Source organism: Streptomyces sp. SID5469 (assembly GCF_009862865.1).
Lineage (GTDB): Bacteria > Actinomycetota > Actinomycetes > Streptomycetales > Streptomycetaceae > Streptomyces > Streptomyces avermitilis.
In genome coordinates, this window is the sequence record NZ_WWIN01000001.1 from 1,025,900 (window position 1) to 1,083,570 (window position 57,671).

General features: G+C 69.0%; 44 protein-coding genes and 5 pseudogenes (2 of these 49 running past the window's edge). 27 read left to right on the forward strand and 22 right to left on the reverse strand.

Annotation, left to right across the window (positions count from 1 at the left end; genetic code table 11):
* The 3 genes from GTY58_RS04595 to GTY58_RS04605 form a co-directional block, all read left to right on the forward strand.
* Positions 1-614: the final stretch of a condensation domain-containing protein gene (locus GTY58_RS04595; RefSeq protein WP_037650686.1), read on the forward strand. 799 nt of this gene lie to the left of the window's left edge; only the last 614 of its 1,413 coding nucleotides appear in the window; its start codon lies beyond the left edge, outside the window; its stop codon occupies positions 612-614.
* Positions 615-738: 124 nt separating this feature from the next.
* Entirely contained in the window at positions 739-2,277 is a 1,539-nt protein-coding gene (locus GTY58_RS04600; protein ID WP_159029032.1) for an amino acid adenylation domain-containing protein, read from the forward strand.
* A gap of 20 nt (positions 2,278-2,297) precedes the next feature.
* Complete coding sequence (locus GTY58_RS04605; protein ID WP_037650689.1) at positions 2,298-3,230, forward strand: NAD(P)/FAD-dependent oxidoreductase; 933 nt, start codon at positions 2,298-2,300, stop codon at positions 3,228-3,230.
* A 3-nt stretch (positions 3,231-3,233) separates the two neighbouring features.
* On the opposite strand, the gene GTY58_RS04610 is transcribed toward GTY58_RS04605, so the two are convergent.
* The 5 genes from GTY58_RS04610 to GTY58_RS04630 form a co-directional block, all read right to left on the reverse strand.
* Entirely contained in the window at positions 3,234-5,204 is a 1,971-nt protein-coding gene (locus GTY58_RS04610) for a hypothetical protein (protein WP_010982300.1), read from the reverse strand.
* A 2-nt stretch (positions 5,205-5,206) separates the two neighbouring features.
* Positions 5,207-6,490: an ATP-grasp domain-containing protein gene (locus GTY58_RS04615; protein WP_042492735.1), complete on the reverse strand. Its 1,284-nt coding sequence runs from the start codon at positions 6,488-6,490 to the stop codon at positions 5,207-5,209.
* Positions 6,491-6,521: 31 nt separating this feature from the next.
* On the reverse strand, positions 6,522-6,770 hold the full coding sequence (locus GTY58_RS04620; protein WP_010982302.1) for a phosphopantetheine-binding protein: 249 nt from the start codon (positions 6,768-6,770) through the stop codon (positions 6,522-6,524).
* A complete protein-coding gene (locus GTY58_RS04625) occupies positions 6,767-9,517 on the reverse strand; it encodes a condensation domain-containing protein (RefSeq protein ID WP_010982303.1) in 2,751 nt (916 codons plus the stop codon). The genes GTY58_RS04620 and GTY58_RS04625 overlap by 4 nt, the downstream gene beginning before the upstream one ends.
* A gap of 108 nt (positions 9,518-9,625) precedes the next feature.
* Positions 9,626-10,093 (reverse strand): cytochrome P450, encoded by a 468-nt coding sequence (locus GTY58_RS04630; RefSeq protein WP_010982304.1) that lies wholly within the window; start codon positions 10,091-10,093, stop codon positions 9,626-9,628.
* 735 nt (positions 10,094-10,828) lie between these two features.
* Between GTY58_RS04630 and GTY58_RS41540 the strand changes: the two genes are divergently transcribed.
* The 9 genes and pseudogenes from GTY58_RS41540 to GTY58_RS04675 all read left to right on the forward strand — a co-directional run bounded on the left by GTY58_RS41540 (position 10,829) and on the right by GTY58_RS04675 (position 21,517).
* Positions 10,829-12,760 carry an ABC transporter ATP-binding protein gene (locus tag GTY58_RS41540; RefSeq protein ID WP_048894535.1) on the forward strand — a complete coding sequence of 644 codons (1,932 nt, stop codon included), beginning with the start codon at positions 10,829-10,831 and terminating at the stop codon, positions 12,758-12,760.
* Positions 12,760-14,562 carry an ABC transporter ATP-binding protein gene (locus tag GTY58_RS04640; protein ID WP_010982306.1) on the forward strand — a complete coding sequence of 601 codons (1,803 nt, stop codon included), beginning with the start codon at positions 12,760-12,762 and terminating at the stop codon, positions 14,560-14,562. The genes GTY58_RS41540 and GTY58_RS04640 overlap by 1 nt, the downstream gene beginning before the upstream one ends.
* A gap of 203 nt (positions 14,563-14,765) precedes the next feature.
* On the forward strand, positions 14,766-16,370 hold the full coding sequence (locus GTY58_RS04645) for a condensation domain-containing protein (protein WP_010982307.1): 1,605 nt from the start codon (positions 14,766-14,768) through the stop codon (positions 16,368-16,370).
* A 4-nt stretch (positions 16,371-16,374) separates the two neighbouring features.
* On the forward strand, positions 16,375-16,596 hold the full coding sequence (locus GTY58_RS04650; RefSeq protein ID WP_010982308.1) for a hypothetical protein: 222 nt from the start codon (positions 16,375-16,377) through the stop codon (positions 16,594-16,596).
* Between the two features lie 3 nt (positions 16,597-16,599).
* Positions 16,600-17,535 carry a phytanoyl-CoA dioxygenase family protein gene (locus GTY58_RS04655; RefSeq protein WP_010982309.1) on the forward strand — a complete coding sequence of 312 codons (936 nt, stop codon included), beginning with the start codon at positions 16,600-16,602 and terminating at the stop codon, positions 17,533-17,535.
* Between the two features lie 123 nt (positions 17,536-17,658).
* Positions 17,659-17,814, forward strand: coding sequence for a hypothetical protein (locus tag GTY58_RS04660; protein ID WP_154696719.1), 156 nt, complete (start codon positions 17,659-17,661; stop codon positions 17,812-17,814).
* A 4-nt stretch (positions 17,815-17,818) separates the two neighbouring features.
* Positions 17,819-18,784, forward strand: a complete 966-nt coding sequence (locus GTY58_RS04665; RefSeq protein ID WP_010982310.1) for an aldo/keto reductase — start codon at positions 17,819-17,821, stop codon at positions 18,782-18,784.
* A gap of 307 nt (positions 18,785-19,091) precedes the next feature.
* Positions 19,092-19,331, forward strand: a pseudogene (locus GTY58_RS40415) (hypothetical protein); the annotation flags it as partial.
* Between the two features lie 398 nt (positions 19,332-19,729).
* Entirely contained in the window at positions 19,730-21,517 is a 1,788-nt protein-coding gene (locus GTY58_RS04675) for an ABC transporter family substrate-binding protein (RefSeq protein ID WP_010982312.1), read from the forward strand.
* 355 nt (positions 21,518-21,872) lie between these two features.
* Here GTY58_RS04675 and pip read toward each other — a convergent pair whose 3' ends face one another.
* Positions 21,873-22,838 (reverse strand): prolyl aminopeptidase, encoded by a 966-nt coding sequence (pip, locus tag GTY58_RS04680; protein ID WP_010982313.1) that lies wholly within the window; start codon positions 22,836-22,838, stop codon positions 21,873-21,875.
* Between the two features lie 427 nt (positions 22,839-23,265).
* On the opposite strand from pip, the gene GTY58_RS04685 reads away from it, so the two are divergent.
* From GTY58_RS04685 to GTY58_RS04695, 3 genes are all read left to right on the forward strand, one after another.
* The gene (locus GTY58_RS04685; protein WP_010982314.1) at positions 23,266-23,697 is read left to right on the forward strand and encodes a nuclear transport factor 2 family protein; all 432 of its coding nucleotides are present in this window, start codon (positions 23,266-23,268) and stop codon (positions 23,695-23,697) included.
* A gap of 858 nt (positions 23,698-24,555) precedes the next feature.
* Positions 24,556-25,086, forward strand: a complete 531-nt coding sequence (gene cpt / locus GTY58_RS04690; RefSeq protein ID WP_010982315.1) for a chloramphenicol phosphotransferase CPT — start codon at positions 24,556-24,558, stop codon at positions 25,084-25,086.
* 629 nt (positions 25,087-25,715) lie between these two features.
* Complete coding sequence (locus tag GTY58_RS04695) at positions 25,716-26,213, forward strand: cupin domain-containing protein (RefSeq protein WP_010982316.1); 498 nt, start codon at positions 25,716-25,718, stop codon at positions 26,211-26,213.
* Positions 26,214-27,015: 802 nt separating this feature from the next.
* Here GTY58_RS04695 and GTY58_RS04700 read toward each other — a convergent pair.
* Both GTY58_RS04700 and GTY58_RS04705 read right to left on the reverse strand, forming a co-directional pair.
* Entirely contained in the window at positions 27,016-27,975 is a 960-nt protein-coding gene (locus GTY58_RS04700; RefSeq protein ID WP_010982317.1) for a Ku protein, read from the reverse strand.
* A gap of 407 nt (positions 27,976-28,382) precedes the next feature.
* Positions 28,383-28,637 (reverse strand): annotated as a pseudogene (locus GTY58_RS04705) (helix-turn-helix domain-containing protein); the annotation flags it as partial.
* A gap of 181 nt (positions 28,638-28,818) precedes the next feature.
* Here GTY58_RS04705 and GTY58_RS04710 point away from each other — a divergent pair.
* A complete protein-coding gene (locus GTY58_RS04710) occupies positions 28,819-29,943 on the forward strand; it encodes an NAD(P)/FAD-dependent oxidoreductase (RefSeq protein WP_010982319.1) in 1,125 nt (374 codons plus the stop codon).
* A gap of 185 nt (positions 29,944-30,128) precedes the next feature.
* On the opposite strand, the gene GTY58_RS04715 is transcribed toward GTY58_RS04710, so the two are convergent.
* On the reverse strand, positions 30,129-30,857 hold the full coding sequence (locus tag GTY58_RS04715; RefSeq protein WP_037651579.1) for a TetR/AcrR family transcriptional regulator: 729 nt from the start codon (positions 30,855-30,857) through the stop codon (positions 30,129-30,131).
* 89 nt (positions 30,858-30,946) lie between these two features.
* On the opposite strand from GTY58_RS04715, the gene GTY58_RS04720 reads away from it, so the two are divergent.
* The 3 genes from GTY58_RS04720 (at position 30,947) to GTY58_RS04730 (ending at position 33,924) form a co-directional block, all read left to right on the forward strand.
* Positions 30,947-31,807 carry an SDR family oxidoreductase gene (locus tag GTY58_RS04720; protein WP_010982321.1) on the forward strand — a complete coding sequence of 287 codons (861 nt, stop codon included), beginning with the start codon at positions 30,947-30,949 and terminating at the stop codon, positions 31,805-31,807.
* 150 nt (positions 31,808-31,957) lie between these two features.
* Complete coding sequence (locus tag GTY58_RS04725; RefSeq protein WP_010982322.1) at positions 31,958-32,941, forward strand: IS481-like element ISSav7 family transposase; 984 nt, start codon at positions 31,958-31,960, stop codon at positions 32,939-32,941.
* Positions 32,942-33,594: 653 nt separating this feature from the next.
* Positions 33,595-33,924: an antibiotic biosynthesis monooxygenase gene (locus GTY58_RS04730; RefSeq protein WP_010982323.1), complete on the forward strand. Its 330-nt coding sequence runs from the start codon at positions 33,595-33,597 to the stop codon at positions 33,922-33,924.
* Positions 33,925-34,161: 237 nt separating this feature from the next.
* On the opposite strand, the gene GTY58_RS04735 is transcribed toward GTY58_RS04730, so the two are convergent.
* A complete protein-coding gene (locus GTY58_RS04735) occupies positions 34,162-34,758 on the reverse strand; it encodes an MBL fold metallo-hydrolase (RefSeq protein ID WP_010982324.1) in 597 nt (198 codons plus the stop codon).
* A gap of 56 nt (positions 34,759-34,814) precedes the next feature.
* Positions 34,815-35,037: pseudogene (locus GTY58_RS40420) on the reverse strand (hypothetical protein); the annotation flags it as partial.
* A 184-nt stretch (positions 35,038-35,221) separates the two neighbouring features.
* Between GTY58_RS40420 and GTY58_RS04740 the strand changes: the two are divergent.
* Positions 35,222-39,286 (forward strand): discoidin domain-containing protein, encoded by a 4,065-nt coding sequence (locus GTY58_RS04740; protein ID WP_010982325.1) that lies wholly within the window; start codon positions 35,222-35,224, stop codon positions 39,284-39,286.
* Between the two features lie 129 nt (positions 39,287-39,415).
* Here the strand turns inward: GTY58_RS04740 and GTY58_RS04745 are convergent.
* Both GTY58_RS04745 and GTY58_RS04750 read right to left on the reverse strand, forming a co-directional pair.
* A pseudogene (locus tag GTY58_RS04745) lies at positions 39,416-40,899 on the reverse strand (alpha/beta hydrolase).
* Positions 40,900-41,021: 122 nt separating this feature from the next.
* On the reverse strand, positions 41,022-41,462 hold the full coding sequence (locus GTY58_RS04750) for a hypothetical protein (RefSeq protein WP_037651582.1): 441 nt from the start codon (positions 41,460-41,462) through the stop codon (positions 41,022-41,024).
* A gap of 330 nt (positions 41,463-41,792) precedes the next feature.
* Between GTY58_RS04750 and GTY58_RS04755 the strand changes: the two genes are divergently transcribed.
* The gene (locus GTY58_RS04755) at positions 41,793-43,616 is read left to right on the forward strand and encodes a hypothetical protein (RefSeq protein ID WP_010982328.1); all 1,824 of its coding nucleotides are present in this window, start codon (positions 41,793-41,795) and stop codon (positions 43,614-43,616) included.
* Between the two features lie 289 nt (positions 43,617-43,905).
* On the opposite strand, the gene GTY58_RS04760 is transcribed toward GTY58_RS04755, so the two are convergent.
* From GTY58_RS04760 to GTY58_RS39470, 5 genes are all read right to left on the reverse strand, one after another.
* Positions 43,906-44,508 carry a cadmium resistance transporter gene (locus tag GTY58_RS04760; RefSeq protein ID WP_037651603.1) on the reverse strand — a complete coding sequence of 201 codons (603 nt, stop codon included), beginning with the start codon at positions 44,506-44,508 and terminating at the stop codon, positions 43,906-43,908.
* 275 nt (positions 44,509-44,783) lie between these two features.
* Positions 44,784-45,119, reverse strand: a complete 336-nt coding sequence (locus tag GTY58_RS04765) for a DUF6234 family protein (protein WP_010982330.1) — start codon at positions 45,117-45,119, stop codon at positions 44,784-44,786.
* A gap of 635 nt (positions 45,120-45,754) precedes the next feature.
* A complete protein-coding gene (locus tag GTY58_RS04770) occupies positions 45,755-45,958 on the reverse strand; it encodes a cold-shock protein (RefSeq protein ID WP_010982331.1) in 204 nt (67 codons plus the stop codon).
* Positions 45,959-46,453: 495 nt separating this feature from the next.
* A complete protein-coding gene (locus GTY58_RS04775; RefSeq protein WP_174514661.1) occupies positions 46,454-46,825 on the reverse strand; it encodes a hypothetical protein in 372 nt (123 codons plus the stop codon).
* Positions 46,826-47,332: 507 nt separating this feature from the next.
* On the reverse strand, positions 47,333-47,566 hold the full coding sequence (locus GTY58_RS39470; protein ID WP_010982333.1) for a hypothetical protein: 234 nt from the start codon (positions 47,564-47,566) through the stop codon (positions 47,333-47,335).
* Between the two features lie 830 nt (positions 47,567-48,396).
* Between GTY58_RS39470 and GTY58_RS04780 the strand changes: the two genes are divergently transcribed.
* Complete coding sequence (locus tag GTY58_RS04780; protein WP_010982334.1) at positions 48,397-48,972, forward strand: TerD family protein; 576 nt, start codon at positions 48,397-48,399, stop codon at positions 48,970-48,972.
* A 175-nt stretch (positions 48,973-49,147) separates the two neighbouring features.
* Here GTY58_RS04780 and GTY58_RS04785 read toward each other — a convergent pair whose 3' ends face one another.
* Entirely contained in the window at positions 49,148-49,507 is a 360-nt protein-coding gene (locus GTY58_RS04785) for an alpha-amylase (protein ID WP_010982335.1), read from the reverse strand.
* Between the two features lie 1,020 nt (positions 49,508-50,527).
* On the opposite strand from GTY58_RS04785, the pseudogene GTY58_RS04790 reads away from it, so the two are divergent.
* Positions 50,528-50,806: pseudogene (locus tag GTY58_RS04790) on the forward strand (carbohydrate binding domain-containing protein); the annotation flags it as partial.
* A 159-nt stretch (positions 50,807-50,965) separates the two neighbouring features.
* On the opposite strand, the gene GTY58_RS04795 reads toward GTY58_RS04790, so the two are convergent.
* The 3 genes from GTY58_RS04795 to GTY58_RS04805 all read right to left on the reverse strand — a co-directional run bounded on the left by GTY58_RS04795 (position 50,966) and on the right by GTY58_RS04805 (position 53,168).
* Positions 50,966-51,580: a sigma-70 family RNA polymerase sigma factor gene (locus GTY58_RS04795; RefSeq protein ID WP_010982336.1), complete on the reverse strand. Its 615-nt coding sequence runs from the start codon at positions 51,578-51,580 to the stop codon at positions 50,966-50,968.
* A gap of 174 nt (positions 51,581-51,754) precedes the next feature.
* Entirely contained in the window at positions 51,755-52,441 is a 687-nt protein-coding gene (locus tag GTY58_RS04800; RefSeq protein ID WP_010982337.1) for a hypothetical protein, read from the reverse strand.
* 328 nt (positions 52,442-52,769) lie between these two features.
* Complete coding sequence (locus tag GTY58_RS04805; protein WP_010982338.1) at positions 52,770-53,168, reverse strand: VOC family protein; 399 nt, start codon at positions 53,166-53,168, stop codon at positions 52,770-52,772.
* Between the two features lie 106 nt (positions 53,169-53,274).
* Between GTY58_RS04805 and GTY58_RS04810 the strand changes: the two genes are divergently transcribed.
* The 4 genes from GTY58_RS04810 to GTY58_RS04825 form a co-directional block, all read left to right on the forward strand.
* Positions 53,275-54,327 carry a WYL domain-containing protein gene (locus GTY58_RS04810; protein WP_010982339.1) on the forward strand — a complete coding sequence of 351 codons (1,053 nt, stop codon included), beginning with the start codon at positions 53,275-53,277 and terminating at the stop codon, positions 54,325-54,327.
* 69 nt (positions 54,328-54,396) lie between these two features.
* Entirely contained in the window at positions 54,397-55,059 is a 663-nt protein-coding gene (locus GTY58_RS04815; RefSeq protein ID WP_037651584.1) for a phosphotransferase, read from the forward strand.
* Between the two features lie 505 nt (positions 55,060-55,564).
* Positions 55,565-56,659 carry a hypothetical protein gene (locus GTY58_RS04820; RefSeq protein WP_010982341.1) on the forward strand — a complete coding sequence of 365 codons (1,095 nt, stop codon included), beginning with the start codon at positions 55,565-55,567 and terminating at the stop codon, positions 56,657-56,659.
* A gap of 307 nt (positions 56,660-56,966) precedes the next feature.
* Positions 56,967-57,671: the 5' portion of an aldo/keto reductase gene (locus tag GTY58_RS04825; protein WP_010982342.1), read on the forward strand. 306 nt of this gene lie beyond the right edge of the window; only the first 705 of its 1,011 coding nucleotides appear in the window; it begins with the start codon at positions 56,967-56,969; the stop codon falls past the right edge of the window.

Consider the following 57,671-nt stretch of genomic DNA (forward strand, 5'->3'; position numbering starts at 1 on the left):
TGCGCCGGCTTCGGGTGAACCTGTTCGCGCTGTTCGCCGCGGGGACGATGGCGATGCTGCATGGCTATACCGGGCAGACCGATCTCTGGGTCGCGACCGTGGTGGACAACCGGTTGACACCCGAGTCACAGGCACACGTCGGCCCACTGGCCGGACCGAGGGTCGTACGGGTCGGGTTCGCCGCCGACGCGACGTTCGGTGTGTTGGCGCGGGCGGTGCAGCGCGAGGTCTGGGCCACCATGGAACGCCAGCACATACCGTTCCACGACGTGATCACCGCGGCGACCGGAGACGGCGCCGACATGCGGAATCTCGGGTCGGTCGGCATCACCGTGACCCCGTCGATCCAGCTGCCCGACTGGCCGCTCGGCGACATGGAACCCCTGGAGTTCGACCCGCTGGAGGGCGAGCCGAGCACTGGTTCGCCGCTGGCGCTGCTCGTGGAGGAGCAGGCGGGAAGGTACCGCCTGCGTCTGGAGTTCGATGAGAGCCGGTTCAGTCACGGGCGGGCGCACGACATGATGACGACGATCGCCGATGCCGTGGTCGCCGCCACCGCGGATCCGCAGCGTTCGCTCGCTTCCTGGCGGGGTCCGACATCAGCCGACGACTGACCGCCCAGTCCCTGCCTCGTGACCTTGGGAGCGTCTCATGATCGCCGATCACCCGGCTCGGCACCCGAGTCCAGTCGAACAGTGGAACGAGACGCGGTACGACTACTCCGCGACCAGTCGCATCATGGATCTCATCGATTCGGCCGCGGTCAAGTACGCCGACGATCCGGCCGTTCGAACGACATCCGGAGTCGCGCTCACGCATGGCGAACTCGCGGCCGAGAGCTCACTGCTCGCCGAGCGTCTCGCGGCGCACGGCGTCCTTCCGCGCACGCCGGTCGGCCTGCTGGTCGATCACGTCCCGGAGGCCGTCGTGGCGATCCATGCGATTCTGCGCGCGGACGCCTACTACGTCCCGCTGGATCCACGATGGCCGGCGCGCCGCATGGCGGAGGTACTGAAGGCGAGCGACATCGGCCATGTCCTCGTCACGGAACCGTACCGCGGCAGGGCGAGCGACATCGGCGACGACATGACGATCATCGCGGTACGCCACGGCAGTGAACCCGAGGTGCTCGCGAGATCCGCCTCTCGGCCGTCGGTCCGGCGACACGAGGCCGGGCCCGCGGAACCGGACGAGTTGGCCTACACGATATTCACGTCGGGCTCCACCGGGCGGCCGAAGGCGGTGGCGGTCCGGCACACCAGCGTCGTCAACCTGATCCAGTGGTTCAATCGGCGCAACTCCGTCGACCCGAGCGACATCCTGCTGCAGGTAGCGGCGTTCAGCTTCGATCTGTCGGTGTACGACGTCTTCGGGGTCCTGGCTGCCGGTGCGAGTGTTCTCCTGCTTCCCGATGCCGAGCTGGAAGAGCTCGAGGAGATCGCGATCGCCCTCGTCGAGCACCCGGTGACGCTGTGGAACTCCGCGCCGGCCATGTTCACCGCCGTGACGCTGCTGCTCGACGAATCGTCCCGCCAGCACCGGGATCGACTTCGTCGGGTCTTCCTCAGCGGTGACTGGATCCCGCTGAACACCCTCGAGGTTCTCCGCCGTGAGTTCCCGCGCGCGACTCTGGTGGCGCTCGGCGGTGCCACCGAGGCCTGCGTCTGGTCGAACGACTTCGTTGTGGACGAGGTGGACCCGTCGTGGCGGAGCATCCCGTACGGGCATCCGATGCAGAACAGCCGGTACTACGTCCTTCACGACGATCTCACGCCCTGCGACATCGACGAACCGGGCGAGCTGTACATCGCCGGTGTCTGCGTAGCCGCGGGATACCTCGGCGATCCGGCCCTGACGGCGGACCGATTTCTGCCGGATCCGTGGGACCAGGGCGATGGTTTCACGATGTACCGGACCGGCGATCGTGCTCGCTGGACGTCGAACGGATGGGTCGAATTCCTCGGCCGCATGGACTCGCAGGTGAAGATCCACGGGTTCCGGATCGAGCTCGGCGAGATCGAGCAGGTAGCCATGCGGGTCCTCGACGTCGACGAGGCGGTCGCCCTGAAGCTGGACGACGGAGACTCGCCGTACCTGGCCCTCGCGCTCAGGGCTTCGGGAGAGCTGGACGCCAAGACGGTCAAGGAAAAGCTGGGTGAATGGCTGCCCAGGTACATGGAACCCCGTCGCGTGGTCGTATGCCGGACCTTTCCGGTGGGCCAGACGGGAAAGGTCGATCGCGCGGCGCTGCGGAAGCTCTTTCAGCCCGCCGGGTAGCGACCGTCTCGGAGTTATCGATGGGAGTCTCGATGTACGACGATCTCTATGACGTCATTGTGATCGGTGCGGGAGCGGCTGGCCTGACCGCGGCCACCATGCTCGGCCGTTCCATGCGAAGCACGCTCGTCATCTCACAGCCCCGGCGACGCAATTCGCCGGCGAGCTCGGTCAACAACGTCCCGTACGCCGACGGGGCGGCCCCGGCGGACATCTATCGGAAGATGGAACAGGACGCCGGTCGGTACGGCGTGACCCTGCTGTGGGACGAGGTCACATCCGTTCGCGCGTACGAGGACCACGTCGTCGTCGAGGGCGGCGCGAATCCCGGTCTGCGCTGCAGAAGGCTGCTCCTCGCCACCGGCCGCGTCGACGTCCTGCCGGCCTGGCTGCCGGACGGTGTCTGGGGCAGATCGGCCTTCGACTGCCCCTACTGCCACACGTACGAACGTAGTGGCAGCACGTTCGTCTGCGTGGGCACCGGGGACGAGACGCTCAAGTTGGCGGCCTTGTCGAGGCAGTTCGCCAAGCGGATGACGGTTCTCGTCGGGGACCCGTCGGCGAGCCGGGGAAGACTCGCCGGTCTGCTCTCCCGCCATGACGTCGAAGTGCTGTGCGATGAGGTGGTCCGTGCCTCCGCGGACCCGGCGGGCGGCGTCATCCTGGAGACGGCCCACGGGCGGACCCTCAGCGCCGACACCCTGCTGCTCGGCGATGTGGCCCGGCCCTATCGGAAATTCGCCGAGGACCTCGACCTCGAGCTGTCGGCGGACGGCTTCCCCGAGACGAGCCTGTACGGGATGACGTCGAATCCGCTTGTCTACAGCGCCGGGAACGTCGAAGGATCCCCGTACTTCATGTGGACCGGAGCGGCGAGCAGCGGGATCAACGCCGCCCGCGCGATCTGCGAGGATCTCGCCTTCGCCAGTGAACTGCTGGACGACTGGGAGTGAAGCTCACGCGGCCGGCGCGACCGCTACCGGCCGCGAGGCGTAGTGGACGAGCCCTTCCGCCACGGCTACGAACCTGACGAAGTGCTCGTGGTGCGTGAACGCCTCGGCGCTCAGCGTGGCGTCGACGCGCATCCGTGCAGGAGATCCCGGCCGGATGGCGATCCGCTGCGCGTCCGGGAACGTCATGCCGAAGTTCGCAGCCCCCGACGTATGGATGGCGCCGGCCGCGGTGATCTCCTGCGAGACGCTCGCGGCGGGTGTCATCAGCACGTCGACGGTGACGGTGCCCGGCCGCTTCCAGATACTCGGGCATTCGATGACAACCTCGCCGATGACCGGCTCGAGCGGGGAGTCGGCTGTCGGCCCGCACACGTTGCAGATCAGCGCGCGACGCCCGACCTGCTCGTACACCGGGTGCCGCGCGACAAGTTCCGCCAGCCGGCCCTTGCAGTACGGGCAGGCATCGTCGATCGGGCGCACACTCGTGTCGAGAATGCCCTCCCACATCTCGTTGAGGGCGGAGTGGCTCATCTTGCCGAACTCATGGAAGTCGGCGACCGCGCTCAGTTCGGCGTCGGCGATCAGGCTGCCCAGCCGGCGCAGCGGGCCGACGGCCTTCTCGGCGAGATCCGCGCCGAGGGCCGTCCTCTTCAGCGTCCGGGCCAGTTCCAGGATCTCGGCTTCCATGGCGACGATTCCGTCCGGCGGCATGAATCCGGTCGGCCCGAACTCGCTGAGCGCCCGCACGGTCCGGCCGAGTCGCAGCAGTTGCGGCTTCACGTCGCGGACGCCCTCGTGCGCGTCGACGCTGGGCCCGGCGTCGGTGGTGGGCGGGGGCTCGGATCCACCGCCCGCGGTCACCCAGGGCAGTCCGAGGACCGCGAAGTAGGGCAGCTCACGACCGCTGTCCCGGAGGTGGTCATTGACCGCGGCGCAGGTCCGCCCGGCGTCCGTGCCCGCCGCCACCGCGGTGCCGACCAGGTCGTTGATCGTGAGGTTCGGCAGCATCTGATGAACGGCACCGATGTAGGCCGCTGGAATCCCGTACTGGAACGCGCCCGCCAGTTGGTACTCGGCCGCCACCAGACCGGTGCCGGGGCGCCAGGCCATGCACGAGTTCGCGAACACGATGTCAGCCTGGACGCGGGCCGCCTTGATGACGTCCCGCGCCCGGACGCCGTCCCGGAAGCAGCGGTCCGAGAAGGCACAGCTCGGTGCGGCCGCGCCCTGGGCAGACGGCGCCCGATGTCCGGCATGGTCGCCGCAGATCACGGTGTCGCTGAGGATCAGTGCGTGTTCTCGCCCGGCCGACGCGAAGGACACGAGTCCGGTGTACTGCTCGGACAGCATCGGCTCGAGCACCGCGCGGCTCGCCCGGTCGCCGATGACCCATTCCGGCGCGGCGTCCGCGCCATCCGAGGCCGGGATTCCGCTCGCCGCCGCCTGCTGACGCAGCCAAGGGACCACGGTCAGCCGGCTCCGCTCCGGAGGTTTCCGGAGGTGACAGCTGAGTCCCTTGGCGAGCAGCCAGCTCAGCTCGGGAAGGTCCGGCCCGATCACGAATCCGATCGTGGCGTGCCGGCCATCATGCCGGTATGCGCTGACGACCTCCAGCGACTCGGTGACCATGTCGAGATCGATTTCGTCGTGCAGAGCGACGAAGACCACCTGCGTGGCTTCGAGGCGTGCGTCGAGGATCCGGCCCAGTCCGCCGGTGGACAGCGTCACGAACGAGCCACCGAAGCGATCTGCCAGCGCCCGTCCCACGGCCGTGGCCGCCGAGCCGGCCGGCGCCACCACCAGCGCGCCCGAGACGTCCGGGTCCTTGCGCCGGGCAGGTGCTCCCATCAGGCTCGCGAGGGCGGCAAGCCGGCTGTCGTCGACGCCCAGCATCGGCACGAGCGCCGGATCGCGCAGGTCACGCGTGTACGAATCGGCTGCCGTGTGGACGACGAACGGGCCCGTCTGCTCCATCGCTACTCCATTCCGCCTCGGTTCGGATCGATGGTGAAGCCACCCGGACGCCCCGCTTCGGCCGCGATTCTGCGGACTTCTCGATGATCGGCGGCGACCTGTGCGGGGTCGCTGTGCGCCAGGACCGCCATGCCCAGCCGTTGCGCGTCGAAGAGGTCGGACGTCTCCGGGACATAGTCTCCGTCTTGAACGTTGACCTGGAGGTGGTAGCAGCTGGGCAGGTCCACGATGGCGTCCAGGCGGGAGAGGCCGCTGACGACTCCGGCGGATCGCACGGCGAAGAAGATCGCGAGGGTGGTCAGTTGGAGCGGGTAGCCGTCCGGGATGTTCCGGTCCCCGGCCAAGTACCGCACCATGCGGTCGACGCTGTTGTCACCGGTCGCCAGCTCGCAGGTCCACGGGTGCCCGCCGCCCGAGAGCCGGGCGTTGACCTCGATGAGCAGCGGCCCGTCCTCGGTGACCATCACCTCGGTGTGCGCCGCGCCGAACGTGATCCCGAGCGCGTCGAGGGCCCCTTTGACGTAGCCGATGATCGCGTCGTTGCCCGGTGCGTCCATCGGCAGGATCTCCATGCTCGCGTACAGGGCGATGTGTCGCCGACTGGAGACCTTGTGGTACCGCACGATGTCGTTCACCGTGTGCCTGCCCTCGTAGCTGAAGGTGTCCACGGCGTATTCGACGCCCTTGACGTGCTCCTGTACGAGCACCTCGGAAATGGGCGAACCGTATCGGTTCGCCGAGCCGAGCAACCCTGTGACGACGGCACGCAGGTCATGTCCGCCGGGAACGAACCGGACGCTGTCCGTGCCGGCCGAGTCGACAGGTTTGACCACCAGATCACGGCCGGACAATCGCTCACGGGTGATCCAGGTGAGCGCGTCGCCGACGTCGGACGTACACAGAGACCTGATCGTCGGCAAGTCGGCAGCCGCGACGGCGGCGATCATGTCGCCCTTGTGGTGCCGCGCCGATCCGAGGTCTGGCGCGTTCGCCAGCTTCGGTGTCAGCACCGCGGCGAGCTCGTCGGCCAGTTTGACGCCGGTATGGGTCCCCGGCACGATCGCGACCGGATCGAGAGCCCGCAACCGGCCGACGGGCGGCCCGAGTTCACCGCCGTCGTAGGCGATGTGTTCGTCGAAGTCGGACAGGCGAAGCGTCGCGGAGTTCGGTGCCGAGAGCCCGGACAACGTCACGGCGCACGGCGAGAAGCCGCCCTGCCGGAAGGCCGGCGCGAGCATGTTTCCCGACGAGTACGGCTCGACGATGACCACGGTTCCTCGACGCATGTCCTGTCCGCTCCTCGGAAGCACGGCCCGGTTACCTCTTCTCGTCGATCCGGGCCGACAGGAGCGCGATCGTGCGACATTCCGTGATGTCCTTGAACATGACCCGCTTGCCGAGCGCCGCACGAACCTGGGAGATCACGCGAGTGGCGAGCAGCGAATGCCCGCCGAGGTCGAAGAAGTCGTCCTCGAGACCGACCTGCTGATCCCGGAACAGCTGCTGCCAGATCCCCAGCAGTACCGCTGTGGTGTCGACGGTGGACGTCGGCTCGTCGTCGCTCATCCGGCCACTCCTCTCTCCTGCGTCGCACGTGCCCGATTCCGGCCATGGTGCGCGGTGAGCTCCGCATTGACGACGGACATGATCGTTTCCAATGGCTCCGGGCCGAAGACCTCGTAGTGGTTGCCGTTCACGGACCAGGTCTTCAGGCTGCCGTCGACGAACTTCTGCCACGAGCGCGGATCCATTCCCTGTGCGACGCTGTCCGCCGCCGTGAACATGAGAACGTCCCCGCCGAAGCGGCCGGATCGGTGCTGCAGCAGGGCGCCGCGGTTGTTCGCGAAGACCTGAGCAAGCGCCGGAAGGTACTCGTCGGGGACGGCCGCCGCCGTGCCGGGCGACGCCTGGAGCACCCGGCGCAGCTCCTCCGTTGTCAGCTGCGGGTCGGCCGCCGCGGACTCGACGTTCAGCGTCGGGTCGGTCTGCTCGCCGTCCCAGGGGTAGCTGTCGAGGAGCGCCAGCATGGAGACCTCTTCTCCAGCGGCTTCGAGTATCACGGCCATGGCGTGTGCGACGTTGCCGCCGAATGACCAGCCCAGGAGCTGGTACGGGCCGTTCGGCTGGATGCGGCGCAGCTCGCCGACGAAGTCCGTCGCGATGTCCGTCAGCGTCCGGCCGACAGGTCCGGCCCCGCGGATTCCACGTGATTGCAGGCCGTACATCGGAAATCCGTCCGCCAGCCAGCGGCTCATCGGTGTGTAACACCAACTCAGCCCGAGGGCGGGGGGCATGACGAACACCGGCGTCCGGTCGCCCTCGGGACGGATGCGCAGCACCACGTCCAGGCCGTCGGCGGCCGGACCCGGCGTGCCGGATCCCGCCTCGGCCTGGTCCAGCCACCGATCGATCCCCGCCGGTGTCGGCTGTTCGAACATCACGCGTACCGGCAGTTCCGTGCCGAGCGTCGAGCGAATGCGGCTCACCAGGCGCACCGCCATCAGGGAGTGTCCGCCGAGCCCGAAGAAGTTGTCGTCGACCCCGACCTTCTCTGCCCCGAGGATCTGGGCGAACGCGCCGCAGAGGGCGTCCAGCCGCGGTGTGCGGGGACGTGTGGCGGTGTCCGCGGTCACCGGGACCGTCGTGTCGACAGCGGTCCTTCTCGCCGGCCGGGCGTCGACCGGAAGCGGTACGGCGAACGCACTGAGCGGCGTAGCCGGATTCGCGGTCACTGCGTCGATGATGTGTGTGGCGTAATCGGCGATGCGCTCGACCGTCGAGCGGTCGAAGAGGTCGGGACTGTACCCGAGCCAGCCCGCGATACCGGCACCGGCGCCTTCGTGCGCCTCGGGCAGGGCGAAGTTGAAGGACAGGTCGAATGTCGGGAGGCCGAGGAGGTCCACCTCCTGTCGCTCGGCGACGCAACCGAAAAGGTCGCGACCGGCGCCGATCCCTTCGTCGAGGACGACCATGACCTGGAACAGCGGGTTCCTCGACGCGAGCCGGACCGGGTTCAGCAGGTCGACGATCCGGTCGAACGGCATGTCCTGGTTGGCGTACGCCCCGATTTCGGCCTGGCGGACGCGGGCGAGCACCGTCTCGAAGGTCGGGTCTCCGTCCCAGGTGCACCGCAGCACCTGGGTGTTGACGAAGAAGCCGATGCCGTCCTCGAGCCCTGGACCGGTCCGACCCGACACCAGGCCGCCGATCGGGATGTCGCCGCCGCCCCCGAGTTTGGCGAGCAGGACCGCGACGGCCGCGCGCAGGGTCGTCAGCAGGGTGGCCCGTGCGGCCGCCGCCTGTGCGAGAAGCCGGCGATGCGCATCCGGCGAGACGGTGAACCGCACGCCGTCCGCACGTGCGGTCAACCGCGCCGGACGCTGCCGGTCCACCGGGAGCGGCAGCTCTTCCGGGAGACCGGCGAGGGTCTGTGCCCAGTACCGCGCCTGGCGGGCGATGATGCTCTGACTGTCGGACTCGCGGCCCAGCAGGTCCCGCTTCCAGATGCTGTAGTCCGCGTACTGCACGGCAAGCGGCTGCGGCTGCCATTGCAGTCCGTCGCGCCTCGCGAGGTACGCGGCGGACAGGTCACGCCAGAGCGGGGCCGTCGACCAGCCGTCGCCGGCGATGTGGTGCAGGGAGATCAGCAGGACGTGTTCCTCCGGGCTGATCGCCAGAAGCCAGGCACGCAACGGAGGCTCGGTGGTGAGGTCGAACGGCAGCGCGGCGCGCCGCGACAGCTCCTCGGAGATCTGGCCGCCGGCGACGTCCACCACGCGAAGCCCCGGCCGGGCGGCGGCCGGGTCGAGCACGACCTGGTGGGGCTCGCCTTGATCGCGGGGAAACACCGTACGCAGGATCTCGTGCCTGTCGATCAGCCGATCGAACGCCCAGGCGAGCGCGTCCCGATCCAGCGGTCCGGTCAGCTTCAGCGACAGCAGGATGTTGTGATCCGCGCTGGGTCCACGCAGCTGTTCGTAGAACCAGAACGTCGACTGCCCAGGGGACAGCGGGATCCTCGCCGGGCGGCCGGCCGGCCGGGGGCGCGGGCTCGCCGCGGCCGCCTGGTCGAGCACCCTCGCCAGACCCCTGGGGGTGGGCTTCTCGAAGACGTCGCCGAACGTGATATCCCCCGGGAAGACCGTTCGGATCTGGCCGACCAGTCGGGTGGCCAGCGCGGAAGTGCCGCCCATGTCGAAGAAGTCCGCATCGGCGTCGACGCTGTCCAGCCCGAACAGGCTCGCGAACATCTCACACAGCACCGGTTCGCTGGAGGATCGCAGCGACTGGACCGGAGTATCCGGTACGGACATCGACCACTCTCTGGGCTTCATGAGTCCCCTCACAGCTACGACGGCCACACAGGTGCGAACACCGACACCGGTCGGCGACAGACAGTGCGCTCCGGCTTGCCGGGCGACTCACCAGACATCCGTGACCGTCACCGGCAGGTGCGTGATGCCCGGCATGAAGTTCGAGCGCGGCCGTCGCACCGGACCGGGTATTTCGCAGCGGAGCCCTCGCCGCACGATCTCCTCGGTCAGCAGCGCGATCTCCCTGCGCGCCGCCCCCATGCCGACGCAACGGTGATGCGCGACGCCGAACGCCAGGTGCTGGTCGGGAGTGCGCCCCAGGTCCAGTCGATCGGGTTCGGCAAAGGCGTCCGGATCGCGGTTGGCTGGTGCATTCCACAGGGTCACGGTGTCGCCGGCCCGGATCGTCTCGACATCCGCGTAGCGGGTCAACGCCCCATGACCTGTGCCGTCCGGGCCGGCGTTCCAGTGAAGCGGAGCCTCACGGCGCAACCGCGCCCAGGCGGCGTGCGGGTCGCCGGAGACGAACAGGTCGAGATCATCAAGATCGATGGCCGTGGCCGACATGTTCTTCATCTCCCACGAGGTCGCCGGACGGACACGTGTCGGGCGCCCGATACCGACGCAGACTAGGGCGGCCGAGTTAGCCGTCGGTTATGCGGCGAGGCCGCGCGTGCCGGTACTTCGGCCGGCCGCCGCTCCCCCGGCGTGGGGCGGCGGAATCCGCGGCGCACTGCGTACGCGTACGGCGGTCAGGGACCGGGCGCGTTCCTGCGTGGCAGGCGAACTGCCGTCTACAGGTGCGTAGCTCTGGACTTGCCGGTACCAAGTCGCCGTGGGTGCGCCAAGACGGGCCGTCGCTGGATTCGGTGGGCAAGCTCGCCCTGTATCCGCCGGTCTCCCCCCCACAGCGGGTTCTCGCGTGCGAGGCGCAGGATCAACTCCCGCGTTTCTTCGGATATCGCGGGTCGGCCCGGCTTCTCGCGGGGGTAGGTCCACCGGTCGGCGACCAGCTCGCGATGCCAACGCAACAACGTCGCCGGAGTGCCGAAGAACCTGCTCCAACGCTGTCGGGGTTCCAACGAGCTCCGTGCCAGGAAATAGATCCACGACCACCGCATGGACTCCAACCATCGTCGCCCAGCCTCGCTCCCGTAGGGAAACAACCCAGGTCAACCGGCCGAGCCGGACGAGTCGTCTGTGGGCCGGTCGAGGGGCCGTCGCGCACATAACCGTCCGGAAACCACGAGTGGATAGCGTCGCCCCGCCGCACGTGGAATGCGACGGGGAATGTGCCGAGGGAGAGCTTACGTGCCACTCAGCGAGGTGAGCGGCGGGCAGAAATCCGCCGGGGAGTCCGCCGGGGCCGAGGAAGGCGGCATGCGCCGACGCACGCCGCCGATCGCCGTGCTCACCGGTGAGATGCTGACCATGGACCGCCTCGGCACCCTGGGCCTGTCGGGTCTGGTCGCCCTCGCGGCGGTGCTGCCCGCCTCCCTCGCCGTCACCTCTGGCGCACTTGCGGGGAGGCTCGCCACCTCCCACGGGAAGGACCTGTTCGACGGCGGGGGCGGCGCGGCCGCGCTCGCACTCGGCGCCGTGTTCCTGCTGATGCAGGTGGTGCCTCCGCTTGCCCAGGCGGTCGCCGAGTCCCTCGGCAGGCGACTGCACCGAGGGCTGGCCGAGCGTGTGCTGACCGCGCTGGAACGCCCCGCCGACCTAGGCCGCCTGGAAGAGGCGCGAACCAGGGAAATCGTCTCCGCCGCGGACCGCGGACTGAACGGCACCTGTGTCCGGGACGCCGTGGTGGGAGCTGTCAACGTCGGCATCGCGCGCGGCGGCGCGGCGTCCGGTGTGCTCCTCCTGCTCGCTTACCGCTGGTGGCTCGCCGTGCTGCTGGCAGTGGCCTACGGCTACGCCATGGTCATCGTGTCGCGCATGTACCAGCGGGCCCTGGAGTCCGCCGAAGGCACCCCCGCCCTCATGCGCCGCGCAATGTACCTGAAGAACACCCTGTGCGGCGCCTCGGCGGGCAAGGAGGTGCGGACCTTCGGACTGACCGACTGGCTGCTCGACCGCTACACCACGGAGTGGCGCAAGGCCATCGCCAGGACCCGTGGTGACCGCGCGGGTGCCGCACGGGTCAGCCTGGTGAGCGGCGTGGTGGTCCTGGCCGCGCAGGGACTCGCGTTCGTGCTGCTGGTGGCGGACGCGGTCGACGGGCGGGTGGGCGTCGGCAGGTTCGTCATGTTCGCCGTGGCAGGCGTCGGGCTGCTGGGGCTCGGCATCGTCACCCCCGATCTGCTGAACATCGAAGTCGGCGGCACGGTACTCGCGGCCGTGCGGCAACTGGAGGCGCACACGGCACCACCGGACGCGGCCCCGCCGACGCCCCGTGGACCGGGCACCGGCGGCGGTGACGCCCTGGTCACCCCGTCCCTCACCGCTCCGCCGTCCACCGCCATGCCGCAGCGGTCCATCGTCTTCGAAGACGTCGGATTCCGTTACCCCGGGTCCGGCACCTGGGTACTTCGCCACCTCGACCTCACCGTTCCGGCGGGCACGTCCCTCGCCGTCGTTGGTGTCAACGGCGCGGGGAAGACCACCCTGGCCAAACTGCTGTGCGGTCTGTACACGCCGACCGAGGGCCGTGTCCTCGTCGACGGCACCGACGTGCGGGACCTTCCGCCCGGCACATGGTGGAACTGCTGCGCCGCCCTCTTCCAGGACTGGGTCAGGTGGCGGCTGCCGCTGCGGGACAATGTCGCCCTTGGCGCCCCGCACCGCCCTGCGACCGGACCGGAGCTGGCGGCGGTCGCCCGCGCCGCCGGACTCGACGAGGTGTTACGGGACCTGCCCGACGGCTGGTCCACGGTCCTCAGCCGCGAGTACGGCGGCGTGGACCTCTCCGGCGGGCAGTGGCAGCGTGTCGGACTCGCCCGTGCACTGTGGGCACTGTCCGCGGGCGGCACGACCCTGGTGCTCGACGAGCCCAGCTCCGCTCTCGACGTGCGCGGCGAGACGGAGCTGTACGACCTGCTGCTGGCCGCGGCCGAGGGCAGGACCATCGTGCTCGTCTCCCACCGGTTCTCCACCGTTCGGCACGCCGACACGATCGTCGTCCTCGCCGACGGAGCGGTGGCCGAGAGCGGAAGCCACCAGGAGCTCATGGACAAGGGCGGTCGGTACGCACACATGTTCACGGTGCAGGCGGACCGTTACGTCGAGCGGGGTGAGGACTGATGACGCGTCCCGGCCGACCGCGCTGCGGCCCGCTGCGTGCCGCGCTGGCGCTCTCCCTTGAAGCCGATCGCCGCGCCACCCTGATCACCTTCGTCAGCTTCGGCCTACGGCCCACCGTCCCCGTGGTCATCCTCTACCTGGTGAGAGTCGTCGTCGACGCCATCGTCTCGCACGACCAAACCGCCCTGTGGACCGCTGTCGGTGCCGCCACTCTCGCCACCGGTCTGTCCATGGGCAGTATCACCTACGCCATCGAACTCAACGTCCGCATGATCGAGGCCACCGCCGCGGTGGTCGACCGGCGGCTGATGCGAACGATCGGTGGTCTGCCGGGGGTGGCCCACCTGGACAATCCGGAGGTGCTCGACCGCGTCGAGATGCTGCGGCAGGAACGCGTCCATCTCTCCGAGGGCGGTGACGTGTTCGCCCTCGTCGTCGGCGCCGTGGTGCGCGCACTGGTCACCGGCCTGGTGCTCGCCATGGTGCAGCCCCTCCTGCTGTTCCTGCCGCTGCTGGCCCTGCCTTCCCTGCTCGCCTCCCGCCGCGGCCAGCGCAAGCGGTCCGACGCCGTCGCCCGGTCGGCGACGACCTCCCGGCTGGCCGGCCACCTGTACACCACGGGAACCTCCTTGCCCGCGGGCAAGGAGATCCGGCTCTTCGGTCTGGGACCCGCGCTGCGCGAGCGCTATCGCACCGCCGCCGCGGACGCCGACGCCACCGTCACCCGCGCTGTGTGGGGCGGCCTGGCCCTGAACTGCGCGGGCGGGGCGCTGTTCGCTGTTGGCTATTGCGGCGCCCTGTTCTTCGTACTGCACGACTTCGCCCGCGGCACGACCTCGCTCGGGGATGTCGTCCTCGTCCTCGGGCTCGTCACGTCCATCAGCACCCAGCTCGGCCAAGCCGTCGTCTTCGCCGGCTTCCTCCACCAGGTCCTCTCCGCGTCCCGGCGGCTGCTGTGGCTGGAGCGGTATGCGGCCGACGTGGCTCGGCCGGCCCCTACCGCACCCGCCCCCGGCCCCCGGCTGTCCACGGGGATCCGCTTCGAAGGCGTCCACTTCCAGTACCCGGACACCGGCACCTCCGTCCTGAGGGACATCGACCTGGAGCTCCCCGCCGGGACCGTGGTCGCTGTCGTCGGGGCCAACGGCGCGGGCAAGTCCACGTTGATCAAACTGCTCACCGGACTCTACGAACCCACGCGGGGCCGCATCACCGTCGACGGCGTGGATCTCAGGGAGGCGCCCCTCGAGGCCTGGTACGCGCGCACCAGTGGCTGCTTCCAGGACTTCAGCCGACTGGAGTTCACCGTCCAGCACAGCGTGGGCGCCGGATCGGTTCCGCACGCCGACGAAGCCGCGCGGGTGTGGGAAGCGGTGAAGCGTGCAGCCGCCGCGGACCTCGTCGAGCGCCTCCCGAACGGCCTTGCCACCGAACTCGGCGCCTCCTTCGACGCCGGTACCGAGCTGTCCGGCGGGCAGTGGCAGCGCATCGCTCTCGCCCGCGCCTGCATGCGGCGCGCCCCGTGCCTCCTGGTGCTCGACGAACCGACCGCTGCCATCGACCCCTTGGCCGAGGACGCCCTGCTGAGCGCCTACGTCGACGCCGCTCGGCAGAGTGCGGCAGCAGCGGGCGGCATCACGCTGTTCGCCTCACACCGCCTCTCCACAGCGCGTGGCGCCGATCTCATCGTCGTCGTCGACAGCGGGCGCATCGTCCAACTGGGCCGGCACGGCGACCTGATGGCACAGCGCGACAGCATCTACCGCGACCTCTACGAGAGACAGGCTCGCGCGTACGCGTGACGTCGGCCGCATGCCGGGACGCGGACCAGGACGTGTCCGCGGGGCCATGCCGGTGCCTCATGTCCGGCCCGGGGGCTCACCGGCCCACCCCTCGGCACGGCTCGGCGCACGGCCCATAACTGGAGGCTAACTGGGGGGCGTTACCGTTCCCGGCACCGTCTTCGTTCCGCCCCGCTACCGGATCGATCACCCTGGGAGAGCTCATGGCCGACGGCGTCGCCACAACGGTGGGAGCAGTGTTCTGCGACCTCCTGAACGTGCCCGCCTGCGCAGAGCACGAGTCCTTCTTCCAACTCGGTGGAGACTCGGCGCTCGCCACCAGGGCCCTGGCACTGCTCGGCAAGGAGTACGGCGTCCGTATCCCCTTCGCCGAACTGTACCGGGACGCCTCACCGGCGGCGGTCGCCCGGGTGATACACGAACTGCGCGCAGCGCCCGTCGCACCGCGGCGCTCCCTCGCCGATGTGGCCCGGCGCCGGCGCCGCACCTGGTTCCCGCTGGCACTCAGCCAACGCGCGCTGCACAAGATGAATGCCGCCACCGGGGGCGCGGGGCTCTTCAACAACGTGGGCGTCCTGCGGTTCACCGGCGATATCGACGTCCTGGCGCTGCGGGGCGCTCTGGAGGACACCGTCTCGCGGCAGTCCGCACTGCGGCTGGTGTTCGGTGTTCACGACGGCCGGCCGGCCCAGCGCTTCGCCGACATCGGTCCCGACGTCACCGAGGCCGATCTGCGCGACGGCGGTGAGCCGGCGTTGCGGGCACGGGTGCGCCGCGAGCGGCTCCGCGGCTTCGATCTGACCGGTGCCGGTCCGGCCGCGCGTTTCGTTCTCGCCCGGACCGGCGAGCGCGCGTGGGTACTCGTGTCCGTCTTCCACCACATCGTGTTCGACGGCATGTCCCAGGGGCTGTTCGTCGACGACCTCGCCCACGCGTACGCCTGCCGCCTGGGCGAGGCCAGTGCGCGGCCCCCGCTGGCCATGGACTACGCCGACTTCACCGAATGGCAGCACGCCACCTTGTGCAGTGACCGTCTTGAAGCTCACCTGGACGCCATGCGCGCCTCGCTGCGTCGCTCGCCCACGCCCTCGCTCTCCCCGGCGGGGGCTTCGGGACGGGCTCGCAGCTTCATCAGCAGGGCACGGCCGTTCACCGTTGACGCGCACCTCACCCGCGCCCTGCGCGCGCTGGCGGCACGCTGCGACACCACTCTGTTCGTCGTCCTGCTGAGCGCTGTTCTCGACTTCACGGCACGGCGTACCGGCGACGGCACTCCGGCCGCGGCCATCCAGACCTCGAACCGGGGCCTGGCCGGAACGGAGGGCACCGTGGGCTGTTTCGCCAACTCCGTCCACGTCACCGTCGACCGCCCCGGAGGGACAACGGCCGCGCACCTCGTCAGGCTGACGAAGGAGGCGATGGCCGAGGCTCTTACTCACCAGGAGATGCCGACGGAGGTAAGCCTGAGCATCCTGGCAGAACGTGGCAAACTGCCCAGCGGACCGAACACTCTGCCGCAGGTCGCCTTCGCCCTGCAGCCCCCGCGCGACGAGCGCCGCGACCTGCCGGGAGGGCGGCTCGACGCTGCTTATGTCACCCAGGAGGGCGACGCGGTGGACCCGACTTCGCTGGCCCTGGTGCTCGAACTGTTCACCGAGAACGGACAACTCAACGGGGTGACACACCACCGGCTCGCCGACTGGTCGGGCACGGCGTTCGCCGCGGCGGAACAAGACCTGCTGGCTGCCTTCGCCCGCTGCGGCGGGGCCGGTTCGGACCTCGAACACCTATCGCGACAGAAAGGCTGACCTGGTGCCCACGTCATTTTCCCGCATCCTCAACGAGGACGATCTCACCGAAGTACGCAACCAGTACCTGGAGGCACTGGAGGCGCTGGAGGCGGAGGAGAACGCCGAGCAGAGGGGCGAAGAGCGCGACGAGCAGCCCGCCAGAACCCACGAGGCGGGGGCCGCATCCGTCACTGCCCCCACCGAGCAAGCCGCAGCCGCAGAAGCAGACGCGGAAGAGGAGTGATCAGTGGACTTCGTGACCATCGACGACCCGTCCGTCAAGTCCCGCCTGGAACGCGACGGTGTGGTCCTCATCGACAGCCTCCTCAGCAAGGACGAGGTCGCCGAGACCCGGGCGCAGCTCGAGCGCTATGAGAGGGAGGTGCTCGCGGACGTCCCCCGTGTGCACTACGAATTCCATGAGGACGGCGTACTGCGCAACATGACGGAGATACAGCGCTACGACGAGTGGTTCAACCGCTTCGGCAACCAGGACCGCTTCTTCGATCTGTTCCGTGGGGTCGTCGACTGGGATCCGGCGCTGTTCTACCTGGAGACCTTCCCCAAGCGCCCCGGCTGCAAGCCGCTGCGCATGCACCAGGAGCTGTTCGCGGGGCCCGTCGACCCGCCGCAGTACCTGCACCTGTGGATAGCGCTCGACGACGTCACCAACGACAACTCGGGCATGGTCTTCTACCGGGGCAGCCACCGCTTCGGCCTCGCACCCCACATCTTCCACCCGGACGGTCTACCGGAGGTCCAGCCCGAACTGCTCGAGCGAATCGAGCACATGCGCGTGGAACCCGACATCCCGGCCGGGTCAGCAGCTCTGTTCGACGGCGGCACCATTCACGGCAGCAAGGCGAACATCACCGACCGCAGGCGCCTGTCCCTCGTGGTCGCGGTCCGGGGCAGGGACACCGTCGTCCACGGTGACCTGGACATTTTCGCGAGCATCATCACGCGGTTCTTCCGCGAGGAGATCGGCGTCGCCAAGTGTTCGGCAGAAGACGACTTCTACTCCCTCGGAGGGGACGAGCCTGCCAGGAGCCGGGTTCTCAAACGCATCGTGGACTACTACGGCGTCGAGCTCACTGCCGATCAGCTGGACCAGCGGCGCACCCCCAGGGCGCTGGCCGAGAAACTGATCGAACTGACCGGCTGGCACGAGCTCAACACCTGAGGCCGGGACTCCGTCGCACATCCGTGCGCACCCCGCAGGGGGCACGCGCGGCCGGCGCCTCCCGGGCGCCGGCCGTCCCAGCCGGCCCGGGACCTCCGGGTCGTGAAGCGCCGAGGAGCCAGCTTGCTTGCCGATGACGCACACCCCGAGCGGTCCGCTGACGGTCATCCACTCATCCACGCCATGCAGCCCGTGGCCGGCGACGGACGTCACGCCCACGCGGTAGAGAAGGACATCGGCCACTGGAATCCGCTGCACGCGGACGGCAACGGGGAGTGAGACGATGCGCCACCGTACCCTCGGAGCCGGCGGCCCGGTCGTCAGCGAGGTCGGCCTCGGCACCTGGCGCCCCCTGTCGCGGGACGGGCGGCGCGGCGCCGCCCGCCTCGTGGGTGCCGCCCGCGACCTCGGCATCACGTTGTTCGACACTGCCGGCTCGTACGGTGACGCGGAGGAGGCACTGGGCATCGCCCTGCGGGGTGCGCCGAGAGAGTCCTACGTGCTGTCCACCAAGGTCTACTACGAGCCCGGGGGCACGGTGGCGGGGCTGTCGCGCGCAGCCGTCAGAGCAGGTGTCGAGCGCAGCCTGCGGGCTCTTCGCACCGAACACATCGACCTGCTCAGCGCCCACCGGTTCGACGACCGCACACCCTTGGCGGAGACCCTCACGGCCTTCGGGGAACTCCTCGAGGAAGGCAAGATCGCCCACTACGGATTCAGTGAGTGGACGGCGCAGCAGATCGCCGCGGCCTGTGCGGCGGCAACTGAAGTGGGTGTCCGGCCTCCGGTCGCCAGTCAACCGCAGTACAGCGTCCTGTGGCGGGTCCCGGAGAAGGCCGTTGTGCCGCTGTGCCAGGACCTCGGCATCGGCACGGTGGCCTTCTGGCCTCTCGCACAGGGCCTGTTGACCGGCAAGTACGCGCCCGGCGAACCGCCCCCGGCAGATTCCAGGGCCGCGGACCCCACCGGGAGGCTCGTGATGGACCACTTCATGGCGGAGCCGATCCTGGAGCGGGTGCAACTCTTCGCCAGGCTCGCCCGGCACCAAGGTATGACGCCAGCCCAGCTCGCGGTGTCGTGGGTGCTCAACCGGCCCGGTGTCACTTCAGCACTGGTCGGTGCCTCCACCCCTGAACAGCTTAACCAGACGGCGTCTGCAGCCGGGGTGCTCCTCTCGGAACCCACCATGGAACTCATCGACAAGATCTTCGCCGGATGTGTGTATGACGATGTCGCCGGCACAGGGTAAGGGGTTTTGGGTAGTTCCTTCGCGCCTGATGGTGTGGATCTGCCACAACGAGGTCATGGGTCTGTTGGTGTGCCGGGGCGGATGAACGCGAATTGTGCCCGAATGACTTGTCGGAAGAGCGGTGTTCGCGGTGCCTGTCGCGGTCTGCGGCCTCGGTCTGACCGTGTTCTGCACCGGGACGACCGAATTCGTGATCTCCGGGCTGCTGCCCGACCTGGGGGCGGTCTGACCGGCCTCTGCGCCGGGTCGGCTTCACCCCACTGTGCCCGCTACTCGTCACCTCCGCCGGCGTCGTCCGTCAAGGTGTGACGCCGTCGTCGACCACGTGGACGCCGGCTGCCGGGCGCGCTGCATGATCAGGGACCGGGATGGGAAGTTCCCGCAGTTGTTCGACGAGGTACTCGAGGACGCGGGCATCGAGGTTGTGCTCAGCGGCGTCCGGATACCGAGGATGAACTCGGTCATGAAGCGGTGGGTGCAGACCTGCGGGCGAGAACTGCTGGACCGCACGTTGATCTGGGACCGGCGCCATCTCCTGCGTGCACTGTACTGACCCTCGTCGTTCATCAGCGCCACGTAGCTGCCGTCTTGGTCTTCGAACGGATCGTTCACGTTTCCGCCCCTCGTGGTCCGTGACGCCGATGCCGACGCCGCGTCGCTGATGCCGCGTGCGTAACTGCTCCCGAACCAGCCGCGGGTACGTTCCGACGCATCCGCGAGCTAGGAGGACCTTGTGATTCGGCTGTTCCGCTGCCTCGGCGCCTAGGCCCTGTCGTCCAACTCCCGTCTGCCCCGCGACGTCATGCACGCTCCCCCAAGTTCTCGGCTGCGCTCGAACAGGGGGGACCCCCATGACGCCGCGGGGCCCGCCCTTCGGGCGGACGACGGGAATGTGACGACAGGACCTAGCCCGCACATCGTGTCGACGCGGATCTTGCGGCCCGCATGTTCAGCGCCGGCGGCTGTACCTACCTCGCCGTCAACACGCACACCATCGCCACCGTGACCCGCGGCGACGACCTGGCGGTCGGCTACGCGAGCGCCATGCTGGGCGCCGTGCACGGCCTGGTCGGCGACGAGCTGGGGGCTTACTCCGGTGCTGAACATCAACCGAGTGAAGGGATCACCGTGGAGCTGAACGACTCGAACCGGACGGCCGTCAAGCCGGGCGGCACCTACGTGCATGCGGTCGGAAACACCCCGCCCAACTGGAACCTGCTCTCAGCGGTCGGCAACGTCGTCGAGACGGGCATGGTGCTGCAACTGATCACGCCGAGCCCGTACGTCGCGTTCCCGGACCTGCAGAACCACTGGAACGAGGATCTGTTGGCCAGTGAGCCGGAGCTGGTCGCGACGGACCCGCAGACCATCGTGTACCGGCTGCGACCAGAAGCCTGCTGGAACGACGGGACCCCGGTCGGAGTCGAGGACTTCCGCTACACCTGGCGCGTGTCCAGCGGGCACCACAGCCCCGCGTGCCTGCCGTCGACCCATGCCGGGTACGAGCTGATCGAGTCCGTGGAGGGCGACCACGACGGCCGCACCGTCGTGGTCACGCTCGCGCCGGGCAAGGCGTTTCCCGACTGGGACGCGATGTTCTCGTACCTGTATCCGGCGCACATCGCGGCGCGCGCCGGTGACCTCGGGACAGCCGACGGTCTTGCTGCGGCGTTCGCCTCGTTCGACCAGGTGGTACCTACCTGGTCGGCGGGGCCGTACCAGGTGGAGCACATCGAGCCCGGCGTCGAGGTGGTGCTGGTTGCGAACCCGAACTGGTACGGCCGAGTCGTGCCGAGCCTCGACCGCGTCGTGTTCCGGGTGGTGAGCGACCCGGTGGCGCTCGTCGACGCGGTGCGTCACCGGGTGGTGCACGGCATGTCCACCCCGCATCCGACCAAGGCGCTCGTGGACGCGTTCCGTGACATGCCCGGTGTCCGGTACGAGCTGAGCCAGGGGCTGATCTGGGAGCATCTGGACCTGAACACCCGCAATCCGTTCCTCGCCGACGCGGGCCTGCGTCGGGCGATCCTCACGGCTGTCGACCGGGACGAGATCCTGGCCGAGACCGTCGGCACCTTCCATCCGGACGTCAAACCGTCGAACAGCCACAACTTCTATCTGGGGCAGCCCGCCTACCGCGACGTGATCACCGGCACCGGCCAGGGCAGTGGCGACATCGCGGCGGCCGAGCGGCTGCTGCATGCCGCCGGATACACGATCCGCGACGGCCGCCTGCGGACCCCGGACGGCTCGGCCGTCGCCGTGTTGCGATTCAGGCACGCGCCCGGTGACGTCATGCGCCGGCGCACCGGCGAGCTGGTGCGCGATCAGTTGCGCCACATCGGGCTGGAGGTCCGCATCGAACCGACCGACCGGCCCGGCACGATGGTGGCCGGCGACTACGACATCGTGGCGTTCAATTGGATCGGCAGCCCGTTGCGGGTCGGGCCGGCCCGTGACATGTGGACCACCGGCGGCGGTATGAACTTTGGTCATTTCTCCCACGCCGAGGTGGACCGCCTGATCGGCGAGGCGAACGAGACGCTCGACTTGGTCAAGGCCCACGAACTGCTCAACCGCGCGGACGAGGTCCTCTCCCACGAGGCGTATTCGCTGCCCCTGTGCCAGAAACCGAGCCTGCTCGTCGTGGATGACCGCTTCGCCAACGTGCGAGCGAACCCGACCAACGGGCTGGTCATCTACAACGCCCAGGAGTGGGGCCTGCGCGCGTGACTGCACGGGAGCCGCCCGTCGCTACCGTCGGGAACGTCCCTACGAGGAGGACACGTTGCCGTCGAGGCCGACACTTTCCAGGTCGGCGGCGATGTCCTCCGGGGACGTGGCTACCGCTTCGCTCCAGGTGTTGTATGCGAGGTCGGCGACCGGGCCGCGTGTGCGCAGCGGGCGATCTCGCCGAGCTGGCGGGAGAACGCTGGCCAGGTGGACCGCGGGTACGTGCGCAGTGGAACAGGCAGCGCCCCACCTGGTGACAGTGGTCGTGGACCGCACGGGTGCCGAATGCGGCTGGTACGGGCTCGGCCATACGGTGCTGACGTGGTCCTGGTGATCAATACGGACGCGGAGGCGGTCAGCGCCCGTTCTTGCCGAACCGCTCAGTCGACTCCAGGATCGCGTCCTGCATCGAGGGGCTGCCCGTATGACCGGAGTCGTCGATCACTTTGAGCTCCGCATCCGGCCAAGCTTTTGACAGCTCCCACGCGGTCTTCAGCGGGCTGCCCAGGTCGAGTCGGCCGTGGATCAGCACTGCGGGGATTCCGGCCAGCCGGTGTGCGTCACGCAGCAGTTGTCCATCTTCGAGCCAGGCGTCGTCCGCGAAGTAGTGCGCGCAGATCCGGACGAAGGCCATCAGCGCATCGTCGGGTTTGTCGCTGTACTGGCCCGGCTTGCCGAGTGCCTCGTGGGCGATGACCGCGTCCTCCCAAGCGCACCAGTCCCGCGCAGCCTTGGTTCGGACCGCGTCATCGGGACTGTTCAGCAACCGGTTGTAGGCCGCCACGAGATTGCCGTCCCGGTCCGCCACCGGCAACGCGTCGCGGAACGCCTCCCAGGGGCCGGGCAGCAGGCGTCCGACACCGTGGTAGAGCCAGTCGGTCTCCTCCGGTCTGGTCATGGTGACGCCGACGATGACGATCTCCGAGACCCGATCGGGGTGGCGCTCCGCGTAGGCGAGAATCAGCGTGGAGCCCCAAGAGCCGCCGTAGAGGAGCCAGCGCTCGATGCCCAGGTGCTCGCGCAGCCGCTCCATGTCGGCGATGAGGTGTTCGGTGGTGTTGTGGACGAGGCTGACGGCCGGGTCGGAGGCGTGGGGCAGGCTCTCACCGCAGCCACGCTGGTCGAACAGGACGATCCGGTAGACCTCGGGGTCGAACATCCTGCGGCTGCCGCGGCGTCCTCCGCCGCCAGGGCCGCCGTGCACGCACAGGGCCGCCTTTCCGTCGGGGCTGCCGCTGGTCTCCCAGTAGATCCGATTGCCGTCGCCGACATCGAGGAGGCCGTGCGCGTACGGTTCGACGGGCGGGAACGGCTGGGCCATGACGGTCTCCTCCTGGAGTCACGGAAAGCAACTTTTCGAGGGTAGTCACTGGCTGGACGGCGGCATCGCTGAAGGGGGGCTACGTGTTCTGCCTGCTGTTCATGCTCCTGGGCCGCTGCCTGAAATGCCCCGACGGCACCCAGGCCGATCCGAGCGGCCAGTCACCCTCCGGACGCGTGCTCGGCACTGGGCGTCCCGCCGGAACGGACCGTCAAGACACCGGCCTTCTGGTTTGCCGATTCGCTCGATTCGGCGATGCCACCTGTTGCATCCGGCACTGTCACCGACGCGGGCACTGAGCTGCATCAAGTGGAGCTTGGTGATGCGCTTGCCCTACCTCAGAGGTAATCGCCTCGGCCTGCCTGCATCGGCAGGATTGGCGATCTCTCCGCGTCGGAGGACGCGGACCAGGACGGAGAGGTCAGCCATGTCCAAAGCCGCACCTACGAACACGCGCACCGTGGTTGAGGAGTTGCTGCGCAGAATCGGCGAGGGCGACCCCGAGCGCATCGCCGATCTGTATGCCGAGCAGGGCGATTGGAAGCTTGACTGGCCAGAGGCCGAGCACGGCCGTACTGCCACGCCGTGGATCCGTCACCGGTCCACCCGGGCCGACGTGGCCGCACACTTTCGCGAGCTTGCCGCGCACCACGTGCCGGAGCACGCGGCGACCGAGGTCGAGCGCATCCTCATCGACGGAAACGACGTGGTCGTGCTCGGCGAGATCCGCCAGACCGCCCGGCCCACCGGACGTGCATATCGCGCGCGGTTCGCTCTGCACCTCACCGTCGAAGACGGCCTTGTCACGCGGCACCATGTCTACGAGGACAGCCTCGCCGTCGCCCAGGCGTTCGCGTAGCGGGTGGGCACCACCCCTTCCACCCTGGTCATCGCCGACCTGTTCGGCCTCCTCCCTTCCACCGCGAAGAGGTGAGCGGATGACGCGGGCGACAGCTGAGCCGACTACCTCTCAGCCGGCAACCCACCACCCCTCGTTCCGGGAGCGACTACTGCTCGCGCAGGAGGCTCAGCCGCAGCCGCCCGAGGGGTTCGTCGGCGAGACCGTGAAGAGAGCTTGGGCGGCGCGCAGTTGACGGGTTTCGGGCTGGTGGCCAGGGGCCTGCTTCGAGGGGCCGATGCGGGCGATGCGCCTTTGAAGGGAGCGACGTGCGGCGGCTTCGCCAACCGGCCGCTCCCAGATCGCCAACTGGAGAAGCTGCCGCGTCTCAGGGCGCGGGAAGCCGTTCCCACTCAGCGACAGGACCGTCCCCACCACCTACCGGAGCCGCCCGCTCGTACCTCTCGGACCCCCCCACCACCACGGTCGGCTATCGCCGCCGTCCCCAGAAGCGGTGGCTGGGTCGTTCACTCGGGGGGAGCACGGGCTGCTCCGGCAGCCCGTGCGGCCGCACCTCATTCACGCAGCTCAACGCCGGCGTCCTCTCCAGCCGTCGCGATCAACGAGTCAGTGGGAACCGCACGAGACGCAGCGCCGTCCTCCGCCCCCTCTCAGACAACGATCTCCACTGCTTGCGGCCTTGGGAACGGCAGGATGTCCCATCCAGCCCATTTCCCTGAGGCCTGAGGCCTGAGTTCACGGGAGCGCGGCGGCTCGCTACCGCTTTGACCGGGAAGGTTCACCGGGTTGCAGGAGGCGGGCAGCGTGCGCGGAAATCCGTTTCGAGGGGTGCTGCGGTGCCACTACTCTGGCGCGGTGATGGCTGACGTGATCGTTCTCAACGGTGGTTCCAGCTCGGGGAAGTCCGGGATCGTCCGGTGTCTGCAGGCGGTCTTGCCTGATCCGTGGCTGGCTCTCGGGACCGACACGCTGGTTGACGCGATGCCCGCGTCCATGCAGGCCTCTGATGCGGGGATCGAGTTCGCTCCGGACGGAGAGGTGATCGTCGGACCGGAGTTCCGGACGCTGGAAGCGGCATGGATCGAGGGGGTCGCCGCGATGGCCCGTGCGGGCGCCCGGGTCATCGTCGACGAGGTCTTCCTCGGCGGAGCGGACTCGCAGCAGCGGTGGCAGAAGGCTTTGCGCGACCTGCGGGTGCTGTGGGTCGGCGTCCGCTGTGACGGTGCCGTTGCCGCAGGCCGTGAGATCGCACGAGGCGATCGGGTCATCGGGATGGCCGCGTCGCAGGCGGATGTGGTCCACCGGGGCGTGGTCTATGACCTCGAGGTCGACACCACACATGCCGAGTCGATGGAGTGTGCACGGGCCATCGCCACACATGTCAGGTGATCGACGGCCCGGCTGCCTGTCGAATGACCCGGCACCGTGCTGATCAGGCCGCTAGGTGGCGGGTCGGCGGCCGCCACGGGGCTTTGGGGACGCTTGTCTCCTCCGCCCACGCGACAACCCTCCCCCTTGCCTTGGGCCGTGCTTTAGCCGAACCGAACTGGTCAGGTGTAGTCGATGCCGCTGACAGCGCTGCTGCCGTCGCCACCGGCGGTAGCGTTGCCGGTCCTGTCCGTCTGCGCCGATCCGCTGCCCCGGCCCTGCAGGCACTCAACGCCGGTGACAGCCGAACTTACCGCCCCTGCAACATGCCGCCCCTCCCTCGCCCCAACGCATCCGCTGCCAGTCGGCTGACGGTCCACTCCTTGTGGCGGGATGTAGTCGGATGGGCGCCCCTGTTTCATGACATGGGCCGCGGCCTGGAGGACAAGGGCTCTACGCACGTGGGGAAGTTCACCGAGGACGCGGACTCCGTCGGCCATGCCCTCGATGCGCGCCCCGCGCACCGGCCGCCAGATTGACCCATGATTTCACGCCTTCAATGCACCCTCACATGGGTCTCTCCGGAGCCTAGATTCAGTGGTGTCGCCGGGAACACCGGTCGGCGCAACTACTGAGCCCCAGGAGTGACCATGACGTTCACCAGTGCCCCGAAGCCCGTCCTCGTCCGCGCCGGCGAGGCCGAGACACTGCAGGACGGTGCAACCAGCCTGATCACGCTGCTGGCCGACGCGAACACCACCGGCAGTGCGCTGACCGCCAACCGCGCGACGCTGCACAAGGGCTCGCCCGGTGCTCCCGCACACTTCCACACCCGGGCAACCGAGATGTTCTACGTGCTCAGCGGATCCATGCGGATCCTGCTCGACGACCAGGTCCTCACGCTCGGCCAGGGCGACTTTCTGACCGTCCCGCCGACCGTGCCGCATGCCTTCGCCCCGGCCCCGGACAGCGAGGCCGAGATGCTCGTCGTCTTCACTCCGGGGATGGACCGGTTCGACTACTACCGGCTGCTGGAGCGGGTGTACCAGGGCGAGGCCTCGGTACAGGACATCCGCGACAGCTCCGAGCAGTTCGACAACCACTACTTCGAGAGCCCCGTCTGGCAGCAGGAACTCGCCCGGCGCTGAACTCACGATCCGATCGCCTCCCGCAGAGCCCGGGCAAGGGCGGCCCGGCATGAACCCGTCCCGGCCGGCTCAAGGGCGGTGGCGTCCGGGTCGCAGGCCGGGGCCGCATCGTCGCGGCGACCGCCACCAGCCCGACGCGCCGCGCGTGCGTGGCCACGCGGCGGTCGTATCGGCCGCTGACCCCGCACCGCGCATTCCGTCACCTCGAGAGCCTCATTTCGTCGGTTCCCCGCACAGGGGCCCAGTGGTGCGAGCCAGCTCGCACGGGTCACGATTGCACGCAGTCGGCGAAGAGGGGGTGCCCTTCCGGGAGATCGCTGAGGCCATCGGCCGTCAGTTGAAGCTGCCGGCCGTCAGCATCGCCACCGAGGACGCAGGCAAACACTTCGGATTTCTCGGCCCCTTGGTGTCGATAGACAACCCGACGTCGAGCGCGTTGCCGCAGGGGCCGCCTGGGATGGCGGCCGACGAACCTTCCGCTGACCGCGGACATCAAGGACGGCCACTACTTGATGGCTGACCATTCCAGAGGTGAGCCGGCCGGGTGACGCCCCCGAGCCGCGCTCCGTACGAGCCGCTCGACACGGCAAGCCACCCCGCGGAGGGCCGTACCACCGCTCTCGGGACGCTCAGCGCTTCGCTTGGCAAAACCGAGCGTGCAGACGCCAGGGAGTGTCGGTGGTTCTGAGCCGCACCAAGGTGGTTCTGAGCCGCACCAACCTGCGGGGGTGGGCCACGGCCCAACTCGGGGCGGAGGCCCACAGACAGACAGCTTCGCAGCCGGTCGCGGCCGTGGCCGCGCCTACGCGCTGCGCCGCGGTTTCTTCGGCGTCGTCTTCTTGGCGGCCGTCTTCTTCGTGGGCTCCTTCGCCGCAGTCCTCTTGGCCGACGTTTTCTTGGCGGGCTGCTGCTTCGCCGTCTTCCTGGCCGCGGTCTTCTTCCGCGGCAGCTCGTGCACGTCCGCCTCGCCGCTTTCACCGCGGGAGGCCTTCGCCTTGGCCACGGACTGCCGGAGGGCGGCCATCAGATCCAGCACCTTGCCCGGCTCCTCCTCCGTCTCACGCGCTTCAGGAGGGGCGTGCCCCTCCTGTTTCGCCTCGATGACCTCGTGCAGGGCTTCGGTGTAGTGATCCTGGAACTCCTCGCCCTCGAGGTCGTCGCGGGTCAGGCGGTCGATCAGCTGCTCGGCCTCGGTGATCTCATCCTCGGACAGCTCTATTCCCTGCGGGGCCAGTTCCGACGGGTCGCGGATCTCGTCCGGCCAGCGCATCGCATGCAGCACGATCGCCTCCTCCCGCACCCGCAACATGCCCAGACGCTCGCGCCCACTCCAGGCGTACTTCGCCACCGCCACCTTCGACGAACGCTCCAGCGCCTGGCGCAGCAGTTTGTAGGGCTTGGCCGCCACCTGCCCGTCCGGTTGCAGGTAGTAGCCCTCCCCGATCCCCATCGGGTCGATCGACGCCAGCGGCACGAACGCCTCGATCTCGATCGCTTTCGCCGTCGGCAGCGGCAGCTCGCGCAGTTCCTCATCCAGCACCGGGATCACGGTGTCCTTCGACAACTCGTAGCCCTTGCCGATCTCGTCCTGCGTGACCTCACGGTCCTCCAGCTCGCAGTACTTGCGCACCCGAACCCGGCCCATGTCCTCCAGGTGGTACTGGTGAAAACGCACACTGTGGTCCTCCGTGGCACTCACCACGTGGATAGGGACGGTCACCAGACCAAAGCTGATCGCGCCTGACCAGATGGTTCGGGGCATGGCAGACCTCCACGTCGAACTCCGAGCAGCATCAGCCTACGAACCACTCCCCCATCCGGCATGCCGGGGTGCGGGCATGTCCCACATCACGCGGCGGGCAATACCGGCAGCGGAACAAGCGGAAGTCATTGACCGTTCATCTATACGTGTCCGCGGAGGGGACGGTGTCCCCGGGGCTCACCCCTCGCCCATGGGGACGATCGTCCGGCTGAAGCCCCATGGAGCACTCGCCGCGAGGCGATCGCTCTCCGCACGCCACCCCCTGACGGCCCCGGTCGGCCTCCCCCGACCGGCCGGGGCTCTCCACTTCCCGCGTCGCCCGCCCGCCGACCCGCTCAATACGAGGCGTATGGCTGCCAGTACGTCATCGACTGCGTCACCGACAGGGCCCGTTACCGCACGCTGTGGCCCTTGAGCCGTTCACGGACTGCGGCGGCCAGTTCCGCCTCGACGTCCTCGTCGCGGTCGAAGACCAGTGCCCCCTTGGTCGGGAAGTGCGCGAAGAGGGTCGTCGCCGATAGGTCGGCCTCTTCGGCGATATCGCGGACGCTCACTCGTTCGAAGCCGTGCTCCAGGAAGAGCTCCGGGGCGGCGTCGGCAATGGTCCGCCTCATCGCGGCCTTCTTGCGCTCACGACGGCCAACGGTCGGAGAGTCGGGCATGGCATCACGCATTCCGAAACTGGAGCGACACAGAAACTGTAACCGTTGCACTTATGGACTCGTTTCTGCTTTGGTGGTCTCCACAGGGGTTGCCGCCCCATGGAGGTCGCGGGGGTCGCGGCATCGGCCGTCGCCGCGCCGTGGCGTCACCGGGACCCCCGACCGACGAAAGGAATCCACCGTGGACTCTCCGACGCCCGCAAGTGCGCGGATCAGCATCATCGGTGCCGGCCCAGGAGGCCTCACGTGCGCGCGCATCCTGCAGCAGCACGGCATTCCGGTGACGGTCTACGACCGCGATCCGGAGGCGAACTCCCGCAACCAGGGAGGCTCGCTCGACCTGCACGAGGAAGACGGCCAACTCGCACTCCGTGAAGCGGGCCTGCTGGAGGAGTTCTTCGCGCTCGCCAGGCTCGAGGGCCAGGAAATGCGCCAGATGGACCCGGCGGGGCGCGTCCTTGACCACCATCTGCCGGACGAGGGCGAGACGGTCAGCCCCGAGATCGACCGCGGACAGCTTCGCGATCTCCTGCTGCGCTCACTCGTCGCGGGGACGGTTCAGCGGGGGCGCACTCTCGAATCGGTGAGCGGACCGGCCGACGGGCCGCGAACGCTGACGTTCACCGACGGGACGGCCGTTGAGGCGGATCTTGTGATCGGTGCGGACGGTGCCTTCTCCCGCGTCCGCACTGCCGTGTCGTCGGCGACACCGCGCTACACCGGGGTCAGCTTCCTCGAGGCATGGTTCGACGACATGGAGCACGCGCACCCCGAGCTTTCCCAACTGGTCGGGAAAGGCAGTGCTCACATCGCCGACGGCGAGCGTGGCCTCTTCGCGCAGCGCAACAGCGGAGGCCACATGCGTGTCTACATCATGCAGCGCGTCCCCGTGGACTGGATCGCGGCGAACGGGCTTCGCCCCGAGGACACCGAGGGCATCCGCGGGCATCTGCTCAGCGAGTACGCGGCCTGGTCACCGCAGATACTCCGGATGATCACTGACAACGACGGCGCCTACGTCGACCGTCCGCTCTTTGCCCTGCCGGTGCCGCACATATGGGAGCACTCGCCCAGCGTGGCGCTCCTGGGAGACGCCGCACACCTCATGCCGCCGCTCGGCGTCGGCGTCAACCTCGCGATGCTCGACGCCAGCGAACTCGCGCTCGCACTCGTCCACTCCTCCACCATCGACGACGCTGTACACAGCTACGAGAAGTCGATGCTCCCGCGCTCGGCCGACATGGCCCAGAAGCTCGAAGGCGGCGCTGAGCATCTTCTGTCCGTGCCCGACTCCGACGAGATCTAGCTGTATTGACCACGAGCGTTGTTAACAGTGGGCGGCGGAGACGTGATCAAGGCTGGAGGCGCGTTATGGGCAAGGGGGAGCCAGCCGGAGCCGTGTGGTCGCCCACTGTCTCATCTGGTGGACACCGCTTCATCGCACGATCTCTCCTCGGAAGGTTCAACCTGCACGAGGGCGCCTGAGCGCGATCAGGCATGCGGCGCGCCACCGTCCGCCGCCAGGCGCGTGAGCCACTCACGCAGCAGGCGCTGCTCGGCGTCGCTCAGGACATCGGCGTCGTCGGGGAGGGCGGCGCGCAGCGCGCGGGCCGCTGCGGCGGGACCGGACTCCGCGGTGGGGACTGTCGGCTCGGCGCGGGTGACGGCCGCGACCATGGACTCGCGCAGGACGGTCAACAGCGCCGGATTGCGGCGGTCCGCAGGGGTGGAGTGCCAGGTGGTGACCGCCCCCTGGCCGGTGGCCTGGATGATCTGGGCGGCCAGCTCCTCGTCGACCCGCAGCCATCCCCCGGCCGCCAGCCGACGCACCCGCCCATGGAGGATCTCCAGGCCCGCGCGGTGTGCTGCGTCCGATCCCCGGCCGGTGGCCCTGTTCATCACCGCGAACAACTCGGGGCGACAGACCCCGAACTCGACCACCATGTCCCAGCCGCGGCGCAGCTCCTCCACCGGGTCCTGCGGAGCGGGGTCGAGCTGCGCGCGCTTTCTCTCCAGGAACTGCGCGTAGCCGTGCTCGGCGACGGCCTCAAGGAGCCCCTCCTTGTCGCCGAAGAGGCGGTAGATCGCCGGCGGCTGCATTCCGGCCGCGGCGGCGACCGCGCGGGTGCTCATCGCGTCAGGGCCACCGTTCTCCAGCAGCTCGACGGCCGCCTCGACGATGCGGCGCCGAGGGGTGTCGGTGGAGTCGCGCGTAGCCATGAACCGATGGTACCGAAGATTTGGTTCCACCGGAATTTCCAGTGTTACCGTTGAAGCGATTCCAGCGGAAATAGTGTCGGGAGAACCCAATGATCATCGTGACCGGAGCCACCGGAAAGCTCGGCCGCCGCATCGTCGAGCGCCTCCTGGAGCGCGTCCCCGCCGACCGCGTCGGCGTCAGCGTCCGCGACCCCCGCAAGGCCCAGGACCTCGCCGACCGCGGCGTCCGCGTCCGGCAGGGGAGCTTCGACGACCCCGCCTCGCTCGTGCACGCCTTCGAGGGCGCCGAGCAACTGCTCCTCGTCTCCCTCGACCGCACGGGCCAGGAGTGCGTCAGCGGCCACCGCGCCGCCATCGACGCCGCCGTGAAGGCCGGCGTCGGCCGCATCCTCTACACCAGCCAGATGGGCGCCGCCCACGACTCCCGGTTCCAGGCATGCCGCGACCACGCCCAGACCGAGGACCTGCTGCGCGCCACCGGCCTGCCCTGGACCGCGCTGCGCAACGGCTTCTACGCCTCCAGCGCCCTGCAGTTCCTGGAGTCCGCCCGCCACACCGGCGACATCGCCCTTCCCGCCGACGGCCCCGTCGCCTGGACCGGCCACGACGACCTCGCCGAGGCCACCGCGGCGATCCTCGCCGAGGAGCACCGCTTCGAGGGGCCCACCCCGCCGCTCACCGGCCCGGCGGCGCTGGACTTCGACACCGTCGCCGAGATCGCGTCCCAGACCACCGGACGGCCCTTCACCCGCACCGTCGTCCCCGACGACGCCTTCCGCGAGCAGGTCCTGGCGCACGGCGCCCCGGCCCCGATCGGCAACCTGATGCTGAGCATCTTCGCCGCGGCGCGGAATGGCGAGTTCACCGCTGTCGACTCGACGCTGGCCGAGCTGATCGGGCGAGAGCCCGCCACCTTCCGCACCCAGCTGGAGCATGCCTGGGCCGAATAGATCCAGTGGGGCGCGCAGACGGCCCCGGCCTGACTCGCCGCCCACAAAAGGCTCGCCCTCTATCGCCCGAGGACGTCGATCACCAGATCGGCGGCCTCGGGCACAAACTCAGACTCCGCATCAGATTCCGCACCATCCCAGAGGTTTCCCGTGCCCCACCCCCATGCCCGGCTGACCGTCCACGGCAGACGGCTCCTCGTCGACCGGGTCCGCGCTGGCAGGCCCATCGCCCACGTCGCCGAAGAAATGGGCATCTCCCGCACCACAGCCCACAAATGGGTCCGGCGCTGGCGAGCCGAAGGCGATCCGGGGTTGTATGACCGTTCCAGTCGACCCCTGACGACACCGCACCGAACCCCTGCCGATGTCGAGAATCGCATCTGCGAGCTACGACGCGACCGCAAGCTCGGTCCTGCACGGATCGGCCCGGTCCTGGGCATACCCAGCTCGACGGTCCACCGTGTCCTGACCCACTACGGCCTGAACCGGTTGCGCTGGATGGACCGGCCCACCGGTCAGATCATCCGACGCTACGAACGATCACATCCCGGCGAACTGGTCGACGTCGACATCAAGAAGCTCGGCAACATTCCAGACGGCGGCGGACATCGGATCATGCCCCGCCAGCAGGCCGCGGGCAATCGGCAGGCCACAACTGACGTGCGTAGGGGCGGCAGTCCCGTGATCGGCTACAGCTTCGTTCACACAGCCGTCGACGATCACTCCCGGCTCGCGTACAGCGAGGTTCTGACCGACGAACGCAAAGAGACCGCGGCCTCCTTCTGGCAGCGCGCGAATACCTTCTTCGCCGAGCACGGCATCAGCGTCGAGCGCGTCCTCACCGACAACGGCTCCTGCTACAGATCCCGCCTGTTCGGCCAGACTCTCAGCGCCACCGGCATCGTCCATAAGCGCACGCGCCCCTATCGCCCGCAGACGAACGGCAAGGTGGAGCGCCTAAATCGCACCCTGCTCGACGAATGGGCATACGTGCGCCCGTACTCCAGCAACGCCGAACGCACCGAAGCCCTGACGGACTTCCTCCACACCTACAACTACCACCGGTGCCACACCGCACTTGACGGCCAACCACCCATCAGCCGCGTCAACAATCCTGCGGGTCAATACATCTAGCGGTTCGGTCAAGCCCAGTCCTGACGCGCGTCGCCCCCGGCTCAACGCCGGCTTCGTCGTCACGACGCTGGACTGCCGTCTTACGCCTGACCACCCCTATCCGACGCCCGTCGAGGACGTCATCGCGGCCGGGGAATACCTGGAGGTGCGCATGGACGTGGACGGCGAAGGAGCGCGAGGCCTACGCCAACGACCTCGACCACCGCTGCTTCCACGGCTGCTGCTCGATCGGCGACGACAACCTGTGGGGCGTCAACCCCCGCCGCAGGGGCACGGCCAACGCTCTCGCGGCACCCACATCGATCCACGCCGCCCGCCCCGATGGCGTCTCCCGCCACCCCGATGTCCTGGCCGCCCAAGACGTCGTCCTGGAAGCCCGCAAGAACTTCGATCACCGGGCCACCCCGGTCCCACAACCCCTTCCACGACGGTCCCCGTCCGGCAGCACACCCGGCGATCAGAAACCCGACGGACCGTCACGGTCACCGCAGTGGACGGCCTCCCGGCTCAGGCTGGAGTGGGCGGCACCGGAACCGCGGACGCCGTCGGGTGCGCCGATGCCGGTCCCGCCCCAGGAGGCGCGGCGGCCCGCGAAAGCGCGTCATGCACGAGCCGCTCCCCGTCTGCCGACCGCCGTGCGGCAGGATGGGGCCATGAGCGTAGTCAAGATCAACGTACTGACCGTCCCCGCCGAGCAACGGGAGACGCTGGAGAAGCGCTTCGCCGCCCGTGCGCATGCCGTGGAGAGTTCCGACGGGTTCGAATGGTTCGAACTCCTCCGCCCCGTCGAAGGCACCGACGACTATCTCGTCTACACGCGGTGGCGCGACGAGGAGTCCTTCCAAGCCTGGATGGAGGGCCCCATGAAGGCGGCCCACCAAGGCGGCAACGCGGAGAGCGGCGAACGGCCCAAGCCGGCGGCGAGCGGCTCCACGCTGTGGTCCTTCGAGGTCGTGCAGCAGGCGGCACCGAAGAGCTCGTAGACAGGATGACGCGGGCGGTACAGCCATACCGGGCCGGTACCTGCTGGTACTTCTGCCTCACTGTCCTGCCCCGTCAGCGCTTCGCCCTGCATGCCCCGTCAGCGCCATGCCCTGCATCCCCCGTCGCACCACCGTCGCCGGGGGCATGCGGGCTTGGGCATGCGGGCTTGGTCTGCGATGACCGCCGCGTCAGGAGCATCTGAGCACGTCGGCAACGAGTTCGAGTTTGGACATCAGCTAGACCGACTCACCGGGTGCCAGGTATCGGTAGCCGCTGTCGGTCTCCCCGGCGAGCCAGCCGTTGACGCTGCTGAGGCCGCGATCGTTGATCTGGGCGTCGTGGATCGGGAACGCCCGTTGCGGTTTGATCGTCTTCACGAAGTGGATCGCCTCCGCCGTCTTCATCCACGATCCCTGGGCCGGGACCAGGAGCGTCTCGACCGGCTGCTCGGGGACGTGCAGTGAGTCACCGGGGTGGTAGATCGCCTCGTCGATGATGTAGCCGGGGTTCGCGCAGTCCGGTTGGCCGCCGTAGATGAACGCGTGACGCCCGCCAACCGCTCGTACGCGGAAGCCGGCGGCGGTGAACTCCGCATCGGAGGGCACCCCGGTGACTTCCAGCCGTGGAATGTTCGCTTCGGCCGGGGCGTAGACGGGCACGCCGAGCCCGGCCAGGCGCAGGACATCGATGTGATCGGCGTGTTCGTGGGTCACCAGCACGGCGTCCGCGCCGGTCAGGGCAGCCGGCTCGCTCCACATCCCGGGGTCGATGACCAGCACCCGGCCATCATGTTCGAGCCGTACACATGCGTGGGTGTATTTCGTGATCCGCATGGCGTCCCAACGTACGCCGGCCGCACCACCCCGCGCCCGCTGATCCCAGGCTGAACAACTGCCCCCTTGACCGCGCGGGCCCTGACAGAGCCGATCGCACACCGGGTCCAGTCGAGTTCGCCGTCGGCTTCCCACTCCATCCCCGTGTCGCCGTCGTCCACCGCCCCGCGGACGCACCGGCGACGACGGCGTTACCCGCTGAGTCAGCTCCCGTAGACCGTCGGGCACCACGCGCTCAACATCTGCCAGAGAGTCCCGGCAGTGACCGCGTGGAAGCAGCGGGGCGAGATGCCGGACCTGAACGCGACGCCGGTCCAGGCGGACCGTGCGGGAACTCTTGACAGGGGCCGGACGAGACTGGAGCCTTTGGCAACGTTGTCATCTCATCGAGCACAGAGGTCACTTGCTCCCCACTGGGGCTGTCTGGATTCCTCTGGGGCCATCTGGATTGGACCCACCGCACATGTCGACTCAGCCGCCGCGCCCTTCCCGTCGCTCGGTCCTGGCCACCGGTTCAACTCTGCTTGCCGGCTTCGGACTTGGCGTCACACTCCCCCAGACCAGCTACGCGGTCACGCCGTCGAGGCCCACCGGCGAGCGGGGTGAACTCGCCACCTATCGCCCGGTATCCGTTTCGTCCACCGACTACGCGCCCACGCCCGCCGAGTTCGTCGTGGACAAGGTCAACTCCGTGGGCGTGAAGGGCACAGGCTGGCGTGCCGCCGACGGTGATCCGCAGTGGATATCGGTGGATCTGCAGACGGACTGCACGGTCGACTCCGTGCACCTCACCTTCGAGGCGACGGCCGACGACCCGGTCTTCGTGCCCTCCACCAGCGGCAATCCCCGCGATCGCACGACCGGTCAGGAGGTCCTGTCCAGTTGCGCGGTGGAGTTCGTCGTCGAGACGTCGCGGGACCACCACGCGTGGACCACCGTCCACCGGACCACGTCCGGCAAGGGCGGCATGGTGGAGATCCCGCTGGACAAGCCGGTCACCGCGCGCTGGGTGCGGTTGACCGTGACCAAACGCTCCAACGCCAACCCGCTGGGCCTCAACGGCTTCGAGGTCTACGGCTCGGCGGGGGGACACCGCCCGTCGGCCACCGGCTGGACCGACTGGGGCACCCACGACCACCGGGCGCCCGCGCTCAAGGCGGCCGCCGACGGCACGGTCCCGTTGGAGTCCGGCTGGACGCTGACCATGGACGACTGGGCCGGCGGGAAGGGCGCGCAGCTGTCCCGGCCGGACGTGGACACGAGCCGCTGGCTGCCGGCGACCGTCCCGGGAACGGTACTGGCCTCGCTGGTGGACCAGGGCCATCTGCCGGACCCGGTGGCCGGCTTCAACAACCTGCACATTCCGGAGGCCCTGTCCCGGCACTCGTGGTGGTACCGACGCGGCTTCGAGCTGCCGCGCGCCTTGCGCACCGGTCCGGGCCGGCACATCTGGCTGGAGTTCGACGGTGTCAACCACACCGCGGAGATCTGGCTCAACGGGCAGAAGGTAGGCGGTCTGACGTACCCCTTCGCCCGTTCCTCCCACGACGTGACGAAGATGCTTGCCGGGAACGGCGAGCAGGCCCTGGCCGTCAAGATCACCCCCATGCCGTTCCCCGGCAGCCCAGGGGACAAGGGCCCCGCCGGGCTCGCCTTCGTGGACGCCGGCGCCACCATGATGAACCAGAACTCGCCGACGTACCTGGCCGCTTCCGGCTGGGACTGGATGCCGGCGGTGCGCGACCGTGTCTCCGGCATCTGGAACCACGTACGGCTGCGCTCCACCGGCCACGCCGTCATCGGCGACCCCCGGGTGGACACGAAGCTCCCCGACCTGCCCGACACCTCCAGGGCCGAGGTGACGATCGTGGTGCCGGTGCGCAACGTGGGCTCCGCGAGCAAACGGGTCACCGTCACGGCCGCCTTCGACGACGTACGGGTCTCCCGGTCCGTGACGGTGGCCGGCGGCGAGAGTGCCGACGTCACCTTCGCGCCCTCCACGTACGCCGCGTTGCGGCTGCGCGACCCCGAGCTGTGGTGGCCCAACGGCTACGGCCGCCCCGACCTGCACGACCTCACGCTGACCGCCTCGATCGACGGCGAGGAGAGCGACCGGCGCACCACCCGGTTCGGCATCCGGCAGTTCGGCTACGAGTACACGGTGCCGCTGCCGTTCGGCGGGAGCAGCGACCGGTACACCCAGCCGGTGCTCCTGGGCGTGCAGAAGGCGCGGTACGTACGGATCAAGTGCCTGACCCGGGCCACAGATTGGGGCTTCTCGCTGTGGACCCTGTCGGTGGTCGACAGTACGTCGGCCGGTACCGACCTGGCCCTGCACAAGACCGCCACCGCCTCCACGGAGGACTCCGGCAACACGGCGGCCAAGGTCACCGACGCCGACCCCGGCTCCCGCTGGTCCTCTGCCTTCGAGGACGGCCAGTGGATCCAGGTCGACCTCGGGTCCGTCGCCGCCTTCGACCGGGTCGATCTGACCTGGGAGAAGGCGTACGCCAAGACGTTCGTCGTGCAGGTGTCGACGGACGGCTCGACGTGGACCGACGCACGGTCGGTGGACAACGGTGCGGTTCCGCTGCCGTTCAACAGCGGCGCCGCGAGCCTTCAGACGGTGGACTTCGCCGCCCGCACCTCACGGTACGTGCGGATCAACTGTGGTGCTCGGGCGACCAGTTGGGGCATTTCGCTGTGGACGCTGTCGGTGGTCGACAGCTCCTCCCCCGGTACCGACCTGGCCCTGCGCAGGACCGCCACCGCCTCGACGGAGGATTCCGGGAAGCCCGCCTCCAACGCCACCGACGGCAACCCCGACTCCCGCTGGTCCTCCGAGTATCAGGACGACCAGTGGATCCAGGTGGACCTGGGCTCGTCCGTCTCCTTCGACCGGGTCGCGATCGTGTGGGAGCAGGCGTATCCGAAGACGTACGTGATCCAGGTGTCGGACGACGGTGACGCGTGGACGGACGTGAAGTCCGTGGACAACACCCCGGACCCGTTGAAGATCAGCGTCAACGGTGTCCGGGTCTTCTGCCGCGGTGGCAACTGGGGCTGGGACGAGTTGCTGCGCCGGATGCCGGCCGCCCGGATGGACGCGGCGGTGCGGATGCACCGCGACATGAACTTCACCATGATCCGCAACTGGGTCGCGTGCAGCAACCGGGAGGAGTTCTTCGCCAGTTGCGACGAGCACGGCCTGCTGGTGTGGAACGACTTCCCCAACGCCTGGGCGATGGACCCGCCGGACCACACGGCCTACAACGACCTGGCGCGGGACACCGTGCGGCGCTATCGCATCCACCCCAGCGTCGTCATCTGGTGCGGCGCCAATGAGGGCAATCCGCCCGAGGCCATCGACAAGGGCATGCGCGAGGCGGTCCGGTCCGAGGCGCCCGACGTCCTCTACCAGAACAACTCGGCGGGCGGCATCGTCACCGGCGGCGGCCCCTACGGCTGGGTGGAACCTGAGCGCTACTTCTCCCCCGCCACCTACGGGAGCGGCGATTTCGGCTTCCACACCGAGATCGGCATGCCCGTGGTGTCCACCGCCGAGAGCATGCGCAACCTCGTCGGCGACGAGCCGGAGTGGCCGATCAGCGGCGCCTGGCTCTACCACGACTGGAGCACCCGGGGTAACCAGGCCCCGCAGAACTACCGGGCGGCCATCGAGACCCGGCTCGACACCGCCGAGGACCTCGACGACTTCACGCGCAAGGCGCAGTTCGTCAACTACGAGAACGCCCGCGCCATGTTCGAGGCGTGGAACCAGAACCTCTGGCAGGACGCCAGCGGCCTCATGCTCTGGATGTCCCACCCGGCGTGGCACAGCACGGTGTGGCAGACGTACGACTACGACTTCGACGTCAACGGCATGTACTACGGGTCCCGCACGGCATGCGAACCCGTCCACGTCCAGGCCGACCCCAAGAACTGGCAGGTCATCGCGGTCAATCACACCCCGCGGAGGCTCAAGGACGTGACGGTCACGGCCCGCGCCTACGACCTGGGCGGGAAGCAGCTCGGTTCGACCCGGCGCGCCACGGTGAGTGTCCCCTCCTCCGCCACGGCCGAGGCATTCACCGCCGCGTTCGCGAGCTCCCTGCCGGACTTCCACCTCCTGCGCCTCAGCCTTCAGGACGGCCGAGGTCGCCTCCTGTCGCAGAACACCTACTGGCGCTACCGCCGGGCATCCGACATGAAAGCGCTCAACAAGGCGCGGACGGTGCGGGTTTCCGCCGACATCGGGCAGGTGACGCGTGCGGGATCGCGGCGCACGGCGACAGCCAGGATCCACAACCGCGGCTCGGCCGTCGCGGCGATGGTGAGGCTGTCACTTCTGGACAGCAGGACCGACGCCCGCGTGCTGCCGACGCTGTACAGCGACAACTACGTGTGGCTGCTGCCCGACGAGTCACGTACGGTCACGCTCTCCTGGCCTGCCGACGCACTCCCTTCGGGCCGGCCCGCACTGCGTGTCGAGGGCTACAACGTGCCGCGGACGGTGGCCCGTTCGTAGCTACGTATCGCTACGTATCGCTACGTATCGCTTCTGTGGGTCGAGGCAGTCCCAACTACGCCGGGATCATCCGGCTCGGTCACCGTAGGCGGCCCTGCTGGCCTCGATCGCTTGATCGCCCGGGCATCCCTAGCCGCAGTAGGTGTCCCGGTGGGGGCGCTCCCCCGTCGCCAGGTAGTGGGAGACGGTTCGGTCGCCGCACTCGTTGCCGTTGGCGAGGTAGGCGTCGTGACCGGTGGAGTTCACGGTGACCATGGTGGCGCGTTCGCCGAGGGCGTTGCGGAGTTTCAGGGCGCCGCTGAGCGGGGTGGCCACGTCCCGCCGGTTCTGGATGAGCAGGATGTTGGACGGGCCGTGGCCGGTGATCCGTACCGGGGGCTCCTGCGGTGTGAACGGCCAGGCGGCACAGGGCATCGCGTTCCTGGTCATGCCGGCGGTCAAGGGGTACGCGGCCCGGCTCTTGGCAACGTCCTTCTCGTACGCGGCTGCCGTCTTGGGCCATTCGATGTCGTTGCAGAGGGTCCCGGCGCCGACCGCCGCGGCGTTCTGCAGCACCGACTCCGGCGGCGCCTGGGGCGCGGGCGGTACGGTGCCCTGCTGGGCGGCCAGGATCAGCCGGGCCAGGCCGGGGAAGCCGCTGGGCGCGTAGAGGCTGTCCAGCATGGTCTGGCGCAGCACATTGCCGTTCAGCTCCTGCGGATTGGCGCCGGGCCAGGGGATCGGCTCGCGGTCCAGCTTCTCGGCGAGGCGGAGGAAGAGCGGCCGTACCTCGGACGCCTTCTCGGCCAGCCGGTCCGGGTTGCCGGGCGCCGAGGCCCACTCGGCGAACTCGGGGAAGGTGTCCTCGACGCCGGCTTCGTGCCCGGCGAGCCAGGCGCGGGCCACCCGGGTGTGGTCGGGGTCGTCATTGCTGTCCAGCACGATGCGGTCGGTGCGGTGCGGGAACAGCTGGCTGTAGACGGCGCCGACATACGTCCCGTACGAGACACCCCACGCGGACAGTTTCTGCTCGCCGAGCGCCGCGCGGATGCGGTCGATGTCGCGAGCGTTGTTGGCGGTGCTGATGTGGCGGATCAGGTCGCCGCCGTTGCGTGCGCAGGCATCCGACATTCGCTGGGCGGTGACCATGTTTTCGGTGATCGACCCGTCGGGGGCGGGCCAGGGCCGTAGCTTCGAAGTGGCGAGGTCGCCGTACTCGAGGCCGCAGGTGACCGGGGTGGAGCGGCCCAGCCCCCTGGGGTCGAACCCGATCAGGTCGTACGCGTCCCGCACCTCCTGCGGCAGCTTTTGGCCTTTGCCCGATGGGTTGTTGAGGCTGGAGCCGCCGGGCCCGCCGGGGATCAGGAGCAGTGCGCCACGACGCGCCTGCGGCTTCTCGCTGGGAATCCGCGAGATGGCCACGCTGATCTTCGCGCCGCCCGGGTTGGCGTAGTCCATCGGCACCTCGAGAGTCGCGCACTGCTGGCGGGGGTCGAGCCCGCTTCCCTCGCATGTCGCCCAGTCCAGGGGGCGGGCGCACCTGTGGTGGAAGCCGTCGCAGTGAGTGGCGCGGTGAGACTGAGGACGACCGCGGAGGCGGCGAGAAGGGCCGCGTTTGTCTTGATCTTCATCATGCAGACGAGCTTCGCTGATGCTCCGCGGCAGCCCCATCCTGCCAACTGGCCTGTGTGCACGGGGGTTTACCCCATCCCCAACCCCAGGCCGGCCTGACGGCTCATGGAGGGTGCCTCGGAGCCTATTCGAGGGTGTTCGAGCTCCTCCCGATCACCCGTTTGGTGCCTACCAGGACTCGGTAACGCTCCCGTGCCGCGAAGTCGGCCAGGCCCCACACGGTCGGGTGTCCGACCTCCGCGCAGAGGTGGAGGACTGCGTCGTCACCGGCCCAAACGCCGACGTGGGCGCCGTAGGCACTGGCAGAGGCGTTGAAGAGGAGCAGGTCGAGTGGCTGGGGGGCCGAAACACGGACGGTGGTCTCTGTGTCGCCCCACAGTTCGCTGGAGCGCAAGGGTGGCGGGGTCAGGCCGAAGAGCCCGAGCACCTCGTAAGCGAACAGTTGGCAGTTGCCGCCCGCCGTGAGGCCGGGCTGATCGGCCACGGTGGCCGCCCCTGGGAAACGTGCTCCGGCGTAGGGGACGGTCCAGAAGTCGGCCGGAAGCCGGGGCAGGATCGGTTCCATATCGCCATGATGTCCCCGGCCGCTGAGGGCCCCAACCCATATTCGGTGAGAGTGGTCGGACTTCGGCGAGAGGGGACGTCCCGGTCCGGAGCCTGCGGCCGCAACCCCGAATCCGCCGAGAGGCGCGTGCACTTCATCGGCACAGGGGCCTGTACGTCGGTGGTGGCCAGGGGGCGTCTGAACGTCGGTGGCGGCCAGAGTGCGTCCGAGCGTCGGTGGCGGGCAGGGGGCCTCTCCGTGATCCTCTGGCGCCCCTAATTCCTTCGACAGAGTGGAATCGAGCTGGCAGGCTGCGCGCATGATTTACGGAATCGAGTCCCGCCCCGCCCGGTGAGCGCCCAGGAAGAGCGCGACGCGCTCACCCTCCCGCTTGCCCTGTACGACTACGCCCTGCACCTGCTGCGGGAGTCCCGCGACGGAGTCCCGCCCCCGCGTGGTTACTCCCTCCCCCAGAGGCCCGAACCCGACGAGGCCCCACCGTCCCACGAAGCGGCGGAGATCGCCGTCCGGGAAGCACTGAGCCCACTACCGGAAGACTCCGCCACCCTGCACCGCCGCTTCGCCCGGCACGGCATCCGGGACCTCCACAAGCACCTGATCCGGTCCGCCGTCTTCAACCTGTCGCTGCCGAACGGGCAGCATGACGCGGCCCGTTCGCTGGGCCGACAGCTGACCCGGACCGGCACCACCGTCCCCGCCGTCACCGCGGGCCTTGCCCTGCTCATCCGATACGGCGAGCCCGAAGACGTCCCGTATCTCTCCGCCCTCGGCCTGCTCCGGGAGTTCACCCGCCCGGCGGTCGACGCCCTCGACCCCCTCGACCGCCAGTCCGCGGCCATCGTCTGGCTTGTCACCCACACCGGCCGCGACGAACTGCGGCCACTCCTTCGCGCCCTGTGGACAGGGGATCAGCAAGCCATCCGTACGGAGCTGGAGGCGTTCCCTGCCACACCCAGGTTCCTCAGTACCACGGCCGCCCGCCGGATCGCGGAGGCCACCCGGCTGCCCGATCTGCTTGACCACCACCCCTCCGACGCTGCCCTGCTCGCCCGGGCGGGCAGGCTCCTCGTGCGGATGGGATGCACGCGCGACAACCCGACCGACCTCCTTGTCTACCGTGACGCGCTCACCGTGTACGAACGTGTCGTCACACGGGCCGGCCTCCTGCCGCCGACCCTCGACCACCACGCCACCCTGCTCTCGCTCGCGCTGGATCTGAGCAGCGGCCCAGGCGTGCTGCTGGACTGGCCTCCGGGCCGGCGCGCGGCGCTGTTGGAATCACTCGGGCTGCTGCTGGCCGAACCCCGATGGGCCTCGCTGGCGGACACCGGCGCAGGCGAGGCGGACCAGCGGCTGCGGGCCGGCTGGATCCAGCGCACTGGGCGGCAGCCCTTCACACGCCCAGCCACGCCCGGCAGGCTGCGCGTGGAGGTCGTGGCGGGCGACCCCGTGGACCGGGAACCTGTCGAGACCCGCATCCTGGTCGACGGGCGTCCTCTCGTCCCGGCGGTCTTCGCCCGCGGTCCCGCCCGTTGCCCCGAGTACCTGCTGGACGAGGGCCGGCTCAGGGCCGGGCCGGAGCCCCGTGAGGTACAGCTCGCAGTGGCCTCCTGCACCGAGGGGTGCTGTGGCGCGCTCTATGTCACCATCCGACGCGACGGGGACCAGGTCGTGTGGGAGGGCTGGCGGCGGCCACCGACCATGCCGGGTTCCCGGGAGCCCGCGCCCGCACTGCCTGCCTACCGGTTCGACGCCGCCGCCTACGACGCGGAGGTCGCCCGGGCGGAGACCGACCGCTCCTGGCCCTGGCCGGCCCGCAGCACGGCCCGCCTGATCAAAGCGGGGCTGATGGAACGGCCGGAGTTGCTGAGCCGGTGGGATGCCCGTCGGGGCTGGATCAGCAGTGGCTTCGACGACCCGGACACCACCGTGGTGACCTTCTGGTACGTGCCGGGACTCGCCGCCGGGAAGCCGGTCGGCGACCCGCTCCAGTTCCGCTGGGTCGTGCCGGACGACGGCACGCCGCCCGAGGCACAGGCCGCCGCCGCCCTGCGCCGGCTGGCCGAGGAGGACCCGAAGACCTACGGGCAGGTGTGCGGCGGCAGCCGCGAACGCGCCGAAGAGCTCGGGTTCGGCTGGCCCGATCGCGCCTGAGCAGCCCGAGAGCGTCCGTAACCGGGGTCACCGGGGTCCGAACCGCACCGACACGCACCCATGACCTGCGGATCGCCGACACACCTGGCGAACCGCCGGCCAGGATCTCCCCCGCTGTCGCCGTGCCGACAACCGAACGCCGTGCAGAACTGTCTGAAACGCCGTGGCACCGAACTTGAGCGGACGGTGCGAGGTGCACGCGCGGCGACGGTTTGGCCGGCGCCTCCCGACAATGCCGTCGTTGCCGGGCGGTCACCCCGCCAGGGCGTGGCCTGCTGGTGGAGTCGGCTCAGATGCCGAAGGCGCCGCCCTGGACGAGGATGAGCAGGCCGATGGTGATCAGAACCAGCGGCAGCAGGACGTGGCCCCAGCGGCTGAGGGCCTTGGCGATGACCGGGCGGGTGGCGAAGAACCTGCCCGCGAAGCACCAGATGGCGACCAGGACGAGAAACACGACGGCGTACACGCTCATCCCGCCGACGCCGGCGGTGGCGAACACCGGGACGTAGACACCGATGTTGTCGCCTCCGTTGGCGAAAGTGACGGCCGCGACCTCCAGCGGGCTCGGCCCGCCTCCCTTGGCATCAGCTTCCTCGGTGTCCTCGCCGTCGCGGTGGTTCTTCCAGGCCTGCCAGGCTGCCTTGAGGCCCAGGGCGAGCGGCAGCAGTCCGAGGTAGGGGATCGCAGATTCGGGCAGGAACGTGGCGCCGAACGCCGCGGCGATGGCCACGGCGAGGATGGCGGTGAAGCCGAGGTACTGGCCGATCACGATCTTGCGGGTGGATCCGCGGTGCCCGGCGCCCTGGGCGAAGAAGAGCGCCAGGATCAGGATGTCGTCGATGTTGGTGACGGCGAACAGTCCGGCTGCCTGCCCGATGATGCCCAGGTTCACGAACCAGCCCACTCTGCTCAGACGCCAATGACTGGATGACCCTACTCGGGGCCCTTGGGTCCCTTGGGTCCCTCGGGGCCCTCGGGGCCCTCGGGGCCCTCGGGGCCGAACGAGGAGCGGTGGCCGTCCTCGCGAGCCTGATCAGACTTGGCTGTCACAAGACCGGCCGGTGGTCCAACTTCGGGGCGATCGGTCCAGGTTCGCTGTCACCGTACAAGGTCTGCTGTCACGGAAACTTGCCCCCTGCTGAGGGTTACATCGAGTTTCGCGAAGGGTCACCGCGTGGTCGGCGAGTCGTCGCCGCAGCCCATGCCCGCGTGACATGCGTTCCGATAAGAGTCCTCGTAAACGCGCTCCCCGGGAGCTTTCAGGCACAGCGTGGTCCCGCAGATGACGATGAACATCACAGCCTGGCTGACAGCGACCGCGCGCATGCGCCGGATCCCGGCCACGGCCATGGCAACCAGGGCGGCGATCGGTACGACCGCGGCCTTCTTCAGGTAGGGGCCCGGCGGGTCGCCATGATGCTGTGGGTCCCATGACCAGTAGGACCCCATCCAGGACAGGCCGATCAAGGCGAGGATTGCCATCTCGACGACGACCAGGGCCACGGCCAGTCCCCTACCGGTGCGTTCAGAGCTCACGTCCACCAAGCGACCATCACCCGAGCCGATGCGCCGCGTCGTGAGTACCCGTACTCAAATGCGCCGTCAGAGGACAGGAAGTCCTTCCCTCGCAGGCTGTCCTGCCTGAACGAAGGCCAGGCCGCGGCCGATGCGATCGCGAGGGGGTGGAAGCTGATCATCGACTGAACAGGTGTGCTTGGCCCGGGGCGATGTGCGGTCGGCTCAACCAGGGCCCGGTCGAAACCGGTCGACACCGGTCGGCACCAATCGACTGCGGTCGCTGCTGGCGGTCCTGCCGCTGGTCCGGCCGGTTCCCGGACGGACGTCCGGTGCTGGCGGTGGACGTCTCGTCGTGGCTTGGGTCGGACGCCCGTGCTCGCGGGAGGGACTGGTGTGCACGTCTACGGCCGGGCGAAGACGGCCTCGCGGTTCATCCCTGACTGGCCGTAGTCTTTCTTCGCCGTGCTGGAGATGGGCGCCCCTCCTGGACACAGGTCAAGGCCGAATTCGCCTTCTGGAGCGGGAGTTGGCCGAGAACCCGGTCAGCAGCGAAAGGCGGGCAGTCGTCGGTACGCAGAACGCCTGCCCCGCCGGAGGCGGGGCAGGCGTCACGATGCAGCTCAGGCGGGGGTGATGTTCTCCGCCTGCGGGCCCTTCTGGCCCTGGGTGACATCGAAGTTCACCTTCTGGCCTTCCTGAAGCTCACGGAAGCCCGAGCTGGCGATGTTCGAGTAGTGGGCGAAGACGTCCGGGCCTCCACCGTCCTGCTCGATGAAGCCGAAGCCCTTTTCCGAGTTGAACCACTTGACGGTACCGCTGGCCATTTGCCCTCCAAGGGACGTGAAAGTCGGTTCCCGCACCGCGCGGGAACCGGAGGTGATCGCCCTGGTCCTCAGAGGCTTTGAACAGCAAAACGCCCGTGAACTCGCGCTCACGGGCGACCGGTACTTCGGAACCATGACAGCTAGACCAGACGCTACACCGAGTCTTCGCTGCGCACCACGGGAATTCCAGTCTCGTGTGGTGTAAAGATCACCGCTGTGGAGCCCGCACAGCTACGTCCGGGCCGCAGGGCCGCTACGTCCGGGCCACAAGGCCGCCCATGGGTGAGTTCGCAGTCCCGCGCCGCGCACCGGCTACCGCCTGTCGGCCGCACCCCGCTGGCCTCGCGGTGCCGAGACGGCAGTCCTGCGCCGCCAACCCATCCGCGCCCGCATCCCTTACCCGCGACCAGCCGGCAGCCCACGCCGAATTTCCATGTTCTTCCACCTCTCCTGTCTTCCAGGCAGGGGGAGAGGCAGACGCCCTTGTGTTACCGGTCAGGCGGCAACCGGGGCCGGGACAGGCAGTGCCCGCCGTACGTGGGAGCACAGCCCGTCCTCCCCCTTCGTCGGAAGGCGCATCCGCCGCTTGAAATCACGTGTGGTTGGCAGACCCAGGGCGCTGCGCCAGGCCATACCGGGATGCCGGAACCGTAGGTGAGCCAGGGCCCGGGCGCCCAGTCCAGTGTCATGGAAGCGCTCCTCGATGACCACGCCGGTGACCACGGCCTCCGCACACGCCGTACAGATGCGGTAGTCGACCCGCCCGACGACTTTGCGGACGTGGACAAGGAGCAGGTACTCCTCACCACCGCCGGTATCCCCCGGGGTGCGGGAGGACAGGAACTCGACATCGCGGTAGGCGATCATCCGAAGGCGTAGTCGGCCGGTGATCCGAGCCTTCCGCCGGTGCCTGCCACTCCCCAGGCCGACGACTGGTGTCTCGCCCGCGGGGGCCGGGTTGAACGCATTGCTCGTGGGACGCGCATGGAGTGCTGGCATGAATGCCCGTGTGCCCAAAAGCTGCCCTTCTAGCCCTTCACGGCCCAGATCGACAAAGAGCCGACGGCCGGCCGGTTCCAGGACCGCTCAAGGGAGGCAACGGATGCACTGAGATGCACTGACTGCACCCCGGTGGTGGCTGATCACGAGCCGGGCGGACTTCTTGTCGAAGTCCTTGGCCCTGGCGACCTTGAGGTCAGCCATGCTGTCCCATCGGCGGCGAGGCCAAGGGCGACGGCCTGCCCCAGACTCCGGCCTTACGCAGGTCTGATGATCGTTGCGGTGACGCCCCCAGCCCGGGAGGACCGGGAGGCGAGGCCGGGGGCCCGGGGGCGGTCCTCCTGCCGCCGGTGCACCTCGACATCCTCGGGGTCCTCAGCCGTCTGTCCAGCGCCGGACATCGCCGTCGGCGGCGCCACGGCCGACGCTGCGCATTCGGCGTCCGGCGTCGGGCGTCCGGCCGCAGGCAATCGACGTCCACTGAAGTGGGCGCCCGCCCCGCCACTCCACCCCACTGGGATCGTCGAGCAGCTCGCCGGGGTCGGGCGGGCCGGCGGCGGCCTCGAGGAACACCACCAGGTCGTGGGCGGAGCGAGCCAGGCCCAGCATCTCGTCCCGGCCGCCTCTGTGCGCTGATCTCGGCGCGGCAAACTGATCTTGGCGCGGCGGGACGGGCCGCGGTCAGCGGCTTCGGGTTGCTCCCCGCCGCCGTTGCGCAGACGAGGAAGAAGGCGGCGGGAAGGCCTCCCCCTCCTCTTCGTCTTCCAGTGGCGACAGATCGACGGTGTAGAGCGGCTGGAGGAACAGATCGCGGTACTGCGGTACAGCTGGCGAGCCTGCTGCACCGTGCAGGGGACGCGCGGGATCGCGGTGGGAAGAGGCAGCAGGCATGCACAACCATCCGGAGTCGAGGGCCGCGCGAATCCAAGGGGAGCCATCGACCCGTGACTACCGGTATCTGTTTGCTCCGCGCGCGGTAGCCCTATTAGACCCTATTGGCGGTCGGCAGGACGTCAGCGGGCGGTGTGAGTGGCTGGGGGAGTTGCAACATCGCGTGGCGCGCCGCCGCCCGCGAAGGGCGGCGAGGCTGCCCAGCCCGGCCATCGCGAGGCCGCCAGGACGGATCGGCCGAGCACCGGGTGCACGCCGACGGCCAGTGTGGCGGCTGCGCGAATTGCGTTGAGACACAGGCGCCCTGGGGTGCTCTCGATGTGCCACGCCCCCCCGTGACCGCCCGCTTCGCCTACAGGCCGGTCAGAATCGTCATCCCCACCGTCTTGACCTGTCACGCCGTCCGTCCCCACCCCCAACGGACGTTCCACCGTGGTGACATGACGGGCCACAGCTCACGCTTTCTTCTACATTGATGTAGATTTTTCTTTCGGTCCACCCCGCTCGGGCGCGTATGCCCGGTCGACGGCAACACGGAGGAGAGCAGCGTGGGAGTTTCCCTGTCCAAAGGCGGCAATGTCTCGCTCAGCAAGGAGGCGCCGGGCCTGACCGCGGTCCTCGTCGGCCTGGGCTGGGACGTGCGGACCACCACGGGCACCGACTACGACCTCGACGCGTCCGCGCTGCTGGTCGACACCTCCGGCAAGGTCCTCTCCGACCAGCACTTCATCTTCTACAACAACCTGAAGAGCCCGGACGGCTCGGTGGAGCACACCGGCGACAACCTCACCGGTGAGGGCGAGGGCGACGACGAGTCCGTCAAGGTGAACCTCGCCGCCGTGCCCGCCGAGGTCGACAAGATCGTCTTCCCGGTCTCGATTCACGACGCCGAGAGCCGCGGTCAGAGTTTCGGCCAGGTCCGCAACGCCTTCATCCGCGTCGTCAACCAGGCGGGCGGTCAGGAGATCGCGCGGTACGACCTGTCCGAGGACGCCTCGACCGAAACCGCGATGGTCTTCGGGGAGCTGTACCGGAACGGCGCCGATTGGAAGTTCCGCGCCGTCGGCCAGGGCTACGCGTCGGGCCTGTCCGGCATCGCCTCCGACTTCGGCGTCAACGTCTGACGGCACCAACAAGCCCTCAGCGCCCACGCATTGATCCCCATGCTCCGCCCGCGCATTGATCCCCATCGCCAGATCGACACGATCTGGAGCTGAGCGCGGGCGCGGGGCATCCTCCGCGCGCATCCCGCGGTTGGGTGACGACAGGGCCTCCCGGCGCTGTCGTCACACCGATGCCCTACAGGCGGGGAGTCGCCTCCAAACGGCCGTCCTTCCGACCTGCGACCGCGCACAGGGCGACGCCGAGGACCGTGTTGCCCTGTGTTCCATAGCCCGGGAACGAGATGATGTCACCCGGGGAAGCGACACGGCAGGGGACGTTGGCTCCGTCGCGATAGACGACAGTCACGTCATACGCACTCGAGCAGTCGTTGGTGACAAACGTGTAGCGCCAGTCCGAGTTGATGTGCACGCAAGCGGGCGGGCTGTCCCAGCCTTCCTCTGCCTCGCGGGATGCCGCCTGCGCCGCCACGCCGGACGACACGGCGAGCAAGCCTGCCGTCAGCCCCGTGATGGTTGAACGAATGAACCGCCTCATGGCGCTGTTTCCCTTCACTTCGTGAACAGGAGTGCCATCAGCGTACGAGGGGCCGAGCGGCTCTGAAATATTTTGCGACAACTTTCGCAAGAACCGGAGGACCGCGCATCCACGTCCCGGTGAGCGGGTGGTGTCCGAACCCCCAGCTGAGGGCGTCATGTTCAGGCGCTGGGTCTGAACGGCGCCTCGGCCGGGCGCAGGCGACGGGGAGAACTGTCCCCGTCCCCTGGTGACGCGGCAGGACTGAATCCTGTCACCGGCTCCAAGAACATCAACTGGTGAAGCCCGCGCGGATCGACCTGAAGCGATCGGCCACGCCTTCCCTTCGGCCGCCGTCCTACGACCGTCCCCGCGCCGGTCGCTCGGCACGGGGACGGTCGGCACGCGGACGGTCGGCACGCGGACGGTCGGCATAGGCGCGTTCAGCGCTTGAACACCGCCACCGTGCGGCCCGGCACCTCGAAGGTTCCCGCGCTCTTCGTGTAGGTGGCGGTCTTGACCACGCGGTCCGCGCCGGAGGCCTCGGGTGCAGTCGGTATCCGGCTCCGGCCAGTTCCGTCACCTGCTGCGACTGCCGGTTCGGAGTGGCGTTGAAGACGACGACCAGAGTTTGCCGCACGGAAGGGCACTACACCGGAGACCATCCTGCTGTGGTGGCTCCAGCGTCATCCGGCCGGCATCGCTCCGGTCGTCGGCACCACCCGACCGGAGCGCATCCGCGCCTGCCGGGACGCCGTACACCGCGCTGTCGATCTCACTCATGAGGAGTGGTACGACCTGTGGGTGGCCGCTCACGGTGCCCCACTGCCCTGAGCCCGGACACCGGGCAATGGGCAGCAGGCAGCGGGCAGCGGGCAGCGGGCAGCGGCGACGCATCCGCGTGCCCGCTCACCCCTTTCACGCGCCTGACATGTACAGGTAATCTCCATAAGCCTGCAAGATATTGCTGCAAATTTCAGACAGGCGATGCGTTGCAGGCGTGGGTGCATCACTTTCCCCACAGCGACCCTGGAGACGCGCATGAGACGCCATCGACCACTCGCCCGCCCCCGCGCGGCGGGAGCTCTGGCGGCAGGCCTCCTCGCCCTGTCGGCCACGACGACCCCCTCCCCCGCCTCGGCGGCCGCCGCCGAGCCTGCGGCCGCCGAGGCGAACACGGCGACCGTCTTCTACTACACGAAGACCAAGAACTGGCCCGCCACGTACCTGCATTACGCCCCGGACGGCGGCTCGTGGACGGCCGCGCCCGGCGCCCGGATGGAAGCCGCCTGCACGGACTGGGTGAAGGGAACAGGCCCGGACACACGCCCCGGTCAGCGCTGCTCGAAGTGGCCGGGGCGCGCGTCCCGGTGCGTCAGGCTGCCCAGTTGTGCATGCGGAGGGACTCGGGATCGGTTCGGCAGGCACGGGGTGTCGGTATCCTTCCTCCAGGCCCTGAGGGCACCGACACCCCTCCGCTCAGGCGGCCAGAGCAGCCGACGCGTCGGCCTCGGTCAGCAGACCGATGAGGGTCGCCCGGGCGCGGGCGACCCGGGAGCGGACCGTCCCGATGGGACAGCCGCTGACCTCGGCCGCCTCCGCGTAGGGAAGCCCCATCAGCTGGGTGAGGACGAATGCCTCGCGGCGTTCGTCGGGCAGCACGGCCAGCAGATCGAGGAGCGCGATGCCGTCGTCGAGGCCAGGCAGGTCGCACGGCTGGGCCAGCTCCACCGCCAACTGCCAATCGGGGATATCGCTCAGCCGCGGCCGGGCAGCGGCATGCCGAAAACTGTCGACCACGGCACGGCGCGCGATGGACATCAGCCACGCACGGGCCGAGGAACGTCCCTCGAACCGGTGCAGGCTGCCGAGCGCCCGCAGGAATGTGTCCTGGGCCAGGTCGTCGGCGGCCTGCGGGTCCGCACTGAGATGGGCGACGTAGCGCACGACATCGCGGTGCAGGGCGCGTACGAAACGCTCGACCGCCTCCGGGTCACCGCCGCGGGCGGCCAGCGCCCATGCGGTGATGGACTCGTCAGCCGACGCCGGTCGGTCGTATGCGGCGCGCGAGGTGGGCAGGGCAGAAGTGATCACCAGGTGTCCTTCTCGGGTCATCCGTGATCCGGACCGGCACGAGGGCGCGGTGGTCCGGGGTGGGGGACGGCCGTACGGGAGGTACGGCCGCACGAGTGGGGTACGGCCGTACGGGAGGTACGACCGATGCCCGAAGCACCCACAGAACGGAGGTGCCTCGGGGAACCGGCTGTCTCAGATGACAGCGGTCCCCACGGGCGGGCCCCGAGAAGTGATCGCGTGCACGAGAAGGAGTCGCCGCGGCGTCCGGTCCGAGGAGCCTCGGCGTACGCGGATACGCGGACGGTGCGCCGGCGTCGGCAGGGCGAGCAGCAGCCGCAGCGGTGCCGCCAGGCGGCCGGCCAGGGCTCGCAGGATGCGGAAGGCGGCACGCTCGCCGTACGCCAGCCACAGCCCGCACAGCAGCGCGGCCGCCGAGTGAGCGGCGAGCATGCCGAACGAGGAGCCGCCGCCCATGTCGTGGCCCAGGTGAGCCAAGTGGCCCGCGCCCATGTTCCCCATGTCCATGGAGTCCATGTGCACGGAGTCCATGTGCACGGAACTCATGTCGGACCCCATGGAGCCCTTCGGCATGCTGTCCGCGCCAACCGAGCCCGCAGAGTGGGCAGCTGACTGAGCGACAGAGAACGCCGAGTGGAGCGCCCCCTGGGCGACAACCACCACGGACACGATCAGCGCAAGCCCCCGCTCACGACCGGCCAGGCACCAGCCCGTGCCACCCGTCACCAGGGCCGCGACCGTCATCGCCCACCAGGGCACTGCGGTACCGGACATCATCACGTGCCCCAGGGCGGCGAGCAGCACACAGACGGCCGCGAACAACGCGGCCCGTACCGTGCGACAACACCACCCAGCAGTCATGACGGCCTCATCTTTGCATCCGAGGTTCGGTCGTCACGGGTGGGTACGGAAATCAGCCGGGTGTCCCGTCAATCGCGGACCCGTGATCAAGAACACGGACATGTGCGGGAACCCGTCAGCTCTCCGCTCCTGCCCCGCGTGTCCGGTACTCGCTCCGGGTTCGCGCGGCAGGTCGGTGGCCAGGGCCAGGCGCCATTCCCGCGGGTAGGCCATCGGCGGCTGTCCGGCCCGAGCGGTGAAGCGCCGGGCCGGGTTCGCCCGGGACGCGCCCGTCTTCGTACGGTCACCGGATCGCTCCCGATACGGGCTTCACGTTCGACGGGATCCCTCAGCGGTCCTGCCTCCGCACGGCGTCGGGGGTGACGGGCGTGAAGAAGTTGATCAGATTCCCGTCCGGGTCCCGGAAGAGGAGGGATCGGTTGCCCCACGGCATGGTCGTCGGCGTCTGGACGAACTCGCAGCCGAGGGGCGTCAGACGCTGGTATTCCGCGTCGACGTCGGCGACGCGGAATTCGGTGATCAGCGAGCGATTGGATGCCGGGCGGGCGGAACCAGAGCCGAACAGCGCCACGGTGCGGCTGCTCGCGACCGCCAGCGTGCACGACGGCGTCACGATTTCGGCGAAGTCGGGGGTCGACCACGTCGCCGAAACGGCGGTGACCTGTTCGTAGAACTCGACAAGACGAGCGACGTCGTCGGTGATCACGCGGATCGAAACGAAGTTCATGAGTGGCTTCCTGCCTGGGGTGGTTCGGTTCCGAATGGAGGGACTCCGCGTACGCTAGGGGCAATACCGGACAGTTTCCGCCCGGTATCCGAGGCAGACTTCGTGGGTGACTACATCGACCGCCCGAGTGCTGGCCCTGCTGGAGATCCTTCAGGAAGGCGGCATCCGCACCGTCCCTGACCTGGCCGCCCGCCTGAACGTCGACGAACGCACTGTCCGCCGTTACGTCGGACACCTGCTGGATCTCGGTGTGCCCGTCGACTCGGTACGTGGCCGTTACGGCGGCTACCGGCTCGCTCCTGGCTATCGGATGCCGCCGCTGATGCTGACCGACGAAGAGGCCCTGGCCATTCTGCTCGGCCTCCTGGCCGGGCAAAGGGCCGGTCTGGTCACCACGTCGGCCGCGGCGAGCGAGAGTGCCGCGGCGAAACTGCGGCGGGTACTGCCCAAAGCCCTCGGGCGGCGGCTGGAGTCGCTGCTGGAGACGGCCGACTTCACGGCGCGTCCCCGTTCCGGCACCGCACCGGAAGCAGGTGTCCTGCTCGACCTCGCCGAGGCCGCACGTCATCGGCGGCCGGTGGCGATCAGCTACACCGACCGAAAGGGCCGCGGCAGCGACCGCACCGTCCTGCCCTACGGTCTCGTGGCGCATTCCGGACGGTGGTACCTGACCGGCGCCGACCCGGCCGGCGGCGAGGTACGCACCTTCCGCCTGGACCGGATCGCTGCCATGACCGTGCAGTCCGGTTCGTTCGTCGTCCCGGCGGGATTCGACCCGGCGGCCACAGTGCTGGAAAGCCTCGCGCACACGCCGTGGACCCACGAGGTGTCTTTGCGCATTCAGGACAGCGTCCAGCACATCCGCAGCCGTCTCCCGGCGGACATCGCGACCCTGTCCGTGATCCCGGCCACGGCCACACCCGACGACGCCAACCTGGCCGATACCGGCGATACCTCGTCCGACGGCCCAAGTGCCCTCGCGGCAGCCGACGAACGCGTCGGATGGGTCCACGTCGGGATCCGGGCCGAACGGCTGGACTGGATTCCCCCCGTACTCGCCGCCCTCGACCGCCCATTCGTCATCGAACGCCCCGCCGCCCTGCGCGATCTCGTGCGCGCGCTCGCCCGCCGCCTGGATGAGCACGCCACTGCCGGCTAGCGCCGTAGCAGGCAACGTTCGCTCTATTGCTCTTGGCAGGCGATGGGTTGTCAAGACAGACTGCCCGGCATGGAGTTGATCGCACGGGGGCGGGAAGCCGATGTGTTTGCCCTGGACGAGTCCAGGGTGCTGCGACGGTATCGGTACGAGGGGCGGCCAACCGATCTGGAATCACGCTTGATGGCTCACCTGACTGCGTGTGGGTATCCGGTGCCGAAGGTGTACGAGGTCAGTGACAGCGACCTGGTGCTTGAGCGGCTGACCGGACCGACGATGCTGGAGGCCCTGGCACAGCGCCCGTGGCGGGTGCGTGGGCTCGGTCGAATGCTGGGCGACCTCCACGATCGACTCCATGGGCTGCCGGCACCGGCATGGCTGCCCAAGCGGTTCGGCACTGGAGGAGATGACCGGGTGCTGCACCTGGACTTGCATCCAGGCAACGTCATTCTGACCGGGCGCGGCCCCGTGGTGATCGACTGGAGCAATGCGGGCGCTGGTGATCCCGCTGCCGATGTGGCGATGACCATGGTGACCGTCGGCAGCGCCGACGTCCCCGGGCTCGCCGCACGTCTGGGGCGGGGGCTACTTCTGCGAGCTATCCAGGACGGCTGCGCAACTGATCCCACCCCGCGGGTCCAGGAGGCGGTCAACGCCAAGCTGGCCGACCCGAATCTCACAACCACAGAGGCAGCGTGGTTGCGAAACCGTGCTGCTGTCTCTGCCGGTCCCTGAAACCGGCGCGGGCACCAGCACTGGACGAGGTCGCCGTGTCCGGCGCTGACGCGGTGACTTGCCCACGGAGGGCCTGACGCGGGCGGGTGCATCGGCCGGGCTGCTGGTCCAGGGGCAGGCCGTTGCGGTCGCCGAGGAGGTGGATTTTCGACTCGAGTGCTCGGAAGTAGGCGACGCTCCCTGCTTTGATGCGCTCCAGGTCAGCCACAGCCCATCGTGCCGGCGAACGAGCACGGTTGCGCCGTTCCGACATCCACGAGTGAGGCCAACGGCGCCGAACGCCAGAGCTCCTGCACAGTCGGGCATGACCAGCGTGGCCGGATGGTTTCCCGGCGGTGCCGAGAAGAGATCGAACTCCTGAGGCGGTGCTCAGCTCGGTGCAACGGTAGGGAGCCACCGGAGATCCACCGGGGCGGTCATGGGCTCAAGTCGAGCTGTGTGATGATGCATAAAAAATGGCCGGCCCTGGGGAGGGCCCGCGTGCGCGAGAAGGGCGGGGCCCGTCGTGGGCAAGGGTGGGGAGTCCATACCGGACGAAGAGTGGGAGCGCTTCCTTCGCGAAGCCGAAGCGGGGACCGAGGGCGCGCCCGAGGAGCCGTCGGCGCGAGCCCGCATGGCGGCGCGGCGCCGGGAGGAGACCGACCGACCGGAGCCGAGGCGGAGTCATCAACCGGCCCGGCGGCAAAGAGGCAAGGGCTGGTACGCGATCGGTCTGCTGGCTGCGGTCGCCCTGCTGGTCGTGGCTCTGGATCCAGGGCGGGTGACTGGATGGTTCGGCGGCGGGGGTGGCGAGAGTTCGCCGCTCGCCGTGGAATCGGAACGCCCGGATCAACCGCCACCGACGGAAGCAGCAGCCCAACAAGCGACCTTGGAGGAGCCGTTCAAGGGGTCGCCCGCGGCGCAGTGGGGTGACGGGACGGATGGGATCGGTCTGCCCAAGCCACAGGCGACCGGCTGGATGAGCAAGGCACAGGTCGCACAAGCACTCGAGAGGACCCGGGACTTCCTCAACGCGTCCAGTCTGGATCCTGGCGTGCTGCGCGGGGACAAGCCGAAGAAGGCGATCGCGTTGATCAATCCTCATCAGCAGGATGTCCAGGACTACCTGGCGACCGCGTTCCGTTCGCCAAGCCGTGAGAACGATCCTCGGCTGCTGTTCAGTCGGTTCGAGAAGGCGAAAGTGCGGCTTGTCGGGGATGTGGTCAAGACACGAGGGCGGATCACCTACCGAGAAGGCAAGCGCGGTGCGGTCGAGGTGACCACCGACGTCACGTACGTATATCCGGTCGTACGCGCTGCAGCGGGAAGCGACGAAGTCGCGCGCACGATCGTGCGCCGTGAGGTCGTGATGAGTTGGGACGACCCGGCGAAGGTCGTCATCGAGCCGGGTACGTTCTCCCTCGTCTCCTACAAGGTGGACACCACCAACGGCGGCTGCGATACCCTCACCGGCTACCTCACCCCCAAGTTCGATGCGGAGCGCGCGACTTCGAGCCCAGGAGACGGCCCCGAGGTCGACCCCTACAACCGGAGCAAGTCGATGGAGACGCGCATGCGAGAGGCCGGCGATGCGGGGTGCGGAACGGCCACCCGATCATGAACGGCAGTTGTAGGGGCGCCGTCGCGAGCGCCGTGATACCGCCGCCCGGGCCAGCGGAATCTCTTAGTGATCGAGCGATGATCGGTCGTGGCGACGGACCCGCGAGGGCGCTTTGCCGTCGGGGGGCTGAGTAGTGCCCCACGCGCTCGGCCGAGAATTGACAGTTCGTTACTCGCTACCACTCGGTTCTCTGGTATGTCTGGCCGAAACGGTCGAAACCTGACAGGGCACACATGCCACACGCTTCCGAATTCCGGACCAAGACATATTTGCGTTGGAGCGCAGTCCAACTCCTAGGTTCGGAAGCATGCGATACATCAAACTCGGAACGACCGGACTGGAAGTCTCCGCCATCACCCTCGGCTGCATGAGCTTCGGCGAGCCGGACCGGGGCGGCGAGCCCTGGTCGCTGGGCGCGGACGCCAGTCGGGACATCATCAAGCAGGCCCTCGAGGGCGGCGTCAACTTCCTCGACACGGCCAATGGGTACAGCGCCGGAAGCAGCGAGGAGATCGTCGGCCAGGCGGTCAAGGACTTCACCCGGCGCGAGGAGGTCGTTCTCTCCACCAAGGTCTGGATGCGGATGCGCCCCGGCCCGAACGGCGCCGGGCTGTCCCGCAAGGCGATCTTCGCCGAGCTCGACGCCTCCCTGAAGCGACTGGGGACCGACTACATCGACCTGTACCAGATCCACCGCTGGGACTACGACACCCCGATCGAGGAAACCCTCGAGGCGCTGCACGACGCGGTCAAGTCCGGGAAGGTCCGCTACATCGGAGCCTCTTCCATGTACGCCTGGCAGTTCGCCAAGGCCCTGTACCTGGCGGACCTGAACGGCTGGACCCGGTTCGCGTCGATGCAGGACCACTACAACCTCATCCACCGAGAAGCAGAGCGGGAGATGATCCCGCTCTGCGCCGACCAGGGCATCGGCGTGATCCCGTGGAGCCCGCTGGCGCGGGGCAGGCTGACGCGGGCCCGGGACACCGCCACGGCGCGTGCCGAGACCGAC

What these genes read in the sequence shown, in the direction of transcription:
- GTY58_RS04805 (WP_010982338.1), bottom strand. Translation starts at nt 53,168, where the DNA reads ATGAACTTCGTTTCGATCCGCGTGATCACCGACGACGTCGCTCGTCTT.
- GTY58_RS04815 (WP_037651584.1), top strand. Translation starts at nt 54,397, where the DNA reads ATGGAGTTGATCGCACGGGGGCGGGAAGCCGATGTGTTTGCCCTGGAC.
- GTY58_RS04770 (WP_010982331.1), bottom strand. Translation starts at nt 45,958, where the DNA reads ATGGCCAGCGGTACCGTCAAGTGGTTCAACTCGGAAAAGGGCTTCGGC.
- GTY58_RS04640 (WP_010982306.1), top strand. Translation starts at nt 12,760, where the DNA reads ATGACGCGTCCCGGCCGACCGCGCTGCGGCCCGCTGCGTGCCGCGCTG.
- GTY58_RS04775 (WP_174514661.1), bottom strand. Translation starts at nt 46,825, where the DNA reads ATGATCGCCTACCGCGATGTCGAGTTCCTGTCCTCCCGCACCCCGGGG.
- GTY58_RS04625 (WP_010982303.1), bottom strand. Translation starts at nt 9,517, where the DNA reads ATGTCCGTACCGGATACTCCGGTCCAGTCGCTGCGATCCTCCAGCGAA.
- pip (WP_010982313.1), bottom strand. Translation starts at nt 22,838, where the DNA reads ATGGCCCAGCCGTTCCCGCCCGTCGAACCGTACGCGCACGGCCTCCTC.
- GTY58_RS04605 (WP_037650689.1), top strand. Translation starts at nt 2,298, where the DNA reads ATGGGAGTCTCGATGTACGACGATCTCTATGACGTCATTGTGATCGGT.
- GTY58_RS04675 (WP_010982312.1), top strand. Translation starts at nt 19,730, where the DNA reads ATGTTCAGCGCCGGCGGCTGTACCTACCTCGCCGTCAACACGCACACC.
- GTY58_RS04685 (WP_010982314.1), top strand. Translation starts at nt 23,266, where the DNA reads ATGTCCAAAGCCGCACCTACGAACACGCGCACCGTGGTTGAGGAGTTG.
- GTY58_RS04615 (WP_042492735.1), bottom strand. Translation starts at nt 6,490, where the DNA reads ATGCGTCGAGGAACCGTGGTCATCGTCGAGCCGTACTCGTCGGGAAAC.
- GTY58_RS04730 (WP_010982323.1), top strand. Translation starts at nt 33,595, where the DNA reads ATGAGCGTAGTCAAGATCAACGTACTGACCGTCCCCGCCGAGCAACGG.
- GTY58_RS04800 (WP_010982337.1), bottom strand. Translation starts at nt 52,441, where the DNA reads ATGACTGCTGGGTGGTGTTGTCGCACGGTACGGGCCGCGTTGTTCGCG.
- GTY58_RS04740 (WP_010982325.1), top strand. Translation starts at nt 35,222, where the DNA reads ATGTCGACTCAGCCGCCGCGCCCTTCCCGTCGCTCGGTCCTGGCCACC.
- GTY58_RS04720 (WP_010982321.1), top strand. Translation starts at nt 30,947, where the DNA reads ATGATCATCGTGACCGGAGCCACCGGAAAGCTCGGCCGCCGCATCGTC.
- GTY58_RS39470 (WP_010982333.1), bottom strand. Translation starts at nt 47,566, where the DNA reads ATGCTGGGCCTGGCTCGCTCCGCCCACGACCTGGTGGTGTTCCTCGAG.
- GTY58_RS04665 (WP_010982310.1), top strand. Translation starts at nt 17,819, where the DNA reads ATGCGCCACCGTACCCTCGGAGCCGGCGGCCCGGTCGTCAGCGAGGTC.
- GTY58_RS04785 (WP_010982335.1), bottom strand. Translation starts at nt 49,507, where the DNA reads ATGAGGCGGTTCATTCGTTCAACCATCACGGGGCTGACGGCAGGCTTG.
- GTY58_RS04715 (WP_037651579.1), bottom strand. Translation starts at nt 30,857, where the DNA reads ATGGCTACGCGCGACTCCACCGACACCCCTCGGCGCCGCATCGTCGAG.
- GTY58_RS04610 (WP_010982300.1), bottom strand. Translation starts at nt 5,204, where the DNA reads ATGGAGCAGACGGGCCCGTTCGTCGTCCACACGGCAGCCGATTCGTAC.
- GTY58_RS04600 (WP_159029032.1), top strand. Translation starts at nt 739, where the DNA reads ATGGATCTCATCGATTCGGCCGCGGTCAAGTACGCCGACGATCCGGCC.
- GTY58_RS04700 (WP_010982317.1), bottom strand. Translation starts at nt 27,975, where the DNA reads ATGCCCCGAACCATCTGGTCAGGCGCGATCAGCTTTGGTCTGGTGACC.
- GTY58_RS04750 (WP_037651582.1), bottom strand. Translation starts at nt 41,462, where the DNA reads ATGGAACCGATCCTGCCCCGGCTTCCGGCCGACTTCTGGACCGTCCCC.
- GTY58_RS04620 (WP_010982302.1), bottom strand. Translation starts at nt 6,770, where the DNA reads ATGAGCGACGACGAGCCGACGTCCACCGTCGACACCACAGCGGTACTG.
- GTY58_RS04645 (WP_010982307.1), top strand. Translation starts at nt 14,766, where the DNA reads ATGGCCGACGGCGTCGCCACAACGGTGGGAGCAGTGTTCTGCGACCTC.
- GTY58_RS04630 (WP_010982304.1), bottom strand. Translation starts at nt 10,093, where the DNA reads ATGAAGAACATGTCGGCCACGGCCATCGATCTTGATGATCTCGACCTG.
- GTY58_RS04735 (WP_010982324.1), bottom strand. Translation starts at nt 34,758, where the DNA reads ATGCGGATCACGAAATACACCCACGCATGTGTACGGCTCGAACATGAT.
- cpt (WP_010982315.1), top strand. Translation starts at nt 24,556, where the DNA reads ATGGCTGACGTGATCGTTCTCAACGGTGGTTCCAGCTCGGGGAAGTCC.
- GTY58_RS04695 (WP_010982316.1), top strand. Translation starts at nt 25,716, where the DNA reads ATGACGTTCACCAGTGCCCCGAAGCCCGTCCTCGTCCGCGCCGGCGAG.